Genomic DNA, 57,198 nt, shown 5'->3' with positions numbered 1-57,198 from the left:
TCCAGCTCCCCGCCCATGGCGCGAATATAGTTACGCAGCGTGCTGATATACATGTCTGTGCGCCGCTCCATTTTGGAAACGGCCGCCTGATTGATATTCAGCGCCTTGGCCAACGTGTCCTGGCTCATCTGCTGCGCCTTGCGCAGTTCATGCAGAGGCATTTCTTTCAGGTGCTGCTGGAAGATTCGCTCTGCATCGGCCCGGGCTTGCGGTGTCATGCGAGCTTGGAGCTCACTAAATTTTTTAGCCATGGTTACGGCCCTCTTTACGCAATGTTTCCAAATGTTCGTCATACAACTTCTCAGCCCGCGGGACGTGTTCGTCATACCAACGGCCTCGTCCGGTTTTGTCCCCGCCTATCAGCAATAAGGCACACCGACGCGGATCAAACGCATACAGAACGCGATAAGGTCGCCCCGCGTGCTGTACCCGCAGCTCTCGCAAACTGCCGTGCCGCGAGCCCTTTATATCGCTACTGTGAGGAAATCCCAGGCCCGGGCCCAGTAGTCCCAGCAAATCCACACTGGCCGATACCGAGGATTGCTCCTTTGCATCCAGATCGCCCCACCAGTCTCCAAACTCGTCCGTGTATTCAATGTCCCAACTCATGTAAATATGCCATTCATGGAATATAAACTCAAGGGCATAACTTTATGAGTTTCCGGAACCGTATGGCCACCGGATATTCCCGACAATTTGTTTACGGATCGCTCCCACGCGTTACTGAGACGAAAGCCCCTACACGGTCTCCTCTTGATTCAACCGAAAACATTCCCGAAAAAAAACCGCCCTCACGGGCGGTTCAAGGGACTCGGCCTTGATCAGAAACCGAGGTAGAAGTCGGTGAATACGCATAACCGGGCAGCTCACTATCAGTGTCGAAACAATAGTAGCGCCACAAAAAACCACTCAAATAAATGGCATTAATACGTTCGCCAATGTACTGCGCCAATCTGGCCCTACACGCATCCCTCGGTAAAAATTCAGATTCCCGAAGGTAAAAAAGCGCTCTAATAGCGCCCTGTTGATTCGGCAAAAAAAGATCCTGGAGCCCCCAATGCCCCATGAAGGCAACCTGTTACAAGCGGCTGTGGTGTTTCTGTTCGCGGCGGTGCTGACCGTTCCCCTGGCCAAGCGCCTGCAACTGGGCGCCGTGCTGGGCTACCTGCTGGCGGGGGTGATCATCGGCCCGTCGGTACTGGGCCTGGTGGGCAACCCGCAAAGCGTCAGCCAGTTCTCCGAGCTTGGGGTGGTGTTGCTGCTGTTCATCATCGGCCTGGAGTTGTCACCGAAGCGCTTGTGGGTGATGCGCAAGGCGGTGTTCGGTGTCGGCCTGGCGCAGGTGTTGCTGACGGGCACGGTGATCGGCGTGGTGGCGCTGTTCGTGTTTGGCCAATCATGGAACAGCGCAATTGTGCTGGGCCTTGGCCTCGCCCTGTCGTCCACTGCGTTTGGCCTGCAAAGCCTGGCCGAGCGCAAGGAGCTTAACCAACCCCACGGGCGCCTGGCCTTTGCGATTCTGTTGTTCCAGGACATTGCGGCAATCCCGCTGATTGCCATGGTGCCGCTGCTCGCCGGCAGCGATCACCCCACCACCACCTCCCAAGGCCTGCAGCACGGCTTGGAAATATTGGGCAGCATTGCCGTGGTGATCATCGGCGGGCGCTATTTGTTGCGTCCGGTATTTCGCATCGTGGCCAAGACCGGACTGCGGGAAGTATCGACTGCCACAGCGTTGCTGGTGGTGATCGGCACGGCCTGGCTGATGGAACTGGTCGGCGTGTCCATGGCCCTAGGCGCCTTCCTCGCCGGCCTGCTGCTGGCAGACTCCGAATACCGGCATGAGCTGGAGTCGCAGATCGAACCGTTCAAGGGCCTGCTGCTGGGTCTGTTTTTTATCAGCGTGGGCATGGGCGCCAATATCAGCCTGCTGTTCAGCGCGCCGATGATCGTGTTGGGCCTGACCCTGCTGCTGATCGCCATCAAGCTGCCCCTGCTGTTTTGCGTGGGACGCCTGGCGGGTGATTTGAACCGTGAAAGCGCGCTGCGCCTGGGCGTGGTGCTGGCAGCCGGTGGTGAGTTCGCGTTCGTGGTGTTCAAGATCGGTCGCGACCAGGGCCTGTTCGAGCCGCACCTCTACGACATCCTGGTGTTGACCATCACCCTGTCCATGGCCGTAACGCCGTTGCTGCTGTTGATCTGCCCTAAGCTGTTCAAGCCCAAGGTCAAGCCGGTGGAAGTGCCCGAGGAATACCGCGCCATCGAAAGCGATGCGCCACGGGTGGTGATCGCCGGGATGGGCCGTATGGGGCAGATCGTGGCGCGGATCCTGCGGGCGCAAAACATTTCGTTTATCGCCCTCGACACCTCGGTGGAAACCATCGAACTGACCCGCAGCTTCGGCGGCATGCCGGTGTTCTACGGCGACCCCCAGCGCCCGGAAATCCTCCACGCGGCAAAGGTCGATCAGGCCGAATTTTTCGTGATCGCCATGGACGACCCCGAAATCAATATCAAGACCGCCGAGCTGGTGCGCAGCCTCTACCCGCACATGAAGATCATCGCCCGCGCCCGTAACCGCCAACACGTGCACCGCCTGGTGGACCTGGAGGCGTCACCGGTACGTGAGACGTTTTATTCCAGCCTGGAAATGAGCCGCCGCACCCTGGTGGGCCTTGGCTTGACCCAAGCCCAGGCCGATGCACGTATCAGCCGTTTCAAAAACCATGACCTGCAACTGCTGGCAGCCCAACACGCCGTGTATGACGACGCAGCCAAGGTGATGCAGTCGGCCCAGGAAGCCCGGACGGAATTGGCGCGGTTGTTTGAGATGGACCGACTCGAAGAAGAGTCCGACAAGGTGTAAGGAGGGAGATGAACGATATTGCGAATTTTCTGACAGAATACGGCGCAATTTCGTTCATCCTTGGAGAGCTTCATGGCCACCCTCAGCAAGACCGCAGCCCTCTTGGCCCTCGCCCTGGCCGCCGGCTTCGGCGCCAGCCAAGTACTCGCCGCCAGCAAGCCTGCTGCGCAGAAAACCGCCACCCAGACCATCTCCACCCTGGACGGCAAGTTCAGCTTCAACCTGCCCAAGTCATACCAGGCAGACCCATTGCCTGCCGGTGATGCCGAGCACGGCACCGCGGGCGCCAGCGGCACGATGTACAGCGATCAGGCCACCAAAAGTGTGATCTTTGTGGTCGAGAAACCGAGTGTCGCCGGCCTGATCAAGGACAACGACCCGCAGTTCCTCGACGGCGCCGTAGCAGATTTCGTCAAGGAGCAAAGCGCTGCCCTGCCGGACTTCAAGAAAGGCGCCGAGAAGAAACTCACCGTTAAAGGCCTGGCCCTGCGCCAGGTGGACAGCACCGCAACCATGGGCGGTGGCAAGACGCTGAGCTCCACATTCCTCACGGGCTCCGGTAGCCACCAGTTGGTGGTGCAGGCGATTTCCCGGGCGGATGATCAAGCCGGGCATGCCCTGTTGGTGAAGCAGATTATCGGCGGTAAATAACCGGTTTTATCGGGCAATGAAAATCTAATGTGGGAGCGGGCTTGCTCGCGAAGGCGGTGGCTCAGTCAAGTATCGGGTGACTGACACAACGCTTTCGCGAGCAAGCACGCTCCCACATTTTGACCGCGCTCACATCGCAGGATTCAGCGCAGGCTCTTTTCCAGCCACTGCTTCAAGTCCAGCAATTCCGCCTCACCGACGGTATGAATCATCCCGGGGTAGCCATGGAATTCCGGCTTCAGACCAATCCCCTGCAACACCTCATTGGCCCGCGTTGCCGAGTAGTAAGGAAGCGCCTGATCCAGCGTCCCATGACCGATAAAAATCGCCAGCTTGCCCAGTCGTTCGTCCGGCTTGAGCTCAGCCTTGAGCACCGGTAGCACGCTGCCACTCAACGCCGCAATCCCGCGCAGACTTTCGGGATGCCGTAACCCCACCTCGTAGGACATGATCGCGCCCTGGCTGAACCCTACCAGAAACACCCGCTCACGTTGGGTGTGGTACTTCGTCGTGGCTTGGGCAACGAAGTCCTCGATCAGCTTGGCGCTGCTCTGCAAATCGGCGGTCTCGCCATCAAAATCGCCATCGCCCGGCTTCTTGCGAAACCAGCGATAACCCCCGCCCTCCACCGGCATCGGAGCCCGCGCAGACAGGTAAGTCCAGGTCGACGGCAAGCGGTCCTTGAGCCCGAACAAGTCCGCCTCGTCACTGCCATAACCGTGCAGGAATATCACCAGTGGCTCGTTGCGCGCATCGCTTTGGGTCTGTTCCAGATAAGGCAGCGGCAGGTCCGTGTGCAATTCGGCTTCGGCATGGGCGGCGCTGGTGAACAGCGCCAATGTGAGGGCGATCAGTTTGAGCATGGGCATCAACCTTCAGGGTTTGCGCAACAAATAGGTATCCATGATCCAGCCATTGGCCTGGCGCGCCGCCTTGCGCACTCGTTCGATCTCTTCGGCCACTTCGGCCACTTTGCCGCTGATCAGGATTTCGTCCGGTGTGCCCAGGTAGGCGCCCCAGTAGATATCCAGGTCTTGATCGGCCACGGTGCGGTAGGAATCTTCGGCATCCAGCATGACAACCAGGGTGTCGGCATCACTCGCCTGGCCTGCCGCCAACCGGCGCCCGGTGGTGATTTCGATCGAGCGGCCGATGCGGTTCAACGGCACTTTGTGCTGGGCCGCCAGGGCCTGGACGCTGGTAATCCCGGGGATCACCTCAAACTCGAACGCGCAACTGCCGCTCGCCAGAATCGCCTGCAGGATACGAATGGTGCTGTCGTACAGCGCAGGGTCGCCCCAGGCCAGGAATGCGCCGACTTCACCGTCGGCCATTTCGTCGTTGATCATCCGTTCGAAGGTCTGCTGCTTATCGCGGTTCAGGTCCTTGACGGCGGTGGTGTAGTCGATATCACCGCGTACACGCTCGGGGCAATCGGCCTCGACAAAACGGTAGGCGTGATCGGTGATGTAGGTTTCGCAGATTTCCCGGCGCAGGTCGATCAGCTTGTCCTTGCTCTGGCCCTTGTCCATCAGGAAAAACACGTCGGTGCGGTTGAGCGCCTTGACCGCCTGCATCGTGATGTAGTCGGGGTTGCCGGCGCCAATGCCGATGATCAGGATGCGTTTCATGGGAAAGTCTTCATGGGTGTTCTCGGTGCGGGGAGCGGATTTTGCCATGTTCGGGGCGTCAGGCGTGAGTTTCCAGGCGCAGGCGCCAACGACCGTTGAACCGCAACTCGGTGGATGACAGCGGCTCCACGTCGATCAGGTTGAACTGTGAGGGCGGGCATTGCATGACGTACAGCAGCGCCGCGCGGATAACGAACGGGTGGGTCACGGCCAGCACATGCCCCGGCGTTTGCTCAAGGGATTGCAACCACTGCCCTACCCGTTGACACAACTGCACCACCGATTCGCCACCATGGGGCGCGGAGGTGCTGTCGGTCAACCAGGCCTGTAGCGCTTCGGGTTCGGCCTGTTGGACCTCATCAAGGGCGAGCCCTTGCCAGCGGCCGAAATCGCAATCGCGCAGGGCTGTGTCAACCGAAGCATCGGCGGCAAACAGCGTCGCCGTCTGCCGGGCTCGCGCCTCCGGGCCACACAGCACAAAGGGCGCGCGCTTGAAGCGCGGCGCCTGGGACAACGCTGCTTGCTGCCAGTCCATCTCCACCGGTTCATCCAGCGCAAAGCGTCCCCGTTTATGGGCGCGGGTGCTGGCGTGGGAAACAAGGGTCAACCGGGTGGCCTGCATGAAAAATCGCTCTGGTTTTAAGGTGCCGTCAACGTAGGCCGGCGAAGCTTTTTCAATATCTTACAACGATCCGGACTCACACCCCTGGCCGCGCCAGATAAAACACCTCGTAGCCGCTGCCTGGATGGCGCACGTCCAACGCCTTCTCCGACAAGGTAATCCGCACCAGCTTCCACGCCTGCACATCCAGCGCCAGAAACACTGCAAAATTGTCGCTGCTGTCTGCGATCTGCTGATTACGCGCTTTTTCGGTGGCCAGGATTTGCGTACGGTCCGCGCCCGGCGCCAGCGCCCACTCTTCCCGATACAGGCTCAAGGCGTTTTGCGCCGGACCGCGCTGCACATCCAGCGGTAACCAGGACTCAATGTGCGGCTGGCCAAAGCTGTCCAAGACCTTCTGAAAGCGCTCGCCGAGTAAAAAGTCCGCGGCCTGCAAAGGATCCGACCACAGATAAACCGACGAATACAGATTGCCCACACCCGGCCCCTGCCCCCGCTCCTGGGCGATAAACGCCTTGAACAATAAACCCTCGGTGTGATCCCACAGCGGCCCCAACCGGGCGGCCCGCTCACGGATGACACCCATATCGTAATCGGCTGGCAAGCGGTGTGAATACTGTTTGGCAAACATCATGGCGCTCCTGTTCAGATGAGTGGCCAGCTTGCGCAGCGGCCGTGATTTCAGCAAGATATCACTCGATATAGGTATGATAAGGAATTGAAATGAGTGACACACTCAAGCCGCTGGATATCGACACCGTGCACGCCTTTGTACTGGTGGCCGATTTCACCAGCTTCACCCGCGCAGCCCAGGCCCTCGACACCTCACAGGCAGCCATCAGCCTCAAGCTCAAGCGCCTGGAAGACCGCCTCGGTTACCGCCTGCTGGTGCGCACACCACGGCATGTGCGGCTGTCGCCCCAGGGCGAGCAGTTCATCGTCGCCGCCCGAGCGCTGCTTAATGCGCACGAGCGGGCATTGGGTGACATGGGCAACGGTGCCCCACGACGGCTGGTGATCGGCATCAGCGACCATGTGGCAGGGCCTGACCTGCCGCAGTGGCTCAGCCGCCTGGCGGCCTATGACCCGCTGGTGATTCTGGAGGTGCGGATTGCCTCGTCGCGGGACCTGGTCGCAGCGTTCGATCGCAACGAACTGGACGCAGTAATCGTGCGCAACGAGGGCGACCGACAGGACGGTGAAGTGTTGGTGGTTGAGCGCTTTGGCTGGTTCGCCGCACCGACCTGGCAACACACGCCCGGCACGCCGTTGCGCATGGCAACCATGGCCTCGCCTTGCGGGGTGCGACACCTGGCGGTGCGGGCGCTGGATGAGGCGCGAATTGACTGGACAGAGGTGTTTGTCGGCGGTGGCGTCATGGCGGTAGGTGCGGCAGTCAGCGCAGGCTTGGGGGTGGCGGCACTGGCCCGGCGAGTGGCACCGGCAGGCGCTCTGGACGTCAGCGAGCAATACGGGTTACCGGCGCTGCCCGTCAGCGAAATCGTGCTGCATAGCCGGATCAGTGATGGCCGCTCTCGCGAGACCTTGCGCGCGTTAAGCGCAACATTCAGAGGGGTTTTGGAGCGCTAGTTTGCATCTGGGCATACCGCCCCCGCACAAACCGCTCCAGTTCATCTCCCGGTAGCGCCTTGCTGAAATACCAGCCCTGGATAATCAACTCCGAACCCGACTGCAAAAACGCCAGCTGCTCGGCTGTTTCAACCCCTTCCACCACTACGCCAAGGTTGAGCGCCTCACAAAACCGCAGCATGCCGGTCAACACTCGGGCGCCCTTGGGGTCATGCTGGGCCACCACAAAACTGCGATCGATCTTGATGAAGTCCACCGGGAACTGATGCAAATAACTCAGCGCCGAAAACCCGGTGCCAAAGTCGTCGATGTACACCTTGGCACCAATCGCCTGCAGCTTCTCGATCATTTGCCGCGTGCCCTGGATATCGCCCACCAAAGCGTCCTCGGTGATCTCCACCGACACCTGCCCGTGGGCCTGGGCAAGTATCTCCACCAGCCGGTCGCCATAAGCCGGGGTCGTCAGCGTGGCGCTGGAGATGTTGATCGTCATCGGCAACGCAAAGCCGACCTTCTGCCACTTCTGGTACTGGCGCACGGCTTGGGATGCCACCCACACATCCACGTCGGGCATCAGCCTGGCATGGGCCAGCCATTGCAGGAACTCCCAGGGCGAATGCACCGTGCCCTCGGCATCCCGTGCGCGCATCAACGCTTCGCAACCGGTGCAGAGGCCCGTGAGGGTAGAAATCTGCGGCTGGAATTCGAGGTAAAACTCGTAGTCGCTGATCTGCTGGATATGACTTAACTCGCTGACCTGACGCGCCTGCGCCTTGTGGGAGGCCATCACCGGGTCCAGTTCCAGCAAGCGACCCTTTTCTTCCAGGCCGCGAAAGGTCATGTCCAGCGACTTCAAATACACCGTGCCGCCCTCCGTAGCCTGGCGATGAATTGCGCGCACATACGGCGCATAAATCAGCGTACCCAGCCCCAGCAACATGACCTGTAGCAACACCGCCGCCAGGTCGCCATGGGTACTCAAATAGGCGTTGAGCAACACCGGCGCGGTAAACGGCACACTGACCACCGCAGGCGACACCCAGCCAAGCTGCACTACCACCAGCGCCAGCATCGCGTTGAACGCCGGCACCAGCAGAAAGGGAATAAACAGCCGTGGGTTGAGGATAATCGGCAGGCCAAACAACAGCACTTCACTGACGTTGAACAAGGACAGTGGCAGGCTGGCCATCGCCACTAATCGCATGGACTGGCTCCTGGAAAATATCAGTATCGCCAGCAGCAGGCTCAACGCACCACCCGAGCCGCCGATAAACGCAAAACTGCCCAGCAAGCCACCGTTCAACACATATTTGACCGGTTCGCCCGCCGCCACCGCCGCGTTATTGAGCGCAACGGCCTGGTCCAACACATCAAACAACGGTTGCATGGCATAAACGCCATGGATGCCAAAAAACCACAGCAGCGAATTCATCAGGGTCACAAACAGGCCGGTGCCATACGGCGATTCCAGTGCATCCAGCACCTGCGGCCCCTGAAGCTGTGCCACCTGCGGAATCTGCAACAGCAACGACAGCAAGAGCACCAGCCCGAGCGCCGTGATCGCTCCCGGCACCACCATATTGATGGTGCCTTTGAGGTTGTGTCCCACCAGGTCTTCGTTGACCAATCGGGTCCAGCGACGCTTATGCAACCAGGCGATGACTGGCACGTTGAGCAGCGGCGAGGCAATCGCGATGAACAGCACGAAGGTCGCCGAGGCACGGGGAAAGTCTCGCAGCACAAACGTTGCGATCACCACATGGGCCAGGCACAAGAACGCCACCGGTAGTTGCGGCAGACGGTATTGGATCGCGAGCATGTAACCGATGGACGCTGCCACCAGCAGCGGGATCACCGAGCTGATCTTGTCGTGCAGCCCCGAGAGGAACGCCACCACCTGAGGGTGGAATCCCAGTACCCGGGCGCATTCGGACAGGATCAGGAACCCGGCCGACACCAGCAGGCACGGCAGTATCCACAACAGCCCCTCACGTATGGCCCGCAACGACTCGGTGCTGGCCAAGGCTGCCAGCCGCTGGGTGAAGAAAAGCTTGAACAGTGTTTGCGCCATCACCTGTCCCTCTGCACATCGCGCTCGATCCCTGATGCCAGGGTCGCGAAATAACACCTGGCCGTAGCCTTTATCGCCGGGGTAACGCTACACGTCCTGATACCGCGAGCGAAAGACTTTTGCTGCCACGGGCGCAATTATTCAGAATCACCGTATAGGGCTGATGCTTGTCGATTGGGGCGGGTTGGCCCATCCTTTGGCGCACTTGTTGTCGTAAAAAGCGACGCTCCCTTCGAACGGACTCGACTGATGCTGCGATTCTCCCCCCTCATGACCTGTGCGCTGCTCGGCCTGATCAGCCCGTTGGCCAGCGCCGCCAGCGCTACCTTCCCGGATGCACAGGCCAGTGACCCAGCCAAGCTTCAATGGATGGTCGGCGCACCACCACCGGCAGACCGCACCGTACGCTTTGAAGACGGCAGCTATTTCCGCTTCCCGGCCATGCGCTGGAGTGTTGCCAACTTTCGTCAATTGATGCCTACCGTGAATGTCTCCCGAGGGCTGGGTGCGCCGCTGGCGTTGCCGCGCAAACTTGATCCGGGTATCGATGCAATCCGCGTGCTGCCAGTGGGTGCGACCCAGCCGCTGACCTGGCGCCAGACCCTGGACGCCACCTACACCGATGGCATCGTGGTGATGCATCACGGAGCGGTGGTTTACGAGCGCTACTTCGGGGTACTCAAGGACGACGGGCAACATGCGGCCATGTCGGTCACCAAATCGGTAATCGGCACCTTGGGCGCCCTACTGGTGGCCGATGGCACCCTCGATCCACAGAAAAAGATCGTCGACTATGTGCCCGAACTGGGTCATTCAGCCTTTGGCAGCGCCACCTTGCGCCAGGTGCTGGACATGACCACTGCACTGGACTACAGCGAAGACTACGCCGACCCCAACGCCGAAGTCTGGGCCCACGCCCAAGCTGGAAACCCGCTGCCTAAACCCAAGGAGTACACCGGCCCGCGCAGCTACTACGAATTCCTGCAAACCGTAAAACAGCGCGGCGAACACGGCCGCGCCTTCGGCTACAAAACCGTCAATACCGACGTGCTGGGCTGGGTGATCGCCCGCGCTACCGGGCGCAATGTTGCGCAACTGCTCAGCGAACGCATCTGGAGCCGGCTCGGCACCGAACAGGACGCCTACTTCACCGTCGACTCCATCGGCACACCGTTTGCCGGTGGCGGCCTGAACACCGGGCTGCGGGACCTGGCGCGGTTTGCGGAAATGCTGCGCAACGGCGGGCAGTTCAATGGCCAGCAGATCGTGCCCGAAAGCGTGGTGAAAGACATTCGCCAAGGCGGCGACAAGCAGGCGTTCGCTCAGGCCGGCTACAGCCAATTGAAGGGCTGGAGCTATCGCAACATGTGGTGGGTGACCCACAATCCGGACGGCGCCTTTATGGCCCGTGGGGTACACGGCCAGAACATCTATATCGACCCCAAGGCTGAAATGGTGATTGTTCGCTTTGCCTCACATCCTGTGGCGGGCAATGCCGAAAATGATGGGGTGACGTTGCCGGCCTATGCGGCGATGGCGGATTTTTTGATAAACAAACAAGACTGACGTGGAGTAAACCTTTGTCACAACCCGGCGAAAACCACCAGCTCGCCCTGGACAGATTCTTGAGCGAGCACCCGGCCCTGGCCGCAGAACTCAATACGTTGAACCCACTGGCGGCACAGGCCAAAGGTGAAACAATCGAGCAATACCGCGCCGAGCGCCTGCATGAAGCCTTTGAGGCCGAAGCCGAGCAACAGGGCCTGTTTGCCTGGGAACTGACGCTTAAACTGACGGCGCATTCCCCGGCGGAATTCGAGGCCCAACGCCTTGAGGTGCACAAGGAAGTGGCGCAAATGGCAGGCCTGAGTTGGGCGGAATATTGCCAGTTGCATGATCTGCCCGGCTAGAACCAGTGGCTCAAGCCTTGGCGGGTATCGCCGAGCACCTCGTGTAACTCATCAAGGGTGATGGCCCTGTGTTCAGGGTCTGGCGCCAAAGCCGTACGTAAGGCCGGCCAGCAATGCCGAGGCAACTGCCTGGGTCGGAGCGGCCGGTCACCGGACTGGCGCCGTCCGTGTGCCAACTCGTAAAGCACACACGCCACCGCGTACAGATCAGCACTGGCCGACAGCGCACTGCCGGCCAGTAACTCCGGCGCGGCGTACGCTGGCGTCCAGGCATTGAAACGACTGCGGCTCAAGCCTGCCGATCCCGCTGCAACCTGCCCTGAAGCCTGGCCCAAACCAAAATCAAACAGGCGCAGCCCGTCATCTCCCACTATGACATTGCCGGGTTTCACGTCGCCATGCAGCACACCCTGCTGATGGCTATGGCGCAACGCATCGAGCAGTTGCACGGCGATGCATTGCAACTCCCGCCACGGCAGGCCGGCGGGGCACTCCAGCAGCAGCCGGTCCAGGGTCATGCCCTGGAGCAGTTCCATGGTGAAGAAAGCCATCTGGCAGGGAGCATCCACTTCAAACGAAAACACACGCACCACCTGCTCATGCCGAAGGCTGCGCGTCAGGGCAAACTCGCTGTAGAGCAGCACGTGGGCGTCCGCAGATTCGCGGATGGCTTCGCCCAGTACCTTGATCGCAACACTGGAGCGCGACTCGCCAAACTGTTCGTGCAGCAGGTCCCGTGCGCGATAGACCACGCCCATGCCGCCGGCACCCAGCACTCGTTCGATAAGGTATCGCCCGGCAAGCACTGCAGGCATGCCATCACGCTGCGGGTTTTCCTGCGCCCTGGCAAAGGCAAAGTGGGTCAATGGGTGACTCAGAGAGGACGTGGCCTTGATGTCTGCCTCATCGCTCATGACTGCACCACCACCGCGGTCAGGTTGTCGCTGGCGGCACCGCGCAATACGCCTGTGAACAGTTGGTCGAGAACCCGCTCTGGGGTTGCCAGGCTCAATGCCTGCCCCAGCTCGCAATGGCTGAGCGCCTGGTACAGGCCGTCACTGCACAGCAGAAACACATCCCCAGCCAATGTCTTGAGCTCCAACACCTGCGGACTCAACGGATCCCGCGAGCCGATTGCGCGGGTCAGAGCCCGTGAATCAGGATGTGCCCTGGCCTGTTCCGCGCTCACTCGCTGATCAATCAATTGCTCGAACAACGAATGATCCCGCGACAGCTGGTACAACGTCTGCCCGCGCCACAGGTAGCAACGACTGTCACCGGCCCAGACACAAGCGGCGCGATCGCCCTGAAGCAGCAACGCCACGACGGTGCTCCCCATGGTGCGGTCGCCGCCATGGGCGGTTACCGTCAACTCCTCGCCCAGCCGCCGGTTGAGCCATTGCAGGCAACGTCGGGTCGACTCGACACGTTCGTCCAGGCTACCCCGGCCAGGCAACGACGCCAGGCTATCGACCACCAGTTGGCTGGCAATATCACCCGCCCGATGCCCGCCCATCCCGTCCGCCACGGCCCAGCAGCCAAGCCTCGGACAATCGAGAAAGGCATCCTCGTTGCGCGACCGGAGCTTGCCACGGTCCGTTCGGCCAGCGCTGCGCCAGCGATCCTGACCTTGGTTCACAACTGCTCCGGCAGGCGAAAGGTACGCCACTGCGCCATCTGAAACGGATTGGGCGTGCGCCGGCTGGTCAGCAAGTAGTTGGCGCGCAAGCCTGCAAGGTCAGCCTTGAGGATCAGCACGTCCTGCCCGCTGGAGGGTTCGCTCTGCATCAGGTCGAACAAGCGGAACACGGACCAGGCCCCGGCATTTTTTTCGAGTCCCAACGCCCGCTCACTGCCCCGCTCCAACACCAGGCTGCTGCGACCATTTTCAGCCTCGGTTGGCCATTGCATCGCCATGGGGACAATCGGCCCGTGCCGGTACTCCATCTGCTGGTCACCAAGACGCAAGACCGCGCGGCTCACCGCCGGGTCCAGGCTGTAGGGCGCCAGCGTAAAACGAACCTGCAAGTCACCCGGCTCATCCGCAAAAAAACCGCGCCTGATCACCTGCACCTTCGCTTGCTGGTCCAGCAACGCCCGGGACATCGGCAAGCTTCGGCCATCCAGGCTGCGCAGCCTGTAGCGACCGGCATCACCGCTGACAAACGGCCTAAGATAGCTGTCAAAAAACCGCGCCATCACCCCCTCGGGTTTGAAGAACTCCTGAAAATCGTGGAGGGAAACGTCGCTGCTGGCGTGGGCATTGAACGGGAAACGTTGCTTGATCGCCTTGGCGTAAAAACCATATACCTCACTTTGATAGCGCTGGTTCACATGGCGATAGGCTTGCTCGAGCAGGCGGCGCCAATGCTCGTCGGCCAGGCTTTCGAACCAGCCCGCCAGCGGCAATGGCAAACGTGCAGTAACGTTACGCAGGTTACTCAGCGCATCCTGCTGCCCCTGGACCCGGCGCTTGACCATCTCAAAGGCGACCGGCTCGGGCGAGCCTTCGCGATTCAAGACCGCCAACTGCAGGTGCAAGTCGTTGAGTGCCTGCAACGCTTGAGTCAACTCGGCGCCCGGGTTCTGCTGGCTGTCCAGCAACTGGTGCAGGGGCTCGAAACGGCGTTGCATTGTAAGCCGTGCCGTGTCGGGCAACGCGTTAGCCAACCCGGCCTGGGCGACCTGTACCAGTTCTGCCGCAGGGCCTGGCAGTTTGGCAGCCAGGTCATCGAGGCGTTCGTTGGCCAATGGCAAACGCGTGTTGTCACGAACCTGTTGTAACAACTGCAGCAACGGTGACTGGGCTGACGTCAGGCTGGCGAGTTGCTCGGAGCCTTGCCGGGAATTGTCAGTCTCACGCAGGCGAATCCGCCCAAGCGCCTCACTCCAGGCATTGGCATACTCGCTGAAGTAGCGTTGCTCAAGCTCCACCATCAACCGTTGCAAGTCCATCGCACTCAGGTCAGCGCCCTCCCCCAGCACCCAGTTGTCCTGGACAATGGTGTTTACCAGCCGCGCACCCTGCTCTTCGAAATGCCGCAGGTACTTCCTGGTATAAAACCCTGGAATGGGAAGGTTGACCCCGTCAAACACCGACCCTTGTGCAAGGCGTAACGGTTCAAGGCTGCGGGCTTGTTCGCGCAGTACGCGGTAAACCACATCGACCAGTGATTCACCCCGCAACACGTGGCGCGCCTGGGCCACCAGTTCGTCATTGAGCGACTGCACGAACGGCTGCTCAAGCAAGTGCGCGAAGTGCTCATTCAAACGGGTTTGCACGGAAGGCTCACCGGCAAAACGTATCGACCAATGCCCCGCCACCCGCTCGCGCAGCCAGCCGGCATCCCGGCGCTCCCGCAGGTTGAGCATCAGGTACGCGCGAAGGTTATCCTGCAAACGCTCGCGATCTTCCAGGCTGCCGCGAACCTGCTCTTGCAGCATCTCGCTGACCTGGGACAGCAGTAACTGACCCAAGGCGTGCTCATAGGCCTGCTCCAGCACTGGACGGCTGATATTGCCTTGATACAAACCAACCCGTTCAGCCAGCCTCGCCTCGCCCTGCACGGGAAAAACCCGAGTGGCCGCCAGGCGACTGTCCAGCAGGGGCAGGAGTGCCAGGGTAGCGTCCGATCCGGGCTGCGCGGGCGCAGGCTGTCGCACCAGATCCCGCAGTTGCTCCAGGCGCTGATGATTGGAAGAGTAACTGTGGGTCCAAAGCAGGCCCGCAGCCCCCACAACCAGTAGCGCACTGAGGGCCAGCAAACCCTGACGCCAGCGTATTCGACGTCGCTCCTGACCGTCGAGGCCCGCCAGATCGGCTTGCGCCAGGATCACCCGGTTGAACAATCCCTGGATAAAGTGCGAGCGAGGTTCAAGTGCCTGTGAGCCACCGTCCGCACTGGTCAGGTAGAAACCACGAAATCCATTGGTACGCTGATAACGCGGGCCGCAGAAGGCAACTTCGATGTACAGGCTCAGACGTTCGCCAATCCGGGCCGCCTGATGAGGAAAATCGAGCATCCGGCCGCGCAGGTCGCTGTTACGCTCCTGGTGCAAGCGCTGCACAAGCTCACCGCTCAAACGCTGAAGCAGGGCTTCAAACGCCTGGCGTACCTGGCTGATTTCAATACCGCCTTTGCCCGGGACGATGTATTCGCCGAGCACCGCGTCACTGCTCTCGCCCAGCGGGCGGTCGAAGAACTCTGCAAATCCCCGCAGGCGGTCCGCCTGGGTCACCACCAGATAAATCGGCACATCTACATGCAACGTCTGCTGGATATCCTGCAGCCGACTTTGGACTGCCCGGGCATCATTCTCCAGATCACGCTCGCTGCCATGGAGCAATGTTTCCATCGACAGGGCCACCACCACACCATTGAGCGGGCGTGTTCGGCGACGCACCTTGAGCAGGCCCAGCAGCATCGACCAACCTGCGCCATCCACACTGCTGTCAGGCTGGGTGAGGTAGCGGCCAGCAGTATCGAGCAATACGCCGTCTTCGGCGAAATGCCAATCACAGCAGGAGGCTCCACCGACATCCGCAGTCGACTCGCCCCTGTCCTGGAGCAGTTGCAATCCGCTGGCTGCCAACATTCGGGACTTGCCACTGCCTTGCTTGCCGATCAACAAATACCACGGCAATGCATTACGCCAACGCGGGCTGCGTTCGCCATAGATCCTGGAGTTTTTCAGGATCTGCAGAGCGTCCTTGAATCGATCGCGCAGGTGCCGCTGCTCGTTTTCGACAAGACCTTTGCGCGGGCGCGGGTCAACATGGTCGATGGCGCCTTGTCGCGTCATGCTGCGCCAATTGGCATACGCCATCGCCAGGCCCCACAACAGAAACAGCCCGCTGATCGTCAACAAGCGCGCTGCCGCGGTTTGCCAGAATCGATAATCATCGACGGCCAGCAATGGCCCGAAGAACCACACTGCCATCGCAACCGCGAGCACCAGCAACAGGCTCCAGACCCAAATCCTGCCCAGCACAGCGCCCGCGTTCCTGAAGAATGCGTTCATGAGTTGCTCCCTGCGTTAGAGGGGCGCCCGGGTAATATCCGGCGCCACTGGTTGATACGGTTGCAGCACCCTCTCGCGCTGCTCGCCCAATACCCAGGCAAACCCGGAATACAGGGTCAACAGGCAGGCCACGACAAACACCGCGACCCAGGTTGCCGACACAACCCTCAAGCGCCCCTGGCGCTGCTGTACCGGCCTGGGCGGCGGCGCGCAAGCAGGAGGGGAATCGCCCCGTACATGCCGGATCTGCCGATACAGCGCATCGCGAACCTGTTCAAGCTGCAACAAACCACGCTCCATGACCCGGTACTTGCCCTCAAACCCAAGCGACAGGCACAGGTACATCAGCTCCAGCATCGCCAGGTGCTTGAAGGGGTCCCTCGACATTCGCTCAAGCAACTGGAAAAACTTCTCGCCACCGAAGGTTTCGTTGTGAAAGCTGCTCAGCAGGCTCATCTTCGACCAATCGCTCTGGCTGCCCCATGAGGTGGTGACCACTGCCTCGTCGATCACACTGCACAACACATACCGCGCCGCCATCACCTCGCTGCTCTGCGCCCCGTCATGCCGGGCCCGTGTTTCAAAAAGCGTGACCGCCGATGACAGCCGCTCGTTGAGCGCGCGCAGGCTTTCCTGCGCGTCGCTGCGCTTGAGTTGCACCACCTCGGACAACAGCTCCCAGGCAGGCGCGACCAAACCATTCAGGCCAACGTTGAAGTGCTCCGCGCCCTGCAAGCGGGCGGCGTAGATCATCCGGTCTTCCAGTTGTTCGAAACGCGGCGGCGATGCAAAGTCGGTTATCGGTCCTTGCGCCGGCCCACGCCCCTGCCGATCGAGCAGGACGGTTTTCTCATCCTGCGGGTATTCCCTGTCCATGGTCTCAGTTCCTGATGGCCCAGAATTTCAGTTCCAGTTCGGCAAATTCGCCGCTGACGTGGAAGGCAAACCCTCCCGAATGCTTCAACTGCTCGATGTCGCGGGCACCGAGTTCGAGCATGAAATAGGTTTTTGCGGCATGAAACGGAATCTGCCGGGGAGCCACCGGCAGCGGCTTGACCTTGATGCCCGCCAAGTGCAGGTTGACCAATTCGCGAATCCGCTCCACAGGGCCGACCTTGAGGTGTGCGGGAAGCCGGTGGCGCAGTTCCTCGGATTCACAATGGGCACTGGCGGCCAGGATGAAGGTTGCCGAATCCAACAGGTTCAGGTCGCTCACCGGGCACACCAATACCCCGTACTGGCGAGGCTGCAGCGCAAGCTCAACGGCATGCTGCTCAAGCACCATCGACAGCAGGCCGCGAATCGCCTCCATCAACCCACGAAAGCTGGCGCCCTGGTCGCTGTGCCGGTAATGCCCCTCGAAATGCGCACGCTTACTGTCACTGGCAAACGTGGCGAGTTCACCCAGAATCGACAGCAGTGTGCGATACAGCGTTTCAGGGCTGACCTGATTCATTCCGAGATAGTGAAGCAGGACCAGTTCGGTGCGATTGATCAATTGCAACATCAGGAAGTCACCAACCTCTGCACCTGCGGCGGTGCCATTCGCGCGAATCCGCGCGGCAATGGCATCACCCCGGTGAGCGAGCAGGCTGATCACTTCCTTGAGGCAAGACAACAGATACGCGGAGCCATGCAGGTGGATGAAGGTCGGGATAAAATCGGCATCCAGGCTAACGCCCTCCTCCGTGCAGTTGAGCACCTGGGCGACCTTAAGCTTCACGTAGTTCTGGTCACTGTGTTGCTCCCCCAGCAGCAGGCGAAAATCCAGCTGCCCGCAATTTACCTGGCGACGAGAATCCTCCCCGGCGTTGGAGTCGCTGACGTCTACCGCCAGGGTTTTGTAGCGCGCCAATACATCGGCCTGCTCGGGTCGACGAGCTTCTATGCAGTGACTGGTGGCCAAGGGCAATGCCAGGTAAACCGCCTGTTTTCCGGTATTTACCGGAACCTCGAGCACCAGCGATTCCATGGCCCCACCCAGCTCGAACAAGCTGCCATCCGGCAATATCCCGCTGGCCTGGCTGACGACTACCTTGCCCATGTTGAGGTATTGCACATCGATTTCCAGGGCCAGGAAGCCCCAGGCATGAAGGCACAACAACTGCGTGCGGCGCTTGAGTTGCTGATCGTGGTAACGATCGTTTTGCTGAAAATGCTGAGGGCGCAGCAACATGCCTTCCTGCCAGATGACTTTTTGGCTGTGCATGTCAGTCGCCCGCCTTGGCTGAGTGCGGACTCACCAACCGAATACCGGCCTGATCAAGGACCAGTTCGGCGCGCGTCAATTGCTGCGCAGTTACCGGCAGCACATAACGCCATTGCGAGTGGGGCAAATCACGGTAGGCCGCCAGCACGCCGACATAGCGACTACCCGGCTCAAGACTGAGCTTGAGCGTGGTGTGATCGCCGGGACGCAGCTCCAACTCTTCGAGGTTCACCAGGTCTTTGGGCAAGGCCTGCGCCCCATGGCCGTAAAGGCTGAAAAAGTCGGCATTCTCAAAAGCCACGGGGTGTCGGAGCTCCATCAGGTGCACCACGATCGGCGACGGGCGACCATGGAGGTCGGGGTTGACCCGTTCGCTGGCCGTCAGTGTCAGGTCCAGCTTGGTCAGCTTCGAAAAGGGCGACAGGGAACACCCCCCCAGCAGGCCCATTACAGCGCACAACAATGCAACGGTGACTCGGGACATGAAGATCATCCTGGATAACGGTGAAGGGTTGAGATCAGACGAATCTGCTCCTCGTAGGCCTTGGTGAAGTCGCTGCCCAACAGGCGATCGCTCAAATGCTCGTCCTCGATCAGCGTTTGGTAATGGCGCTGATACGCCCGCCAGTGGGTGCCACACCGGGGAATCAGCGGGGGCTTCGCCTGGCGCTCGAAGCACAGCAGCAAATGACCGGGTGCAAAGGCCGCCAGAGCCCCGCGTACTGCCGCGCGGCAGGCCACCAGCAAAGCCACCTGGTGGGCCTGCATATCGCGGTAGGCCCGCGTGACGACCCTCTCGGCGGACACCTGTCCCAACTGCCCGGTGCCCAGCAGTATCTCCAGAGCTGCGCTGGCGTCGGCGCTGTCTTTAAGAGGATTGGGACTCTGGATCGGCGTGTGGGTGACTGCCAGTTTCAGTTCATGCTTGAGCTCGCTGCGGGTGCTCAGGCTCTGTTGCAATCCTTCAGTCATTTGCCTGAGCAAACCCGCCGCCTTTATCGCCAAAACCTCTCTTCCCGGCCCATCGAGCGTGTCCAGATCAATACCGAGTGCCTGCGCGAACCCCGACCAAAATGGGTCTGAGCCTTGGTTTTGAGGTGGCAATTGCCGGCTCGGGGCCACCTTGCGCGTGGGCTCCACAAGCTCGGGAACCGTCATATGATCCCTGTCCGCCGCTGCGTGGTCCGTCCACTGCAATGCCTCTGGACTGATGATGGTCAGCGCGGACAGCTCTTGCGACTCTTCGCGACGCTGCAGTTCTGCGTCGAGTGCCCGCACCGGATCCAACTCAAGAAATGCATCATCGGGAATCAGCGTGTGCAATCCATCGTGGTCCGGAGCCGCCGCCGGGCTGACCAGCCGTGCGCGAATATTCAACGGCCCTAATTGAAATACCGTGCCGTCATCTATCGGTTGCTCCTGTCCCTCCCGCAGACGCTCGCCGCTGCCTGCAAGGCGGGTTCCATTACTACTGATGTCCGCCAGGAAATACCGGCCGTCACGATAGCTGACCACCGCGTGGCGGCTGGAGAGCTGGCGGCTGGCGTCGGGAAGGGTCCAGTCACAACTGGCCCCCCGGCCGATGACGCCGCCAATACCGTTAAAGCTCTTGGTCGGTGCCAGAGCTGACTCTCCTTGCCCCGCAGGGCACACCGCAAACACGAGTTGCATGGTAGGACTCCCTTCGATCATCGGCCACGACCGGTGGACTGCGGATCACCCAGCGGGCGGTAGTCACCGTCGTCAAAGACATGATTGGTGTTACAGCCACCCAGCAAAAACAACACAAGCACCAGGGCTTGCCACTGACTAACAGGCATCAGGTATCTCCCATTGGGGTAGGTGCGGCCGACAGGCGGCGCCATCGCAGAATTTGAGGGGAGCCATTCAGCACTCCCCCTTGACGTCGCCAAAGGGAATGTCCAGACGCGCAAGGCGGTACAGCAGCGTGCGTCGGGCAAGGCCCAGTTCACGGGCGGTGCGGGTTCGATTGCCGCGGTTCTTGCGCAGGCAGTCGATCAGCACCACCCGTTCGACCCGCTCCATGCGCTGGCGCAGCGTCGCGTCAACCGCTGGCGCAGTCAGGCCAGCCGATAGCGACAAGTGCGGGGGCAGGATGACTTCGTCGTCGCAAAGCAGCACCGCCCGCTCCACCATGCATTTAAGCTCGCGAACATTGCCGGGGAAGCTGTGGCTGGACAGTTGATCCAGGGCCGCGCTCGACCAGCCCAACGGCGCCCGCCCAAGCATTGCGCAGGCTTTATCGGCGAAATGCCGGGCCAGTTGCAGCACGTCACCGTCCCGCTGGCGTAGCGCCGGCAACTCGATAGGAAACTGCGCCAGCCGGTAATAAAGATCCTCGCGAAAGCTGCCTTCGGCCACCATGCTCGTGAGGTTCCGATGGGTCGCCGCAAGGATCCGTACGTCGACCTTATGGGTCGTATTGGAACCCAGTGGCCGAATCTCGCCCTCCTGTAGTACCCGCAGCAACTTGGCCTGGAGTGACAGCGGCATGTCACCGATTTCATCGAGTAGCAACGTGCCGCCGTGGGCGGTATCAAACAGACCGGCGTAGTCTCTTTCGGCGCCTGTGAAAGCGCCTTTGCGGTAGCCGAACAATTCGCTTTCGAGCAACCCTTCGGGAAACGCGGCACAGTTTTGCACCACAAATGCCTTATTGCTACGCGGCCCGGCGGCATGAATGGCCCGGGCGACCACTTCTTTTCCGGTGCCAGTCTCTCCCCGCAACAATACGGTGTAGGGGCTATGCACGACCTTGCCGATCAGGCGACACGTTTCGTCCATCGCCGTACTGTTTCCTATCAAGCCATAGGTGCTGGTGCCGGGCGTATTGCGCACCACCTTCAAAGCACCGGGAGCCCGGCGAGTTCTTCGTAAAGTCGCCAGCTGGCTCAAGGCAAAGCTACCCAGTTTTTCCAGGGAAGCACCGTATCCAGCCAGCGCCGTTGAGCGCTGTGTGGCACACAACAACACCCCTGAAACCTGCTTGCGCTGCCCCAGCAATGGCACGCACAGCAGTGATTGCCAGGGCACTGCGACTAACGGCAAAAATCCTGTGTCATACACACTGCTACCCAGCTCAGTCAGGTTGAGTGTGCGGTTCTGCCCCAGAACGTATTGCAACAGTTGCTCGCTCTTGAAATCCGCTCCCGGGCTCGCAACGTCCCCAGGAGGTCGCGCACCCGGCAAGTGCTGGGCGGCCAGATCGAGGCGGCCGGTAGTCTCATCGAGCAGGTATAACTGGCTGAGTTCACACCCGCTCAACTGCGCGGTGCCTGCTACAAAGTCTTCGGCCAGTGTTGATTCGTCGCTATCGGCACCTAGCCTGGTGAACCACCCTAACAAGGCTGCGGCGTAATCCAGCGGGTTTGGCAGCAGGGCAAACAGATTGTCCGCCATCAGTTGAACTCACAGAGGACGGCGCCGTTGTGGTCCAGCCTGGCGTGGGCGAACTGCAGGGGCTTGCCAACGGCCATGGCGTCCAGCAGTCGATCCACCACCTGCGGCAACAGGTTCGCCTCGATCCATTGATCAACAAACCTCGCGCCACTCTCACTGTGGCTACAGCGCTCGGCCATGTGTGCGACCAACTCTTCTGCGTAACTGAACATCAGCTTGCGCTGAAGCAGGTGCTGCGCCAGGCGCTGAAGTTTGTTTTCAATCAGTTGGTGCAGCACCACGCCCACAACAGGGTAATACGGGACTACACGCATACGGGCCAGCAGCGCCGGTTTGAAATGAGCCGTCAGGACAGGCCGGATAGCGGCGTGCAATACCTCGACATCCGGTCGTTGAGCGTCGGCGCACAGCGCAGTGATACGTTCGCTCCCCAGGTTGGAAGTCATCAGGATCAGGGTGTTGCGAAAATCGATTTCGCGCCCTTCCCCGTCATTGGCCACACCTTTGTCGAACACCTGGTAAAACAGATTCAGGACATCCGGGTCGGCCTTCTCAACCTCATCGAGCAGCACAACTGAATAGGGCTTTTGCCGTACGGCCTCAGTCAGTACCCCGCCCTCCCCATAACCGACATAACCCGGCGGTGCACCGATCAACCGGGACAAGGAATGTTTCTCCTGGTACTCCGACATATTGATCGTGGTGACAAAACGTTCGCCGCCGTACAACAGGTCAGCCAGGGCATGCGCAGTTTCTGTCTTGCCAACACCGCTTGGCCCCACCAACAGGAATACACCTACGGGGGCATCAGGCCTGTTCACGCCGGCCGCGACAGCACGCAGGCAGCGATCCAGGACCTCAACGGCGCACTCCTGACCGAGGATTCGGCCGCGCAAATCCTCGGCAAAGTTCAAAACCTTGGCGCTGTGCTCACGGGCCAGTTGTTCCTGGGGGATACCGGTCCAGGCGCTGATCACCTGTGCCACCAACCGCGGGCACACTTCGAAGCTGACCAGTCGCTGCTCGTGCTGTAAGGACTGCAACGCTTGATAGTTTTCGGCGAGTGCCTGTTCGAGGGCCTCAATGTTTTCGCCACCGTTGCGTGCTTCGGCCAGTTGCTGGCGCAGAGAGAGCACCGTCCCGGCCAGGCCGCGCTGGTGACTCCAGCGTTGTTCAAGCTGTAACTGGGCGGCCTCTACTTCTTGCAGTCGGTGTGTGAGTTGCTGCAACGCCTGTTCATCGATGGCCAGCCCCGAGTCGGCGTCCCGACGCACGGCGAGTTGCTGGCGCGTGCCTTCGGCCAGTTCGGCGCGCAAGCGCTGCAGTTCGTCGGGTGCCGTCACCAGGCTGATCCGCACCCGGGCACAAGCAGTGTCCAACACGTCCACGGCCTTGTCAGGCAGTTGGCGGCCAGCCAGATAGCGAGCACTCAACTGCGCGGCGGCGACCACTGCGTCATCGCGCACGTAAACACCGTGAGCGGCCTCATACACCGGGGCCAATCCACGTAAAATCGTTACCGCAGCCTCAACCATCGGCTCGTGCACCAGCACAGGCTGGAAACGCCGCGCCAACGCAGGGTCTTTCTCGAAGTACTTCTTGTACTCCGACCAGGTCGTGGCAGCGATGGTACGTAGCTCACCGCGCGCCAGTGCGGGCTTGAGCAGGTTGGCTGCATCGGAGCCGCCGGTTTGGCCGCCCGCGCCGACCAGCGTGTGGGCCTCGTCGATAAACAGGATGACCGGTTGCAGCGAGGCGTTGACCTCGTCGATCAAGCCCTTCAAGCGTCGTTCGAACTCGCCCTTGATGCTCGCGCCCGCTTGCAGCAGGCCCATGTCCAAGGTCAGCAGGCGCACCTCCCGCAGCACATCCGGCACTTGCGCCGCCACGATTCGCAGGGCCAGGCCCTCGACAATCGCGGTCTTTCCGACACCCGCCTCCCCCACAAGAATGGGGTTGTTCTTGCGCCGCCGTGCAAGGGTATCGATCAGTTGCCGGATCTCGCTATCGCGACAAAGTACGGGGTCGAGTTTCCCCTCCCGCGCCTGGCAAGTCAGGTCATGGGTAAATCGCTCCAGTAATGAGTTCCCCACTTCAGTTGCAGGCGCCTCTGCACGCTCACTCAAGAGAAACCCGAGCACGCGCTGCGTATCAAGCCTGCCCAATACGGCCTGATATCGGCTACCCGCGTGTTGCAGCGGGTTGCGCAACAACGCGAGCAACAACGCGCCGTGTTCCACGTCGCTTCGGCCCAACTCCAGATGGGCTACCAGCAATGCCTGCTGCAACCATTGCACCAAGGCGGGTGAAAATACCGGATTACGGGAAGCGCTCTGGTCGGTCTTGGGTTGCAGCGCCGCCTGCAGTTCACCGACGTCCACACCGGCATCCTGCAGCGCACGCATCAGCACGCCCTGGGGATGTTCCAGCAGGGTCAGCAGCAGGTCCTCTACCAGGACTTCGCCGCCGCCACGGGCAACACAACGTTCGGCGCAGCGTTCCAGATCGCGCCGCGTGGGCGCCGTTAATGTCTGGATAAGTTGTTGCAGATCCACATTCATCATATCCATCAATCCCTAATGAGTTTTACTGGCCAAGGTGACCACGCCGTCTGCCCGCTCATGCCCCAGCCAGCTCGTCCAGCCCAAGCGGCAGACGTTGTGTTCGCCGATGTGCAACGGCCGCACCTCGCCCTCTGCCAACACCAGTCGTACGTCATATTCCAGGGGATCCCGGGCGGCGAAGCGCACCAACGCACACAAGGGCTGATAGCCCGCTCCAGTGGGCAAGAATTCGTGAAAACGCTCCCAGCCCAGCGCCAGGACATGGACTCTGAACATGCCGCTGCGGTCGATGATGCGATCTCCCAGCACCAGGTCAGAACCCAACGAGCTATAGGTGCGACCAAGGTCATTACGCTGCTCGTGGGCAATCACTACCGTGCGCTCAACCCACTGTTCAATAACCAGGCAGCTGTGCTTGAAGTAATAACGCAGCACGGTTTCGATCAATGCGGCGGAGTGAGCACGCAGACTCAGCAGCCCCAGGTAAGGCAACAGGCGCTTCCAGTTCAGTTGAGTGGCGCTGCGAATCGCACTGCCGCCCAGGCCTACCAGCGCGAAAATCTGTTCGGAAAATGGATCACTCGCGCCCGTTTGAAAGCTCGCCTGATAACGGTATTTTCGCCAGATCGGCACTATCAGCCGGTGCAGGCGATGGTGAAAAAGGTCAAGAAAATCACGCGTCGGATTGCCGCCCGTCACCTCGACAAAGGCTTGCTCGCCATAGAACGCCGGCAGCGGTGATCCTGTGCCAAATAGCCCCAGCACGTTGAGGCGAAGCCGTGCCCGCAGATCGCCGTGCTCTGAAAAAAACTCCACACGATCAATATCGTTGCCAGGGAACCCAAAGCCTGGATTGGCCTGGAACTCCAATTGGTCGTAGAGCGCCTCCTCATCAAGCGAGGGATGCGCCTTGCGCAAACGCTCGATGATCTGCGCGACCGCCTGGAACACCGAATACTCGCGAATCACTCGGGACAGTGCGGTTAAAGCAGGGGCTGCTGACCCATCCGGGGTGGCCATAGGTACACGTCTCCTTGTGTGCTGATGACTCGCAGTTCGTGGTACGAGTTGAGGCTGGCGTAAAGCGCGAAAAACTCATTCAGTACCGAGGCAAAGACGAACACGTCGCCCTCCCCCAGGTAACCTTCAGGATCGATGGTGAGGTCAACCCGCAAGCCGCGAAATGGCAGGCCACGGTGCAGCCGGTCCACCGGCTGGTGGCTTATCGACTGGAGTGCACCCAGTCTTCTCCTGCTGACCTTCTCCACCTGGCGGTCGTGATAACGCGGCAGATCGTAGGTTTCGAGGATCACTCTCAAGGCGTTGATATCGGTCAATGACAAATAGTTGAGCGACATATTGCTGATCAGTCGCCACAAAAAATCGCTGTCCAGAGGAGGCGCAAAACTGGGGGTTGCCGCCGTGATGTTGCGAAACGAAAGAAACTCAGGCGTCTGCTCGCAAGCTTGGTTGATGTCTCCCACCTGCAACAGGCGTGGCAGGTTATGGTTGGTGCAGGTCAGCTCAACCGACAGGGTTTCCTGATCATGCTCCCGACGTTGGTCAAAGCTCAGCCAGGTGTCCATGCCGGTATGTTGCAGTGATGGCCGCTGGCGAACGCCGTAGCTGGGCGATCCGCTGCCAAAATCGTGCTCAAAGGACTCGAACGGTACATATTCCTGGTAACCCAAGCCTCCCGGCCGCCATCCCGTGACCTTGTCGACGGAAAATACGCCGCAGTTACCCCTGGCATATTCGCCTGGCAACAACAGGTATTCGTCCTGCTTGCCGTCCAGGCGAATCGGCACGCCGTCGTGCTTGAACAGATTGACGATAGGCGTGCAATACAACTTCACGTTATCCAGGGTCGGGGTCAGTCGCTCAACACCGCGGCCACGCATGTTGAAGCGCAACGCCAGGCCATGTACCTGCTTGAGCACGTCAAAGGGCAAGCTGTTCATCACCGCAAGCCCCCCCACATCGACAAACAGGTATTTGTCCGCAAAGGCGAAGTACTCCTGCAAATGGCGATAGCCCCGAAAGGTGTTCAACGGATAAGGGATCAGTGCCTCATCCTCGGAAAAGCCCACCGCGCTGATTTCGTTGCTGGACAGCTGCAATGACATAGCCTCCCCGTCGGCGCCGATAACTGGCAGCCCATCACTGCCCAAAGGCTGCAACTCGAACCCGTCCAGGTGACGCAAAAGGCCCAGGTAAAGCGCCTGGCTGACAGGTTGCTCCCCCGCAAGATGCAGACGTAAGCAGCCCAGTGCCAACTCACTGAAGTTGCCCTCGGCCGTCATTTGCAGACGCAGGCACAGCAAAGCGCCCTCGCCCTGCACCGAGTACTCCAGAGCGGCCAGTTGCAGCGGTAAAACCTCCGTCGGGTAACAGGTACGAAAACGACAACGCTCACCATTGATCGCAACACTGTCCACCGGCGTATCCCGTTCGACCTTGATGGCCGGCCCTGCCCGCTTGAGCGGGTCAAACTGCAGCATGCTGAACGCCGGCAGCGGCCGCATATAGTTGGGCCACAGCAAATGCATCAACGAGTGACTCAACTCCGGTAGTTGATCATCAAGCTTCTGACGCAAGCGACCGGTGAGGAATGCAAAGCCCTCAAGCAACCGCTCTACATCAGGATCCTGGCCGGCATCCCCAAGAAACGGCGCGAGTGCAGGGTTGCGCTCGCAGAAGCGTCGCCCCAACTGTCGCAGCGCACTCAGCTCGCCCTGGTAATAGCGGTTAAATGACATCAGGTTTGACCTCGACCTGTGCGCCGTGAGCCAGGCTTGCGCAGAAGGCGACCGCTTGCGTCAGGCCATCGATTTCCATTGCTCCCTCGATGGAGAAAGCCAGGGCCAACGGGTCTCGGTCCTGGGGTAATGCCTTGACACGTACATCCTTCAAACGGGGTTCATATACCTGGATAAAACGCTCAATCAAAAAGCGTGCCTGGCTCAACGAGTCGTGCAGGTTGAGGCGCATGTCATTCAGATCAGGCAACCCGTAATCAGGTAGCGTTTGCACGCTGCCCACACGAGTGCTGAGCATTTTCGCCAAATGGCTTGCCACAGACTCCACGACGCAGCCCTGCGGGCTACGAACAACGCCGGACTCCAGGCGTTCGAAAAGGCTGCGGTTTTGGGTAATCACGTGGCTGCGGCTCATTCTTTATCGAGCTTGCCGACGAGGGACAGTGTGAAGTCCGCCCCCATGTACTTGAAGTGCGGACGAACGCTCAGGTTGACGCGATACCAGCCAGGCTCACCGTCGACATCGCTGACCACAATGCGTGCCGCCCGCAGCGGGCGCCGTCCACGCACTTCGGCGCTGGGGTTGTCCTGGTCGGCTACGTATTGGCGAATCCACTTGTTGAGTTCCAGTTCGAGGTCGGTGCGTTCCTTCCACGAACCCAGCTGTTCACGCTGAAGTACCTTGAGGTAGTGAGCCAGGCGATTGACGATCATCATGTAGGGCAACTGCGTGCCAAGCCGGTAGTTCAGCTCTGCAGCCTTGCCCTCGGCGCTGATTCCAAAGGACTTGGGTTTCTGCACCGAGCTGGCGGAAAAGAACGCCGCATTATCGCTGCCCTTGCGCATCGTCAGGGCGATGAAGCCCTCTTGCGCCAGCTCATATTCGCGCCGGTCAGATACCAGCACCTCGGTGGGAATCTTGGTTTCGATCTCGCCCATGCTGTGAAAGTGATGCAGCGGCAGGTCCTCAACCGCGCCGCCACTTTGCGGGCCGATGATGTTCGGACACCAGCGAAACCGGGCGAAGCTGTCCGTCAAGCGGGTAGCAAAGGCGTACGCCGTGTTGCCCCACAGATAGTGCTCGTGGCTGTTGACCACATTTTCCTGGTAGGCGAAGGTCTTGACCGGGCAATCAACGGGATCGTACGGCGTACGCAGTAGAAAGCGCGGTACCGTGAGGCCGATGTAACGGGCATCTTCGCTCTGGCGAAAGCTCTGCCATTTGGCAAACTGCGGCCCTTCGAAATGGTCTTTCAGGTCTTTCAGATCAGGCAGGCCGGTGAAGCTCTCCAGCCCGAAAAAACCAGGACCGGCCGCAGCAATGAACGGTGCATGGGCCATGCAGGCCACACTGGAAACGTACTGCATCAGCCTGACGTCGGGTGCACTGGGTGAAAGGAAATAATTGGCGATGATTGCCCCTACGGGCTGACCGCCGAACTGACCGTATTCGGCACTGTAGATATGCTTGTAGAGTCCGGACTGAGTAACCTCCGGTGAGTCCTCGAAGTCATCCAGCAGGTCCTGCCGGGAGACGCTCAGCAGCTCGATCTTGATATTTTCCCGAAAATTGGTGCGATCAACCAGCAGCTCCAGGCCTCGCCAGGATGACTCCAATGACTGGAAATCGGGATGGTGAAGGATTTCATCCATTTGCTGGCTGAGCCTTGCGTCAATCTCGGCAATCATCCGGTCAACCAGGCGCTTCTTGACCGGTTCGCCCTTGTTTTGCGGCTTGATCAGTTCCTCGATAAAAGCCGAGACTCCACGCTTTGCGATGCCATAAGCCTCATCGTCGGCACTGAGACGGGTCTGGGCAATGATGTTGTCGAGAATGCTGTATTCGTCCGTTGTGGGAGCATGCAACGGGCTTTGGCTGGTAGTCATAGTGTCAGTGTCCTTTTACTGAGGGGGTCATACGACGGGGCTGTCCAGCCCCAATTCAGCCAATACCCGGGCACGGGACTCGTCATCTGCAAGGGCGTTTTCAATGGCTTTTCGAAAGCTCGGTGTGTTGCCCAGGGGGCCCTTGAGCGCCACAAGTGCATCACGCAACTCCATGAGCTTTTTCAGCTCGGGTATCTGCTCAACCAGGTGCGCCGGGTTGAAGTCTTTCATCGAATTGATCCTGACCTGGATGGCCAGCTCATCAAGTTCGCCAGAGTCCTGGAGCCGATTGGGGACGCTTAAGGTCAAGCTCAGGGCCTGCTTGGCCAGCACCTCGTCGAGGCTGTTCTTGTCGATACCGACGGGCTTGCGGTCTTCGAGCTTGCGCAGGTCTTCACGCTGGGTGAAGTCGCCAAGCACCAGCAGTTTCAACGGCAGCTCGACCTCTTCCTGCGCAGTGCCGACGGCGGGTTTGAACGTGATATTGATGCGTTCCTTGGGGGCTACCGAACCTTCTTTCGCCATGGTGTTTCTCCTTTTCGGGTGGCTCGAAAGCCTATTCAAGTACCGCTTCAAGATCGAAGTGGCACAACCTGCGATGGACATCTTCCTTGCGCTCACGCACGGAGTGGCTTTGCGGCAACACATCACAACAGCCATACAAGAGTTGCAGCACTTCAACCGCCAGTTCGGGCTCCCAGCGCTGCAAGCCTGATTGCTGCAGTTCATGGTCCAGGTGGTCGAGTTGGACTTTGGCGAGGTCATGCTTGCCCGCCAGAACACACAACCTGGCCAGGCCAAGCCGCCAATGAAATCGGGCACGGTCACCTGCGGCGCTTTGCATACCCTCCTTGAGCGACCGGACGGCCGCCTTGAACCCGTCCTTGCGCAGCACGGGCATGACATCCAGCAACGCTTTGTCCCAAGGTGCGTCCTGGGCATCCAGCGCCGACCTGGGCGGCACCGGTGCTTGCAAATGCCGGGCAACCTGGGTGCTGATCCAGCCACGGGTGACGGGGTCGGCGAAGGGTGTTCCATCGTGGAAGCGCAACTGGACGAGCCCCGGCAATCGCTGGAGCAACAGGGCAAAGTGCACTTCCAGCTCGGTCATCGCCAAATCGGCCTGAAGTGCCTGCAAGCACTCCCAAACCCGGTACAAGCCGTCAAACCAGAAAGGTGCGCAGGCCAGGCTGGCCTCAAGTTCTAACAACAGATCGGCATGCTGCCCCTGGGAAAATCGCTCCTGGTAACGTTTGAGCTTGTCCGGCGCAGGGCCTCGCAACGGCGTGACCTGCTCGGCGTCGCAGTCCGGGAGACTGGTGATCGTCAGCCAGGTCAACGTTCGGTTCAGGCGCAGCGCGCGCAGGTCAGTGGCATTTTGGCGCTGCCACCAGGCAGACAAAGACCGGGCATTCTCCTGCAGCGTGCGCAGCAGCTTATGGGCGTCTTTTTCGTTATCCACGACAGGCTCGGGAACCAGCAACTGAGTCGCCGCCTGCTTGATCTGGGCGATCACACCCGCAGTACCGCTCGTTGGAGGATCGCTCTCGGTGGCCTGTTGCAACCTGTCCGACAGTTGCCTGCGAATCGGCAATAACAGTGGCGCCTCTTCAGCGAGATGTTCGGTCCACAGCTCATCCAGCCGGGTCAGGTGTTCGAGCATGCAGTGGAACAAGGGCCGCTGGTCCTTGAACGAAAGGTTTTGCGCAAGCACCTGTTCGAGGCGCGGGACCAGCCAGCCAAATGCGGCACTGCGGGTACGCAGCTTGCCCGGATACACAACCGCCCAATGATGTTCACAGAGGTAGCGCAACAATCCGAGACCTGCGAGCAGCCCGGGGAAGGACTCGCGCTGATGCAATGCCCAGGTCAACCAGACAGCGACCCGCAAGTCCTTGGACTGATGGCGTAACAGGACCTCACTTTTTTCCACGACCCATTGCCAGTCAGGCTGACTGTTGCCGTGTATGGAATGCGCCTTGCCCAGTTCGGTTTCAAGCGCCTCATACTCAGTCGAAAAACGCATATCGGTGCCCGCATAACTCGCTTTCGAGTTGGGTGCCTGCGCAAGTTCGAGGTAATAATCGGAAAGCCTGTCTGAATAAACCATTGTGGGCCGCACGTTACTTTCCTGGATGTGTTCAGTGAACTAATGGCAATTCAAGCGCACATCAAAACACTGTTTAAAGTTTGCCTTCCCAACGAGAAGAGCACGAACCTTATCCATGCAAAAAGTATTGTTCAAGCCACGAAACAACGGTTAAGGAATTTCCTACAGAGATAAGAATCTCTGGCCGTGCGCAACTATTTGCGCAGTCACAACAACAATTTTTGTTATCAATTACGCAAACCCAACAAACACAGCCACGCATCAATATGAGCAACTAACTGCGCACCCCTGCGCAACAAATACAATCAACTACAGGTACAAACTGGCAATACTCCACAAAAGACAAACTAACAAAAGCCCAACCCCCTGTTTTCATTAGCCCCTGAACTTTCCGGCACGCTTCTTGATATCGAGCATTACCCAGCCGGCAAATCAGTCGACTGGGGCGACCTCATTTATCAGGCAAGGAAACCAGTCATGCCAACACCCGCGTATCTATCCATCACCGGCACCAAGCAAGGCTTGATTACGGCAGGCACGTTCACCCAGGACTCGGTCGGCAACATTTATCAGGAAGGCCACGAAGACCAGATCCTGGTGGAGGCGTTCCAGCATCAGGTGATCATTCCCCGTGACCCGCAATCCGGACAGCCCACCGGCCAGCGCGTGCACAAACCCCTGATGATCAGCAAGGTATTCGATAAGTCTTCGCCGCTGCTGTTCAGCGCGTTGACCTCCGGGGAAATGGTCAAGTGCCGTCTTGAGTGGTACCGCACGTCTTCAGCCGGCACCCAGGAACACTACTTCACCATCGAGTTGGAGGACGCGATTCTGGTGGACATCCAGTCACGGATGCCCAACTGCCAAGACCCGAACAACGCGCACTTCACGCACCTTGAGGATGTTTACTTCACGTACCGAAAAATCGTCTGGACCCACGAGGTATCCGGTACCTCGGGCTCGGATGATTGGCGTAGCCCGGTAGCCGGCTAAACACCCATCGAAACAGAAACGGCAACGCCAGGGACGGCGCCGTTTCTGTCGGGCACTAGACCATTGCCAGCGGATGCTTGCGCTTCGGCGCGCCGAAAACCCGGTCAATCGCGTCCAGGTCGTGCTCATCCAGCACAAGCTTTGCCGCGGCGGCATTGAGCCGGACATGCTCGGGCGTCACTGCCTTGGGGATGGCGATCACACCGTCCTGGCGCAATACCCAGGCCAGGGAAACCTGGGCGGGTGTAACCTCGTGGCGATGGGCAATTTGCTTGAGGGTCGGGCTGGCCAACAGCTCGCCACCTTGGGCGATGGGACAGTAGGCCATCAATGGCAAATTATGTTGCTGCCACCACGGCAGCAGGTCGAATTCGATACCGCGCTCTTCAATGTTGTAGAGCACCTGATTGGTGGCACAGGCCGGGGAAGCCAGTTCCTGCAGGTCGGCCACATCAAAGTTGGACACGCCCCAACGACCGATCTTGCCCGCCTCACGCAAGCGTTCGAAGGCTTCCACCGTTTCTTCAAGGGGATATTGGCCACGCCAATGCAGCAAATACAGGTCAATGTAGTCGGTGCCCAGGCGCTGGAGACTGGCTTCACAGGCCCGCGGAACACCTTTGCGGCTGGCATTGTGCGGGTACACCTTGCTGACCAGGAACACCTGGTCGCGCTTGCCGCGAATCGCCTCGCCGACGACTTCTTCGGCCCCGCCTTCGCCATACATTTCAGCGGTATCGATCAGGGTCATGCCCTCATCAATGCCCAGTTGCAACGCGGCCACCTCGGCACTGCGTCGGTCGGGTACCTCGCCCATGCGCCAGGTCCCCTGGCCGATGACCGGGACAGGTACGCCGGCCAGATCAATGGTGCGCATGACAACCTCCTGATGAATTCGCGAATTAACAGTGTGGCACCGACTGGACAAAAGGGTTCAATCGAAGGATGGTTGCAGCTTCCATCCTAGCCATAAAAGGACGTGCAATGCTGTTTGTGGTCATGCTCGGGGGCAAGCACCCTCGGGCAAAAATCGAAGTGCACGACGTAGTATTTGCCGTAGCCGACACCCTGGAAGGCGCCTACCCGCAACTGCGCGATGGCTGGTTTGGCAGCCCGAAAGGCGTACATATCGATTCCTGGATGAGGGTCGACGGCGTCGACGGCTGGAAAGTCCAGCTCAGCCACCTGGCGCCTAACGCCGGGGCACCGCGCCTGTACTTCATCAACCTTGGCGGTTATGAGTCGAGCACCTTTGGCGAAGCCCACCACTACCTGCTGGTGGTTGCCCGCACGGCCAACGAGGCCGCAACCCAAGGCAAACAGCAGATGCTCACGCACTGGACGCAATCCCACACCGACGGCGTGCTGGACATCGACGACTGCCTGCCCATCGACCTGGTAGACGGGCGCTACATCCACCTGGAACCAGGCCCACACCGCCCGATCATCACGCAAAACGACTACATCGTGCTGCCCTGACCGCCTCCTACCCGAACAGGTTCGCTTCTTATCGATTGGCTGACCCACAGCGGCGTGATGGCCCGCTCCTGAGCCGTCCAGACAATTGAGGGGAACTTTGCCGGGAAATAACCACCTGAATCCGGTACGCTCACCGTTTTTACCCAAGGAGTTACCCCCTCATGGCCAAAGCCACCGCCCGTCACATCCTGGTTGCCACCGAAGACAAGTGCAACGAACTCAAAACGCAAATCGAAGGCGGCGCCGATTTTGCCGAAGTTGCCAAAGCCAACTCGTCTTGCCCGTCCAGCCGTCAAGGCGGCGACCTGGGTTCGTTCGGTCCGGGCCAAATGGTTAAGGAATTCGACACCGTCGTATTCAGCGCCCCGGTCAACACCGTGCAAGGCCCGGTGAAAACCCAGTTCGGTTATCACCTGCTGGAAGTGACCAGCCGTCAGGACTGATCCCGTCCGCACTTATGTTTAAAACAACGGCCCGCCCTTTGGTGGGCCGTTGTGCATCTGTGACAGTGTGATGACTGGCGAGGCGTACGCGCTTAGCGTACAAATCCCTTTACCTCTTCACCCGGCGCCCAAGGCTGATAATGCGAGTCGCTTTTTCTACCCTGCTTTACTCCACCCTGGCCCTGCTGCTGGCCAGCACCGCCGTGATCGCCGCGCCGCGACCGGCACTGACCGTGTACGGCGAACCGGCCAAATACCAACCCGGCTTCACCCACTTCGACTACGCCAACCCCAATGCCCCCAAGGGCGGCAGCCTGCGGCGTTCGGCTATCGAAATCGGCCGCTATGACCATGTGCTGCCCTATGGCGACAAAGGCATCGGTGTAAGCCAGGTCGACGGTTGGCTGTATTCGCCCCTGGCACAGCGCTCGCTGGATGAGCCCTACACGGTCTACGGCCTGGTGGCGGAAAAGATGGAGCGGTCAGACGACGGTCTGTCCCTGCGTTTTTACCTGAACCCCAAGGCCCGTTTTGCCGATGGCCAGCCGATCACCGCCGAAGACGTGCGCTACACCTTCGACCTGCTGATGACCCAGGGCAGCCTGCGCTATCGCACACTGTTCGCCGACGTCAAACACGTCGAAGTCGAAGGCCCGCGCCAAGTGCGCTTCGATTTCTCAAGCAATGAAAACCGCACCCTGCCCCTGGATATCGCCACCCTGCCGGTGTTCCCCGAACATTGGTGGAAGACCCGCGACTTCGCCAACGGCGGCGGCTACGAGATTCCCCTCGGCAGCGGCCCCTACACGATCAGCAAGGTCGATGCCGGCAACACCATCACCTTCAAGCGTGACCCGAATTGGTGGGGCAAGGACCTGCCCATCAGCCGTGGCCTGTACAACTTCGATCACCTGAGCCTGGAATACTTCGGCGACACCGAAGTGGCGCGCCAGGTATTGCGGGGCGGTGCCTACGACTTCAACCGCGAATTCTCTGCCACCGGCTATTCCATCGGCTACAACGGCCCGGCCCTCGACGATGGCCGCCTGCAACGCGCGCACCTGGCCAAGGAAGCACCGCAGCCGGCCCAGGGCTATGTGTTCAACGTGCAAAAACCGATGTTCAAGGACCGCCGTGTGCGCCAGGCCCTGGCGATGCTGTGGGACTTCGAGTGGGCCAACCGGCAGATGATGCGCAACATGTACATCCGCCAGCAAAGCTTCTTCTCCAACAGCCCGCTGGCGGCAACGCAACTGCCCGACGCCCAGGAGCTGGCGATTCTTGAACCGCTGCGCGGGCAGATTCCCGAGGAAGTCTTCACTAAGGTGTTCAAGGCCCCCACCACCGACGGCACCGGGATGATCCGCGACAAGCAGCTGCAAGCCCTTGCATTGCTTGAACAGGCTGGCTGGAAACCTGACGGCGACAAGTTGGTAAACGCCGAGGGCGAGCCGCTGGAGTTCACCTTCCTGAATGCCCAGAACGGCATGGAGCGCCTGTTGTTGCCCTACAAACGCAACCTGGCGCAGATCGGCATCACCCTCAACATCCGCCGTATCGACTCCTCGCAATACGTCAACCGCCTGATGTCCCGGGACTACGACATGATCGTCACCGGCTTTCCGGTCACCACCTCGCCCGGGATGGAGCTGTACAACTACTTCGGTTCGGCCGCCGCGTTTGATACCGGCGCCAATAACTACATGGTCCTGAAAGACCCGGCCGTCGACAGCCTGATCAGCGGCCTGGTCAAGGCCAACACCCAGTCGCAGATGCTTAGCTACGCCCACGCCCTGGACCGCGTGCTGCAATGGAATTACCTGTGGATTCCCAACTACTACCCGCCGGGCACCTCCGCTGCGTGGTGGAACCGCTTCGGCCGCCCGGCCGTGGAAGCCAAAACGGACGAAGCCCTGGAAACCTGGTGGGAAATCAGCCCCACACCACTGACCAATGACCAGATGAAAGCCGAACTGACCAAACGCCCGGGAGCCCGCTGATGTTTGCCTATATCGTGCGGCGCTTGCTGCTGATCATTCCAACCCTGGTGATTATCCTGCTGGTGAACTTCGTTATCGTGCAGGCCGCGCCCGGCGGGCCGGTGGAACAGGCCATTGCGCACCTGCAAGGCATCGGTGGCGGTGGCGTCGGCGGCTCGTCTGCCGAAAGCCTCAGCAGCGGCTCACGGGCCAGCCGTGGCCTGGACCCGAAACTGATCAAGGACATCGAGAAACAATACGGCTTCGACAAACCCGCGCCGGAACGCCTGTGGCTGATGCTCAAGAGCTACGCCCAGTTGGATTTCGGCAACAGCTTCTTTCGCGGCAAAAGCGTGACCGACCTGATCCTGGAAAAGATGCCAGTGACCATTTCCCTCGGGCTGTGGGCCACCTTGATCACCTACCTGGTGTCGATCCCGCTGGGCATTCGCAAAGCGGTGCGCCATGGCAGCAGTTTTGATGTGTGGAGCAGCACGGCGATCGTGATTGGCTATGCGATGCCGGCGTTCCTGTTTGCGATGTTCCTGATCGTGGTATTCGCCGGCGGTACCTCGCTGAACTGGTTCCCGGTGCGCGGGCTGGTCTCGGAAAACTTCGACCAGTTGAGCACTGTCGGCAAGATCGCCGATTACTTCTGGCACTTGGTTTTGCCGGTCAGCGCGCTGGTGATCGGCGGTTTCGCCACCTTGACCATCCTGACGAAAAACTCGTTCCTCAATGAAATCACCCGCCAGTACGTGGTCACCGCCCGCGCCAAAGGCTTGAGCGAACGCCGGGTGCTGTACGGCCATGTGTTTCGCAACGCCATGCTGCTGGTGATTTCGGGGATTCCCCAGGCCTTTATCGCGGTGTTCTTTGCCGGTTCGCTGCTGATCGAGGTGATTTTCTCCCTCGATGGCCTCGGTCGCATGAGCTACGAAGCCGCGGTTTCACGGGACTATCCGGTAGTGTTCGGTTCGTTGTTTATCTTCACCCTGTTTGGCCTTTTGATAAAACTCATCGGTGACCTCTGCTACACCCTGGTGGACCCGCGTATCGACTTCGCCGCGAGGAACGCCTGATGCTCCAGCTCTCTCCCGTGGCCCGTCGACGCTTTGAACGCTTCAAGAAAAACCGCCGTGGCTGGTGGTCACTGTGGCTGTTTATCGGCCTGTTTATCCTGACCCTCGGCGGCGAGTTGATCGCCAATGACAAACCGTTGGTGCTCAGCTACCAGAACGAGCTGTATTTTCCGGTGTTCAAGCGCTACACCGAGCAGGAGTTCGGCGGGCAACTGCCATTCCAGGCGGATTACCGCAGTGACTACGTGCAGAACCTGATCAAGAAGGACGGCGGCTGGATGCTGTTCCCACCGATCCCGTTCAGCGACGACACGCCCAACTATGAACTGACCCGCCCTGCCCCCAGCCCGCCATCGAGCGTGAACTGGCTGGGCACCGACGACCAGTCCCGCGACGTGCTGGCGCGGGTGATCTTCGGCGCACGGGTGTCGATCCTGTTTGCCCTGGCCCTCACCGCCATCAGCGCGGCCATCGGCATCGCCGCCGGGGCCTTGCAGGGTTACTACGGTGGCTGGGTCGACCTGATTGGGCAGCGGATACTGGAAGTGTGGTCCGGACTGCCGGTGCTGTACTTGCTGATCATTCTGTCGGGGTTTGTCGAGCCGAATTTCTGGTGGTTGCTGGGGATCATGGCGCTGTTTTCGTGGCTGGCGCTGGTGGACGTGGTGCGCGCCGAGTTCCTGCGGGGGCGCAACCTGGAGTACGTCAAGGCCGCGCGGGCGTTGGGTTTGGGAGACGGCAAGATCATCCGCCGACATATCCTGCCGAACGCGATGACCGCCACCCTGAGCTACTTGCCGTTTATTTTGACCGGGGCGATTTCCACCTTGAGTGCCCTGGATTTTCTCGGCTTCGGCATGCCTGCCGGCAGCGCCTCCTTGGGTGAACTGATCGCCCAAGGCAAGCAAAACCTGCAAGCGCCTTGGCTGGGGCTGACTGCGTTTTTCACCCTGGCGCTGATTCTGTCGTTGCTGGTGTTTATCGGCGAGGCGTTGCGTGACGCCTTCGACCCACGCTCATGAAGGGCTTTGAGATGACTGAAAACCTGATCGAGATTCGCGATCTGAGCGTCGCCTTCAACGGCCAGACCGTGGTGCGCAACCTGTGCCTGGACGTACGCCCCGGCGAGTGCCTGGCGCTGGTGGGCGAGTCGGGTTCGGGCAAGTCGGTGACCGCCCATTCGATCCTGCAACTGCTGCCCGAAGCCGGCACCGAAACCACCGGCTCGGTGCGTTATCGCGGCCAGGAACTGCTCGGCGCCTCGCCCGCCACCCTGCAAAAGTTGCGGGGCAACCGGATTGCGATGATCTTCCAGGAGCCGATGACTTCCCTCAATCCGCTGCACAGCATTGAGAAACAGATCGGCGAAACCCTGCTGCTGCACAAGGGTCTGGGCGGCAAGCAAGCCCAGGCGCGGATCCTTGAACTGCTCGAACTGGTGGGCATCCAGAAGCCCCAGGAACGCCTCAAGGCGTATCCCCATCAACTCTCCGGCGGCCAGCGCCAACGGGTGATGATCGCCATGGCCCTGGCTTGCGAGCCGGAACTGTTGATCGCCGACGAACCCACCACGGCGCTGGATGTGACGGTGCAGCGCAAGATCCTGTTGCTGCTCAAATCCCTGCAACAACGCCTGGGCATGTCGCTGCTGCTGATCAGCCACGACCTTAACCTGGTGCGCAGCATTGCCCAGCGGGTGTGCGTGATGAAGGCCGGGGAGATTGTCGAACAGGCGGATTGCGAAACCCTGTTCTGCGCCCCGAAACACCCTTACAGCCGCCTGCTGCTGGACGCCGAACCGGCGGGCATCGCCCTGAGCCACGACATGCGCGAGACGGTGTTGCAGGTGGATGACCTGAGCGTGCAATTCCCGCTGGGCGGTGGACTGTTCCGCCGCAAGCAATACCTGCAGGCGGTGGACGGCATCAGCCTGACGGTGCAGCGCGGCAAGACCTTGGGGATTGTCGGCGAGTCCGGCTCGGGCAAATCCACCCTGGGCCAGGCGATTTTGCGACTGCTGGATTCCAGCGGCACCATTCGCTTCCAGGGCGCCGCCCTCGAGGGCCTGACGCAAAAGCAGATGCAGCCATGGCGCAAGCAGATGCAGGTGGTGTTCCAGGACCCGTTCGGCAGCCTCAGCCCGCGGATGTCGGTGGCGCAGATCATCAGCGAAGGCCTGGAAGTGCATGCCCCGTGCAGCCTCAAGGACCGCGAAGCCCAAGTGATCCGCGTGCTGGAAGACGTCGGCCTGGACCCCGCCAGCCGCCATCGCTACCCCCACGAATTCTCCGGAGGCCAGCGCCAACGCATCGCCATCGCCCGCGCGTTGGTGCTCAAGCCGGCGCTGATCTTGCTGGACGAACCCACCTCTGCGCTGGACCGTACCGTGCAGAAACAGGTGGTCGCGTTGCTGCTTGAGCTACAGGAAAAGTACGGCCTGACCTACCTGTTTATCAGCCACGACCTGGCCGTGGTGCGGGCCCTGGCCCACGACATGATCGTGATCAAGGACGGCAAGGTGGTGGAGCGCGGGCCCAGCGATGAAGTGTTTGCCGCGCCTCAACACCCTTACACCCAGGAACTCCTCGCGGCGGCGCACCCATGAGCACCACCGGCAGCCTCAAGGATTACCAATACGTTCGCGGCCTGGCGATCCAGTCGTTGTTCGAGATCATCGAGCAGTCCAGCGAAGGCACGGTGATTGTCGACGGTGACGCCAACATCGTCTGGATGAACGAGCGCTACGCCAAGCGCTTCGGCCTGAAAAGCGCGGACGAAGCCATCGGCCAGCCGTGTGAACAGGTGATCTCCAACAGCCTGCTACGGCAGGTGGTGCGCAATGACCAGCCGATTTTGCTGGACATCCAGGACACACCCAAAGGCCCGCTGGTGGTGATGCGCCTGCCGATTCATGACGATGCCGGCCAGGTGATCGGCGCGATCGGGTTTGCGCTGTTTGATGAACTGCGCAACCTGTCACCGCTGATTGAGCGCTACCTGAGCATGCAGCAGGAACTGGCTTCCACCCGTTCGCTGCTGAGGTCGCGGCAGAGTAAGTACAACTTCGCGCACTTTATCGGCACCAGTGCGGCCAGCCTGGAAGTCAAACGCCGTGCGCGGCGCAGTGCGAGTGCCGAGTCGCCGGTGTTATTGCTGGGGGAAACCGGTACCGGCAAAGAGTTATTGGCACAGGCAATTCATGGCGCCTCGCCGCGCGCCCATAAAGCCTTTGTGAGCATCAACAGCGCGGCGATTCCTCATGATTTGCTGGAAGCTGAATTCTTTGGCACCGCACCCGGCGCGTTTACCGGCGCCGACCGCAAGGGTCGTCCCGGCAAGCTGCAAATCGCCCAGGGCGGCACGCTGTTTCTCGATGAGATCGGCGACATGCCACTGCCGCTGCAAAGCAAGTTGCTGCGGGTGTTGCAGGAGAAAGAGTTCGAGCCGGTGGGCTCCAACGAGATGATCCACAGCGATGTGCGGGTGATTGCCGCCACGTCAATGGATCTGGAAGCGGCGATCAAGCGCGGCGAATTTCGGGCGGACCTGTATTACCGGCTGAATGTGCTGCCGATCCAGGTGCCGCCGTTGCGCGCGCGGCTGGATGATTTACCGGCGCTGAGTGAGGCGATTCTGGAGGAGTTGCGCAGCCAGCATGAGCTGGATCGCGAGGCCTTGGCGTTGTTGGCGCAGCATGCGTGGCCGGGGAATATCCGTGAGCTGCGCAATGTGCTGGAACGGGCGGCATTGTTGAGTGATGACCTGGTGCTGGATGCCAACGCGATTCGGGTGGCGATCGGGACGTTCAGTCCGGTGGAGCGTGGGGCGGTGGTGGAGCAGGTTGAGGGCGAGGGTTTCAGCGCGGCCAGGGAGCGGTTTGATCGGCAGGTGATTGGGGCGGCGTTGAAGGCGTGTGAGGGGAATGTGGTGGAGGCGGCGAAGCGGCTGGGGCTTGGCCGGTCGACCTTGTACAAGAAGATGGTTGCGTTAGGCATTGCCTAGTCTCAAAACAGAGACATAAATCTCATATAAAAGACAATCTACTGTGGGAGCTGGCTTGCCTGCGATAGCGGTGGGTCAGCCAACACATTCATCAACTGACAAACCGCCATCGCAGGCAAGCCAGCTCCCACATTTGATCACCGTCAGTCTCAAGTCAGAGACAAACTTCAGAACCCAGAACTCAAAAAACAATATTATCTATATATTTCAACAAGTTAAGTACTTGGCACACATCTCGCTATAGCCCTCCTCACAGCCTCACCCCCACAAAAATAACAATCAGATGGAGACACACCATGAGTGTGATCATTGCCCTCGCAGCCCTGGCGCTGCTGATGCTGGCCGCCTACCGTGGCTACAGCGTCATCCTGTTTGCCCCCATCGCCGCCCTCGGCGCCGTGCTGCTCACCGACCCTTCCGCCGTCGCCCCCGCCTTCACCGGGGTGTTCATGGAGAAAATGGTCGGTTTCCTCAAACTGTATTTCCCGGTATTCCTGCTCGGTGCAGTGTTCGGCAAGCTGATTGAAATCTCCGGCTTCTCACGCTCCATTGTCGCCGCCGCAATCCAGTTGCTCGGCACCCGCCAGGCGATGCTGGTGATTGTGCTGGTGTGCGCCCTGTTGACTTACGGCGGCGTGTCGCTGTTTGTGGTGGTGTTCGCGGTGTACCCGTTTGCCGCCGAGATGTTCCGCCAGAGCAATATCCCCAAGCGCCTGCTGCCGGCGACCATTGCCCTCGGCGCCTTCTCGTTCACCATGGACGCCCTGCCCGGCACGCCGCAGATCCAGAACATCATCCCCAGCACCTTCTTCAACACCACCGCCTGGGCCGCGCCGTGGCTGGGGCTGATCGGTACGATCTTCGTGTTCTGTGCCGGCATGCTGTACCTGGCCCGCCAGCGCAACAAGGCCCAACGTGCCGGTGAAGGCTATGGTACCGAGCTGCGCAACGAGCCGGAAACCGCCGAAGACATCAAGCTGCCCAACCCGTGGATCGCCCTGTCGCCGTTGTTGCTGGTGGGCATCATGAACCTGCTGTTCACCCACTGGATTCCACTGTGGTACGGCAAGACCCACACCCTCAGCCTGCCGGGCATGAGCGTGCCGGTGCAGACCGAAGTCGCCAAGCTGACGGCGATCTGGGCGGTGCAGGCCGCGTTGCTGGTGGGGATTATCGTGGTGCTGGTATTCGGCTTCTCGGCGATTCGCAGCAAGCTCGCCGAGGGCAGCAAGAGCGCGGTCAGCGGTGCGCTGCTGGCGGCGATGAACACCGCTTCGGAATATGGCTTTGGGGCGGTGATCGCCTCCTTGCCGGGCTTCCTGGTGCTGGCCGACTGGCTCAAGGGCATCCCCAACCCGCTGGTCAACGAAGCGATTACCGTGACCCTGCTGGCCGGTATCACCGGTTCCGCCTCGGGCGGCATGAGCATCGCGCTGGCGGCCATGTCGGAGAGCTTTATTTCAGCGGCCCATGCGGCCAATATCCCCCTTGAAGTGCTGCACCGCGTCGCAGCCATGGCCAGCGGCGGCATGGACACCCTGCCCCACAACGGCGCCGTGATCACGCTGCTGGCGGTCACCGGGCTGACCCACCGCGAAGCCTATAAAGATATTTTCGGCATCACAATCATCAAGACCCTCGCGGTGTTCGTGGTGATTGGTACTTTCTACGCCACCGGCATTGTGTGAGGTTGATATGACGACATTGAACGGCAAGACCGCCCTGGTTACCGGCTCCACCAGCGGCATCGGCCTGGGCATCGCCCTGAGCCTGGCCAAGGCCGGCGCCAACCTGATCCTCAACGGCTTCGGCGACGCCAGCGCGGTGATCGCCCAGGTGCAGGCCTTCGGCGGCAAGGTCGGGCATCACCCGGCCGACGTCAGCGACCCGGCGCAGATCGCCGAGATGATCGCCTACGCCGAGCGCGAGTTTGGCGGCGTCGACATCCTGGTGAACAACGCCGGGATCCAGCATGTAGCGCCGGTGGATGAGTTCCCGGTGGAGCGCTGGGATTCGATCATTGCGATCAACCTGTCGTCGGTGTTCCACAGCACCCGCCTGAGCCTGCCGGGCATGAAGGCCAAGGGCTGGGGGCGGATCGTCAATATTGCTTCGGTGCATGGGTTGGTGGGTTCGGTGGGCAAGGCGGCTTATGTGGCGGCCAAGCACGGGGTGATCGGGCTGACCAAGGTGGTGGGCCTGGAAACCGCCCAGAGCAATGTCACCTGCAACGCCATTTGCCCGGGTTGGGTGTTGACGCCGCTGGTGCAGAAGCAGATTGATGACCGCATCGCGACCGGGGTTGACCCGCAGCAGGCGCAGCAGGATTTGCTGGCCGAGAAGCAGCCGTCGCTGGAGTTCGTGACGCCGCCGCAACTGGGAGAACTGGTGCTGTTCCTGTGCAGTGAAGCCGGCAGCCAGGTGCGTGGCGCGGCGTGGAATATCGACGGCGGCTGGCTGGCCCAATAAATGTTCATCAATGACGCTTTTGTGGCGAGGGAGCTTGCTCCCGCTGGGCTGCGCAGCAGCCCCAAAACCTGCCACCGCGCCTTATCTGAAAGACCGCATGAACATTGCTGGGGCGGCTTCGTCACCCAACGGGAGCAAGCTCCCTCGCCACATTTAGAGCATCATTGCTGTCGACACATAACAAGAGGCCAATAATGTCCGACATCCTCTGGCAACCCTCCCCCGAACGCATCCACAACACCCGCATGGACCAGTTCCGGCGCTTCATCAATGATCGCCATGCCTTGCAGATCAGCGACTACCCGGCGCTGCACCAATGGAGCATCGACCAGCGCCCGGCCTTCTGGCAGGCGATTGTCGAGGTCTTCGACGTGCAGTTCCGCACACCACCCAGTGCGGTGCTGATCGAAGAAGCCGAGATGCCCAGCGCCCAGTGGTTTCCCGGCGCTACCCTGAACTTTGCCGAGCACCTGCTGCGCCGCCGCGACGATCACCCTGCCGTGGTTGCCATCAGCGAAGACGGCCAACGCGAACAACTGACCTACGCCGAACTGGCCCGCCACGTCGCCGGCCTGCAACGCAGCCTGCGAGCAGCCGGCGTGGGCGTGGGTGACCGGGTGGCCGCGTGCATGCCCAACACCTGGCAAACCCTGGTGGGCATGCTCGCCACCACCAGCCTGGGGGCGATCTGGTCGTGCTCGTCGCCGGATTTCGGCACCCAGGGCGTGATCGACCGTTTCGGCCAGATCGAACCCAAGGTACTGATCACCTGCGCGGGCTACCGCTACGCCGGCAAGGTCATTGACCAGAGCAGCAAGCTCAATGAAATCCTCGACCGCCTGCCGTCCCTGCAACAGCTGATTATTGTGCCGTACGCCCGCCCGCAAGCGCGCCCCGAGAATTACCAAACCCAGGCCAACGTCGCACTCTGGGACGCGTTCTACACCCCCGGCGGCGAGCCCGATTTCGTCGCCGTGCCGTTCGACCACCCGCTGTACATCCTGTATTCCAGCGGCACCACCGGCGTGCCCAAATGCATCATCCACGGCACCGGCGGCGTACTGCTCACCCACCTCAAGGAACACGGCCTGCACGCCGACCTGTCCCGCGATGACCGCCTGTTCTACTACACCACCTGCGGCTGGATGATGTGGAATTGGTTGGTGTCGGTACTGGCCATCGGCGCCACCGCAGTGCTGTATGACGGCTCCCCGTTTCACCCGGGGCCGGAGCGCCTGATAGACCTGATCGACCAGGAAAACATCAGCGCGTTCGGCACCAGCCCGAAATTCCTCGCCACCCTGGAAAAGGCCGGGCTGCAACCGCACCTGAGCCACGACCTGGGCAGCCTCAAGGGGTTGATCTCTACCGGTTCGCCGCTGTCACCGCAGAGCTACGATTACGTGTACCGCGAGATCAAGCCCGAACTGTGCCTGTCGTCGATGTCTGGCGGTACCGACATCGTTTCCTGCTTCGTGATCGGCAACCCGGTGCTGCCGGTGCGGCGTGGCGAGATGCAATGCAAGAGCCTGGCAATGGCCATCGAAGTGTGGGACGACCAGGGCCACCCGCTGATCGGCGAAAAAGGCGAACTGGTGTGCACCCGGCACTTCCCGGCGATGCCCATCGGCCTGTGGAATGACCCGCACCAGGAAAAACTGCGGGCCTCGTATTTCAGCCAATTCCCAGGTGTGTGGGCCCAGGGTGACTACGCCGAACAGCGGCCCAACGGCAGCCTGTTGATTCACGGCCGTTCAGACGCGGTGCTCAACCCCGGCGGCGTGCGTATCGGCACCGCAGAGATTTATCGACAAGTAGAAAAGGTGCCGCAGGTGTTGGAAAGCCTGGCCATCGGCCAACGCTGGCAGGACGATGTGCGGGTGGTGCTGTTTGTGCGGCTCAACGACGGGGTCGAACTGGATGACGCCCTGGAACAGCAGATTCGCCAGGTGATCCGCGCCAACACCACGCCGCGCCATGTGCCGGCGAAGATTCTGGCGGTGACGGATATCCCGCGCACCATCAGCGGCAAGATCGTCGAACTGGCAGTGCGCAACGTGGTGCATGGCGAGGCGGTCAAGAACACCGACGCCCTGGCCAACCCCGAAGCACTGGAGCAATTTCGTGATCGCCAGGAGCTTGCACAAGGATGAAACGTTTTAGCCGTTAAGCACTCATTTGAAGACAAAACCCTCAAGCATGCTATTTTTCGAGGGTGGAAAGCCGGTCCTCGCTCGCGGGATAATCGGCTTTTGTCATTCTTCAAGCGTTACGCGCAGGGCATTTACATGAACGTATCACCCACCGGCAGCGAGGCCGCAGCACTGATTGCGCGGCTGGACTGGGCACGAAGCCCCCTCGGTGACGCCATTGATTGGCCGCAGAGCCTGCGTACAGCCGTCGACATCGTGATTCACTCGCCCATGCCGATGCTGTTGCTGTGGGGCGCCGAACTCACCCAGATCTACAACGATGGCTTCGCCCTGCTGGCCGGCAACAAGCACCCCGGCGCCTTCGGCCAGCCCGCCGACCAGGTCTGGCCGGAACTCAAGCCGTTTACCGACCCGATCTACAGCGCCGTCCTCACGGGCCAGGTGCGCACCTTCACCGAACAGCGCTTCGTGCTGCAACGCAATCACCGCGACACCGAGATCTGGCTCGACCTGACCTACAGCCCGATTCGCGATGAGCGTGGCGAGGTCGCCGGAATCCTGATCACCGCGATCGAAACCAACGAACGCCGGCGCGTCGCCCTGGAACTCCAGCAGCGTACCGAAAACAGCCTCAAGGCCCAGCGCAACACCGAGCAACGCCTGCAACTGGCATTGGCCGCCACCGACGCCGTGGGCACCTGGGACTGGGACATTGGCGAAGACCGGTTTATTGCCGACGCGCACTTCGCCCAATTACACGGTGTTGACCCCTGTGATGCCGGCCTGCTGCCCATCAGCGATTACCTGCAAGGCGTGCACCCCGAAGACCGCGGCACGGTGGCCCGCAGCATCAAGCATTGCATCACCCACGGCACCGAATACGCCGAGGAATACCGCTTGCTGCAAGCCGATGGTGAAGTGCGCTGGGTGTTCGCCCGGGGCCGCTGCTACAAGGATAACCATGGCCGACCGGCACGTTTTCTCGGCGCCGCCCTCGACCTGACCGAACGCAAACACACCGAACAGGCACTGCGCCAAAGCCAGACCGAGCTGCAGTTGATCATCAACGCCATGCCGGTGCTGATCGGTTACGTCGACCACGAACAGCGCTTTCGCCTGAACAACAGCGCCTACCTGGACTGGTACGGCATGACCCCGCAGGAGCTGTACGGCAAGAGCATCCGCGAAGTCGTGGGCGAAGAAATCTATGCCGGGCGCGTCGACAAGATCGAAGCGGCGCTCAAGGGCAAGGCCTGCAGTTTTGTCACCGTCACGCCCCACCACGACGGACGGCCACGCCATGCGTTGATGAAGTATTTGCCGCGTTTCAGCGCCGACGGTTCGGTCAACGGTTTCTACATTTTTGTGATCGATGAAACCGAGCGAAAACTCACCGAAGAAGCCCTGCGCCACCTGAACGAGAACCTCGAAGAACGCGTCAACCAGCGCACTCAGGCCCTGGCCGAAGCCAACCAGCGCCTGCAAAACGAGATGTTCGAGCGCGAGCGCGCCGAAGACGCCCTGCGCCATGCCCAGAAGATGGAAGCGGTCGGCCAACTCACCGGCGGTATCGCCCATGACTTCAACAACATGCTCACCGGGATCATCGGCAGCCTGGACTTGATGCAACGCTACATCGCCGCCGGGCGCAGCGATGAGATCGGCCGTTTCACCGACGCCGCCGTGTCCTCGGCCCATCGCGCCGCCGCACTGACCCACCGCCTGCTGGCGTTCTCGCGGCGCCAGTCGCTGGACCGCAAGCCGGTGGACCCGAATCAGTTGGTCGCGTCGCTGGAAGACCTGTTCCGCCGCACCAAGGGCGCGCATATCGAACTCAACGTGCAGCTGGGCACCGACGTGTGGCCGGTAAACACCGACGCCAGCCAGCTGGAAAACGCCCTGCTCAACCTGGTGATCAACGCCCGCGATGCGATGCCCGACGGCGGGCAATTGTGCATCGAGACCGCCAACAGCTACCTCGACGGCACCGACATCAGCACGCTGGAACCGGTCAAGGCCGGCGACTATGTGATGCTCGGCGTGAGCGACAACGGCGCCGGCATGACCGCGAAAATTCTGGCCAAGGCCTTCGACCCGTTCTTCACCACCAAACCCATCGGCCAGGGCACCGGCCTTGGGTTGTCGATGATCTATGGCTTTGCCCAGCAATCCGGTGGCCACGTGACGATTGAAAGTGAGCCGGGCCAGGGCACCTGCGTACGCCTGTACTTACCCCGCTTGCATGGCACGGCGCTGGAACGGAGCGTGCCTGCCAGCCACAGCGAAGCCCCGGTGGCGCTGGAGGGCGAAGCGGTGGTGGTGGTCGAGGACGACCCGGCGGTGCGGATGCTGGTGGTGAATGTACTGGATGAGCTGGGTTACACCGCGCACCAGGCAGCGGACGCACGGGCAGCGTTGCCGTTGCTGGAGTCTGATTTACGCGTGGATTTGCTGGTGACTGACGTAGGCCTGCCGGGGATGAATGGCCGGCAATTGGCGGAGATCGCCCGGCAACACCGGCCCGAACTCAAGGTACTCTTCATGACCGGTTATGCCGAGAAAGCCGCCGAGCGCCAGGGGTTCCTGGAGGAAGGCATGGACATGGTGGCCAAGCCGTTTTCGATTGACCTGCTGGCTAACAAAATCCGTAGCATGATCAGCTCAGCGACTTAACTTCAGGCATAATCGCGCGCCGTTTCACCTCAGGACCGATCAATGAAAGCCCAAGCCCGTCACATTCTGGTGAAAACCAGTGAGGAAGCCGAACAGCTCAAGCAGCGTATTGCCAAGGGCGAAGCGTTTGATGTGTTGGCCAAGAAGCACTCCACCTGCCCGTCCGCCAAGCGCGGTGGTGATTTGGGTGAAGTGCGGCCGGGGCAGATGGTGGGGGTGATTGATGCGGTGATCTTCAAAAAGCCCGTGAAGGTGGTTCACGGGCCGATCAAGAGCAAGTTTGGGTATCACCTGGTGCAGGTGTTTTACCGGGATTAAAGGGTTTTTTGTGGCGAGGGAGCTTGCTCCCGCTGGGCTGCGTAGCGGCCCCAAAAAAGCCGGGAGCGCTTCGCACTCCAGCGGGAGCAAGCTCCCTCGCCACAATAGATAGCCTCAGTCTCGGGGGATCAGTGCACCCGGCACTTGAATCACCCGGCTCGCCAGTCGATGCCCGGCCAGGGCTGCCCCTTGCGGCGTACCGCCCTTGAGCCGGCTGGCCAGATACGCCGCGCTGAACGAATCCCCCGCCGCCGTGGTGTCGATCACTTTCTCCACCACCAATGCCGGCACAGCAAAACGCTCCCCTTCACAGCGAATCAGGCAAGCATCCGCGCCCCGCTTGAGCACCACCTCGGCAATCGCCGGATACGCCGCAAACACCTGCTCGCTGTCCTCGTAGCCAAACAACGCCCGCTCGTCATCCTCCGTCAGCAAGGCGATATCCACCTCGGCCAACACCGTGTGATACGCCGCACGCGCCGCCTCTACACTGGCCCACAAACGTGGCCGGTAATTGTTGTCGAACACCACTTTGCCGCCGCGCTTGCGGGTTTCGATCAGGGTTTTCAGCAGGCGCTCACGACCCACTTCACCCAATACCGCCAGGGTGATACCGCTGAAATACACCACGTCGTACGCCGGCAACGCCGCCAGAATCGGCTCGGCCGCCGGCGTGGTGAAGCAGTCACGCACCGCCGCTTCGTTGCGCCAGTAGAGGAATTTGCGCTCGCCGTTGGCATCCGTCTGGATGCAGTACAAACCCGGCAGGCGCCCAGGCAGGCGCTGGACCATGCCCAGGCCCAGGCCTTCTTCAGCCCAGTGTTTGCACATGGCGTCGCTGAAGCTGTCATCGCCCAGGGCGGTGACGTAGTCGACGGTGCTGTGTTCACCCAGTTCGCGGCGCAGGTAGACGGCGGCGTTCAGGGTGTCTCCGCCGAAGCTTTGTTGCAGGTCGCCAGAGGCGCGGTGTTGCAGTTCGATCATGCATTCGCCGATGAGGGCGATGCGGGGGTTTGTGTTCATGTCTGGGGATTCTCGGGGTGCTTGAGGGCCTCTTCGCGAGCAAGCCCGGCTCCCACATTTGACTGCATTTCAACTGAAGAAACTCGGTCGAATGTGGGAGCGGGCTTGCTCGCGAAGGGCGCGACTCGGTCTAGAAGCGGGTTTCCAGGGACTCGATCACCTGCAACTGCTCATCCACCAGATTGCCCACTTGCCACTTGTCGAAGGTCAGGCACGGGTGGGAAGTACCGAAAGAAATGATGTCACCGATGCGCAGCTCAACCCCCGGCGCCACCACCATGAACGCGTGCTGGTCCATCACGGCCGTGACCTTGCACGCGGTCACGTCATCGCCCACCGCCGGCAACACGCCAGCCTTGTAGCGCTTGAGCGGCACCGGCAGGCCGGCGTCGTAGGCGACATCGCGCTTGCCCAGGGCGATCACGGCAAAGCCCGGCTCCGGCAGCGACTGCACATGGGCCCAGACTTCCAGCGCCGGGCGCAGGCCTTCGTTGAGGTCGCTGCGACGGTCGAGTACACAGCACTGCGCCTCTTTGTAGATGCCGTGGTCGTGGGCCACGTAGCTGCCCGGGCGCAATACGCTGAGGAAGCGGCCGGCGGCGTTCTGGGCTTCGAAGGACTCAGCGATCAGGTCGTACCAGGCCGAGCCCGAGGCGGTGATGATCGGCTTGCCGAGGTCGAAGGCGCCGCTGTTTTGCAGGTGGACTGCCAAGCGCACCAGGGAGGCAGCGAATTCGCGGATGCCGCTGATGGCGTGTTCGCCGTGGATCACCCCTTCGTAGCCTTCAATGCCGGTAAGGGCCAGCGCAGGCTGGGCCTTGATTGCCTTGGCCAGGTCGAGCACCTGCTGTTCAGTGCGGCAACCGCAACGCCCGCCAACCACACCGTATTCGATCATCACGTTCAAACGCAGGCCACGGGCGGCGAAGAACAGGCCCAGGTCGGCCACGTTGTCCGGGTGGTCGACCATGCAGTGGAAGTCGAATTCGGGGTCGGCCAGCAGGTCGGCGATCAGCGCCATGTTCGGCGCGCCCACCAGTTGGTTGGCCATCAATACCCGGCGAATACCTCCGGCATACGCGGCGCGGGTCTGCACCGCATTGGCCAGGGTGATACCCCAGGCGCCCTGCTCGATCTGCCGCTGAAACAGCGCCGGCATCATGCTGGTCTTGCCGTGGGGCGCCAGTTGCGCGCCGCTGTTGCTGACGAATGCCTGCATCCAGCGGATGTTGTGTTCCAGTGCGTCGCGGTGCAGCACCAGGGCTGGCAGGCTGACGTCACGGACCAGATGCGCACCGACGGCAGCGGCGCCTTTTTCAACGGCATTGAAGGCAGACATAAGCGTTTCCTATTCGTTGATACGACGGGCCAGGTTGTTCGCGCTGTCGATCAGCACCCGGCGATAGTCGTTGTAGTTTTTGATGGCATCGGCCCGCGGGGCCACGATGCACAGGGTCGCAATGCTGATGCCTTGGGCGTCCCGCACCGGGGCGGCAAAGCAATGGGTAAAGGTGTCGGCGACACTGTCGAAGGAGAAAAACCCGTCGAGGGTGGCCTGACGGATTTGCTCGAGGAAGGTTTCCAGGGGCAGACGCTGACCGTCCGGGAGAATGAAGTCGTCGTGGTCGATCAGGTCGATGATTTGCTGGTCGCTCAGGTGGCCCAACAGCAGGCGGCCGGAGGCGGTCCAGGGGATTGGGGCGTTCTCGCCGATGTCTGAGGAAATGCGGAAATGCCGCTCGCCTTCGCGCATCAGGGCCACGGTGTATTTGCGGCCATTGAGCAGGCACATCTGGGCAGTTTCGTGGGTCTGGCTGACAATTTCCTGCAGGGCGTGGTCGGCTTCGCGGGTCAGGTCGAAATGGCGCAGGTGGGCCTGGCCGAGGAAGTACAGTTGGCGACCGAGGTAGACGTGACCGTCCTTGCCGACGGTTTCGAGGATGCGCCTCTCCAGCAGCGAGGCCACCAGTTCGTAGACCGTGGATTTGGGGCTGCCGATGCCGCTGGCGATGTCATTCGGGCGCAGGGGCTGGCCGATCTCCTTGAGGAAATCGAGGATATCGAACGCCCGGTCGAGGCCTTTGGCGCGGCGTTTGATGGTGTCTTCGGTCATGGCAGTTTCGGGTCCCGTCAAAGGCTTAAAATCGCAGCAGATGAGTCCTCTGTGGCGAGGGAGCTTGCTCCCGCTGGGCTGCGTAGCGGCCCCAAAAAAACGGGAGCGCTTCGCACTCCAGCGGGAGCAAGCTCCCTCGCCACAACGAGTTTCATCACTGCAAGTTGCGGTCGATCATTTAGCCTTTTTTCTTGTAGGCCACGCAATCAATCTCGACCTTGCAATCGACCATCATGTTCGCCTGCACACAAGCCCGCGCCGGGGCGTGTTCCGGGCTGAAGTACTCGCCGAACACTTTGTTGAAGCTCCAGAAGTCCCGCGGGTCTTCCAGCCACACACCCACGCGCACTACGTCTTCGAGGGCGTAGCCGGCTTCTTCGAGAATCGCTACCACGTTGCGCATGGTCTGGTGTGTCTGTTCAACGATGCCGCCATTGATGATTTCACCGTCCACCGCCGGCACCTGGCCCGACACGTACAACCAGCCATCCGCTTCCACCGCACGGGCGAAAGGACGAGGCTGACCACCGCCAGCGGTGGCACCGGTGCCGTAACGAGTAATGCTCATAATGGATCTCCTGAAACGAGTGAGTTAAAAACGAATGTTCTTGAGAAATTCCGCCAGCCGCGGCGATTGCGGGCGTTCGAAGATGTCTTTGGGCGGCCCTTGTTCTTCGATGCGGCCCTGGTTCATGAAGACGATCTTGTCCGAGACTTCATAGGCAAAACGCATTTCGTGGGTGACCAGCAACATGGTCATGCCCTCTTCCGCCAGGCCCTTGATCACGCTGAGCACTTCGCCCACCAATTCCGGGTCGAGCGCCGAGGTGACCTCGTCGAACAGCATCAGGCTCGGGTTCATTGCAATCGCCCGGGCAATCGCCACGCGCTGCTGCTGGCCGCCCGACAACTGGCCCGGGAAGTGGTTGCGTCGTTCCAGCAGGCCGACACGGTCCAGCCATTTTTCGGCCAGCGCCACGGCTTCGTCCTTGCTCATTTTCTTGACCTTGAGCAGGCCCAGGGTGACGTTCTGTAACGCGGTCAAATGCGGGAACAGGTTGAATTGCTGGAACGCCATGCCGGTCATCGCGCGGTGCTGGGAAATCACCCGTTCCGGGTGGCGTACGCGCTTGCCGCCGACGTCGCTGTAGCCGATGGATTCACCGTCGAGGGTGATCTGGCCGCCCTGGAATTCTTCCAGCAGGTTGACGCAGCGCAGCAGCGTGGTCTTGCCCGAGCCGCTGGAGCCAATCAACGTCACGACGTTGCCGCGCTGCATCGTCAGGTCGACGCCCTTGAGCACTTCCACCGCGCCGTACTGTTTACGCAGGCCGCGAATGTTCAGCAGGGGTTGGCTTTCGTTTGAGGATTGGTTCATGGCAACGCCACCCGCTTTTCAATGTAACGCCCCAGTAATTCGATGGCGTAGTTGATGACAAAAAACATAAAGCCTGCGAACAGGTAGAACTCCAGGGTCATGAAGGTCCGGGCGATTACCTGTTGGGTGCTGAGCAGCAATTCGGCCACGCCGATCACCGACAGCAAGGTGGACGCCTTGACGATTTCCGTGGACGAGTTGACCCAGGTCGGCAGGATCTGTCGCAGTGCCTGAGGCAACAGCACGTAGCCCAGGGACTGGTAAAACGTCAGGCCGATGGCCTTGCCCGCTTCCAGTTGCCCTTTGGGAATGGCTTGCAGCGCGCCGCGCACGATCTCGGACACGTGGGAGCCGCAAAACAGCGTCAGGCCCACGGCGCCAGCCTGGAACGCGCTGATCTGCCAACCAAGCGCCGGCAGCATGTAGAAGCATGCCAACACCAACACAAACACCGGCGTACCGCGGATCAGGTCGACGTACAGGCGAAACGGTGCGCGCATCCAGAATTTGCCGTAGGTCAGCACCAACCCGGCAACGATGCCGATCAAAGTGCCGAAAATAATGGCCAGGGCCGAGCAATACACGCTGGTCTGGAACCCCGCCCAGAGGGTTTCCCGGGCGATCCACAACTCATGCAGCCAGCTGGGGGATTCGTACATGGGCGCTCCTTAGCGGCGAATCGCCAAACGCTGTTCCAGGTAACGGAGCAGCATGGCAATGAGGTAACAGGCAGCCACGTAGAGCGCGGTCGTGACCATCCAGGTTTCAATCACCCGGTAGCTTTCGACGTTGATCTTGCGGGCGTAATAGGTCAGCTCCGGCACCGCAATCGCGGCGGCCAGGGAGGTGTCCTTGAACAGCGAAATGAAGTTGTTCGACAGCGCCGGCAGCACGTTGCGCAGCATCACCGGCACGGTGATGTACGCGCGGATGCGCCATTCGCCAAGGCCGATGGCCAGGCCCGCTTCACGCAACCCCTTGGGAATGTTCAGCAAACCTGCACGGAATACTTCGGTCAGGTAGGCACCGGCGTACAACGACAGTGTGATGATGAACGAGGGGATCTTGTCCAGCCGGATACCGAGGCTCGGCAAGGCGAAGTAGATCAACAGGATCAGCACCAGGATCGGGGTGTTGCGGATCACCGTCACGTACACCGAGGCAACGATGCGTAGCGCACGGTGCTTGGACAGCATGGCAAACGCCATCAACAGGCCGATCACGCAACCGATCGCGATGGACAGCAGTGCCAGTTCAAGGCCCAGGCCGAGCCCCGCCAGCAAACTGGGGAAATCGCGCCACACAGCGGCAAAGTTCAACTGATAATTCATGGTCAGCAGTACCTGATTGGGGCGCCGTACGCGACGCCCCAGTGTTTACGAATTACTTGAACTCAACCGGGAAACCGATCGCAGGCTCTGGCAGATCCACACCGAACCATTGCTTGAACGAGGCCTTGTACATCGGGAACTCCACCCCGGTCATGGCTTCGTGCAGCGCGGTGTTGACGAAGTTCAGCCAGTCCTGGTCGCCACGCTTGACGGCGCACGCGTAGGTTTGCGGGCTCCAGGCGTAGCTCGGGCTGCGGTAGCGGCCCGGGTTTTGCACCATCAGGTACTTGACCGAGGACTGGTCGGTGGCGGCGGCGTCGGCACGACCGGAGTTCACGGCCTGGTACATCAAGTCGACGCTGTCGTATTGGTCGACCTTGGCTTTAGGCAATGCCTGATGCACCAGTTCTTCGGCGTAGACGTTTTGCAACACGGCCACGGTGACGCTGTCGCCAGCGGCTTGCAGGTCTTCGATTTCTTTATATTTGCTGTTGGCCGGCAGCAGCAGGCCCACGCCTTCGCGGTAGTACGGCAAGGTGAATGCCACTTGCTGCGCACGGCTGGCGGTAACGGTGATGAACTGGCAGCTCATGTCGACCTTGTCGGTCAGCAGGTTGGGAATACGGGCATCGGAGGACTGCACCACGTATTCGACTTTGCTTGGGTCGTTGAACAAGCCCTTGGCCACGATGTGGCCGATGTCGATATCAAAACCCTGCAACTTGCCATCCGCTCCCTGGAAGTGCCACGGCGCATTGGTACTGCCTGTACCCACGATCAGGTGCCCACGCTTGAGCACTGTATCGAGCTTGCTGTCCGCCGCGTGCACAACGCTTGCGAGGGAAGCCGATGCGGCGAAGAGAAAAACACACGCTTTAAACACGGAAGGTCGGTGATGCATGACAAGCACTCCAGGAGTTGTGTATTCCGCTATACCGGAATTTAGTATGTAACAACGGAATAGACAGCAGAAAGTGTGCCATACGCAGTAGCAGAAAAATATTGCGGGATTAATTTCTTTTTAAATCAATGGGATAAATTTTTATCGACGATGAGGCGTTGAGCCAGCGGTTGCAATCAGATTGCTACCGTTGGCTACACGCCGGGGTGACAGGCCACATTTGGGGGCGGGGGTGGGTCGTTACCGTGCACAAGTGCGGTGTGGTGGCCGAATGGAAAAATCCCATGGCTGGGCTAGCCTTGGCAGATGATTGGCCCCCAAGGAATGCGCTCAGATGAAGATCAGTCTTGTTCTTATGGTGTTGTCGCTGGTGTTTGCCTCCCAGGTGTTCGCCAAGGATGACCGGCGCGAATGCAAGGCCGAGCTGGTCAAGCTGAAGGCGGCGTTCAGTACGAACTACACCACGCAGAATCATCATGGGTATCGTCGGGCGAAGGATGCCAAGGAACAGGGGGACTATAAGCAGTGCGTGGGGCTGGCGAAGAAGGCTCGGGAGCGGGCGGAGCGTTGAAGTTCCTGGGACTGCTGCGCAGTCCAACGGGAGCAAGCTCCCTCACCACACAAGCTCCCTCGTCACAATAGGTGGTGTGGCCACTTGGAGGTGGGTACCTGTTAGTTCTGACAGTAGACCGTTTTGATCGTCTGGCTTAGCGTGGGCCAGGGCCTTTTGCTCAGGGAGATGATCATGGGAATTGCTACGGCGGTGATTAAAAATGTCGAGGATTATCAGCAACTGCTGAAGTCCCATGACACGGTGTTCATGCTGTTTGTCTCGCAGCATTGCCCAGCCTGTGGGGAAGCCGGGCCACTGTTTGAGCGTATTGCCGGGAAATATGGCAGCACCGTGAAAAGCCTGGTGCTCGACACCGCACAAACCCCAAGGCATCCCGAGGTGACTGGCACTCCCACGCTGCTGGTTTTCCAGAATGGCGAGATGGTCGAGAAGCTGAAGGGGTTCGACGAAAAAATTCTGAACGAGGCATTCGCCAAGACCAGAATCAGTCCTCCAGCATCAACCGCGCCGTACCCGACACCCGAATCGAGGCCCCTTTCTCATCGGTGATCTGCGCCTGCAAGCGCGAGCGGCTGCCCATGTCCTCGCCCTGGATGATGTCGATGCAACCGTTGTGCGGCCAGCCCAGGTCCCGCAGGTAGCCGGCAAATGCAGCGGTGGCGGCGCCTGTGGCCGGGTCTTCGTACACACCGCCCACGGCGAACGGGTTGCGGGTGTGGAACAGCGTCGGGCTTTCGGCAAACACCAGCACCACGGTGCCCAGGCGAGCATCGGTCATGTAGCGGCGACCGGCTTCCAGTTCGTAGTGCATCTGGCTGAGCTTGGCGCGGCTGTCGAGGGCCAGCACCAGGTGATCGATACCGCCATGGATGATCGCCGGTGGGATACTCGGGTCCAGATCATTGCGGGTGTAGCCGAACAACGTCAGGCCCGCGTCCACCAGGGCATCGTTTGCCGGGGCACTGCGGGTGGGCG

Annotated in this window: 53 protein-coding genes (1 of these 53 only partly in view); 20 read left to right on the top strand and 33 right to left on the bottom strand. The window is 60.6% G+C overall.

The genetic code is table 11. The annotated features are described in order from the left end of the window. Positions 1-251: the 5' portion of an XRE family transcriptional regulator gene (locus tag CEC48_RS19830; protein WP_088425283.1), read on the bottom strand. 55 nt of this gene lie to the left of the window's left edge; 251 of the gene's 306 nt are visible here — the first part of the coding sequence; it begins with the start codon at positions 249-251; its stop codon lies off the left edge, out of view. Further along, a complete protein-coding gene (locus tag CEC48_RS19825) occupies positions 244-609 on the bottom strand; it encodes a type II toxin-antitoxin system RelE/ParE family toxin (RefSeq protein WP_088425282.1) in 366 nt (121 codons plus the stop codon). Before CEC48_RS19825 ends, CEC48_RS19830 begins: the two co-directional genes overlap by 8 nt. A gap of 448 nt (positions 610-1,057) precedes the next feature. Between CEC48_RS19825 and CEC48_RS19820 the strand changes: the two genes are divergently transcribed. Beyond that, positions 1,058-2,866: a monovalent cation:proton antiporter-2 (CPA2) family protein gene (locus CEC48_RS19820; protein WP_088425281.1), complete on the top strand. Its 1,809-nt coding sequence runs from the start codon at positions 1,058-1,060 to the stop codon at positions 2,864-2,866. Between the two features lie 72 nt (positions 2,867-2,938). Beyond that, positions 2,939-3,517: a hypothetical protein gene (locus tag CEC48_RS19815; RefSeq protein ID WP_088425280.1), complete on the top strand. Its 579-nt coding sequence runs from the start codon at positions 2,939-2,941 to the stop codon at positions 3,515-3,517. A gap of 143 nt (positions 3,518-3,660) precedes the next feature. On the opposite strand, the gene CEC48_RS19810 is transcribed toward CEC48_RS19815, so the two are convergent. The 4 genes from CEC48_RS19810 to CEC48_RS19795 all read right to left on the bottom strand — a co-directional run bounded on the left by CEC48_RS19810 (position 3,661) and on the right by CEC48_RS19795 (position 6,401). Further along, positions 3,661-4,380, bottom strand: a complete 720-nt coding sequence (locus tag CEC48_RS19810) for an alpha/beta hydrolase (RefSeq protein ID WP_088425279.1) — start codon at positions 4,378-4,380, stop codon at positions 3,661-3,663. Positions 4,381-4,392: 12 nt separating this feature from the next. Further along, positions 4,393-5,148 carry a precorrin-6A synthase (deacetylating) gene (gene cobF, locus CEC48_RS19805; RefSeq protein ID WP_088425278.1) on the bottom strand — a complete coding sequence of 252 codons (756 nt, stop codon included), beginning with the start codon at positions 5,146-5,148 and terminating at the stop codon, positions 4,393-4,395. 58 nt (positions 5,149-5,206) lie between these two features. Then, entirely contained in the window at positions 5,207-5,770 is a 564-nt protein-coding gene (locus tag CEC48_RS19800; RefSeq protein ID WP_088425277.1) for a histidine phosphatase family protein, read from the bottom strand. A 76-nt stretch (positions 5,771-5,846) separates the two neighbouring features. Beyond that, positions 5,847-6,401, bottom strand: a complete 555-nt coding sequence (locus CEC48_RS19795; protein WP_088425276.1) for a DUF4865 family protein — start codon at positions 6,399-6,401, stop codon at positions 5,847-5,849. Positions 6,402-6,493: 92 nt separating this feature from the next. On the opposite strand from CEC48_RS19795, the gene CEC48_RS19790 reads away from it, so the two are divergent. Beyond that, positions 6,494-7,360, top strand: coding sequence for a LysR family transcriptional regulator (locus tag CEC48_RS19790; protein ID WP_088425275.1), 867 nt, complete (start codon positions 6,494-6,496; stop codon positions 7,358-7,360). Here CEC48_RS19790 and CEC48_RS19785 read toward each other — a convergent pair. Beyond that, positions 7,338-9,431: an EAL domain-containing protein gene (locus CEC48_RS19785; protein WP_088425274.1), complete on the bottom strand. Its 2,094-nt coding sequence runs from the start codon at positions 9,429-9,431 to the stop codon at positions 7,338-7,340. The genes CEC48_RS19790 and CEC48_RS19785 overlap by 23 nt on opposite strands. A gap of 249 nt (positions 9,432-9,680) precedes the next feature. Here CEC48_RS19785 and CEC48_RS19780 point away from each other — a divergent pair, with 249 nt between their 5' ends. Together CEC48_RS19780 and CEC48_RS19775 are read left to right on the top strand one after the other, a co-directional pair. Continuing rightward, on the top strand, positions 9,681-10,997 hold the full coding sequence (locus CEC48_RS19780) for a serine hydrolase (RefSeq protein WP_088425273.1): 1,317 nt from the start codon (positions 9,681-9,683) through the stop codon (positions 10,995-10,997). 14 nt (positions 10,998-11,011) lie between these two features. Then, positions 11,012-11,341 (top strand): DUF6388 family protein, encoded by a 330-nt coding sequence (locus CEC48_RS19775; RefSeq protein ID WP_088425272.1) that lies wholly within the window; start codon positions 11,012-11,014, stop codon positions 11,339-11,341. Here the strand turns inward: CEC48_RS19775 and CEC48_RS19770 are convergent. The 16 genes from CEC48_RS19770 to tssA form a co-directional block, all read right to left on the bottom strand. Next, complete coding sequence (locus CEC48_RS19770) at positions 11,338-12,255, bottom strand: serine/threonine-protein kinase (RefSeq protein WP_088425271.1); 918 nt, start codon at positions 12,253-12,255, stop codon at positions 11,338-11,340. The genes CEC48_RS19775 and CEC48_RS19770 overlap by 4 nt on opposite strands. Beyond that, a complete protein-coding gene (locus CEC48_RS19765) occupies positions 12,252-12,980 on the bottom strand; it encodes a PP2C family serine/threonine-protein phosphatase (protein ID WP_088425270.1) in 729 nt (242 codons plus the stop codon). Before CEC48_RS19765 ends, CEC48_RS19770 begins: the two co-directional genes overlap by 4 nt. Beyond that, on the bottom strand, positions 12,977-16,363 hold the full coding sequence (gene tssM / locus CEC48_RS19760; RefSeq protein ID WP_088425269.1) for a type VI secretion system membrane subunit TssM: 3,387 nt from the start codon (positions 16,361-16,363) through the stop codon (positions 12,977-12,979). The genes CEC48_RS19765 and tssM overlap by 4 nt, the downstream gene beginning before the upstream one ends. A gap of 15 nt (positions 16,364-16,378) precedes the next feature. Continuing rightward, entirely contained in the window at positions 16,379-17,239 is an 861-nt protein-coding gene (icmH, locus tag CEC48_RS19755; protein WP_088425268.1) for a type IVB secretion system protein IcmH/DotU, read from the bottom strand. A 4-nt stretch (positions 17,240-17,243) separates the two neighbouring features. Continuing rightward, entirely contained in the window at positions 17,244-18,572 is a 1,329-nt protein-coding gene (gene tssK, locus CEC48_RS19750; RefSeq protein WP_088425267.1) for a type VI secretion system baseplate subunit TssK, read from the bottom strand. Position 18,573: 1 nt separating this feature from the next. Beyond that, a complete protein-coding gene (gene tssJ / locus CEC48_RS19745) occupies positions 18,574-19,056 on the bottom strand; it encodes a type VI secretion system lipoprotein TssJ (protein ID WP_088425266.1) in 483 nt (160 codons plus the stop codon). A gap of 5 nt (positions 19,057-19,061) precedes the next feature. After that, positions 19,062-20,243, bottom strand: a complete 1,182-nt coding sequence (gene tagH / locus CEC48_RS19740; RefSeq protein WP_088425265.1) for a type VI secretion system-associated FHA domain protein TagH — start codon at positions 20,241-20,243, stop codon at positions 19,062-19,064. A gap of 17 nt (positions 20,244-20,260) precedes the next feature. Then, a complete protein-coding gene (locus tag CEC48_RS19735) occupies positions 20,261-20,392 on the bottom strand; it encodes a type VI secretion protein TagU (RefSeq protein WP_088425264.1) in 132 nt (43 codons plus the stop codon). Positions 20,393-20,459: 67 nt separating this feature from the next. Next, positions 20,460-21,992, bottom strand: coding sequence for a sigma-54-dependent Fis family transcriptional regulator (locus CEC48_RS19730; RefSeq protein WP_088425263.1), 1,533 nt, complete (start codon positions 21,990-21,992; stop codon positions 20,460-20,462). Further along, complete coding sequence (gene tssH, locus CEC48_RS19725) at positions 21,992-24,556, bottom strand: type VI secretion system ATPase TssH (RefSeq protein ID WP_088425262.1); 2,565 nt, start codon at positions 24,554-24,556, stop codon at positions 21,992-21,994. The genes CEC48_RS19730 and tssH overlap by 1 nt, the downstream gene beginning before the upstream one ends. Before the next feature lie 12 nt (positions 24,557-24,568). Next, a complete protein-coding gene (gene tssG / locus CEC48_RS19720) occupies positions 24,569-25,576 on the bottom strand; it encodes a type VI secretion system baseplate subunit TssG (protein ID WP_088425261.1) in 1,008 nt (335 codons plus the stop codon). Continuing rightward, positions 25,540-27,315 carry a type VI secretion system baseplate subunit TssF gene (gene tssF, locus CEC48_RS19715; RefSeq protein WP_088425260.1) on the bottom strand — a complete coding sequence of 592 codons (1,776 nt, stop codon included), beginning with the start codon at positions 27,313-27,315 and terminating at the stop codon, positions 25,540-25,542. The genes tssG and tssF overlap by 37 nt, the downstream gene beginning before the upstream one ends. Beyond that, complete coding sequence (tssE, locus tag CEC48_RS19710) at positions 27,305-27,730, bottom strand: type VI secretion system baseplate subunit TssE (RefSeq protein ID WP_088425259.1); 426 nt, start codon at positions 27,728-27,730, stop codon at positions 27,305-27,307. The genes tssF and tssE overlap by 11 nt, the downstream gene beginning before the upstream one ends. Continuing rightward, entirely contained in the window at positions 27,727-29,202 is a 1,476-nt protein-coding gene (tssC, locus tag CEC48_RS19705; RefSeq protein ID WP_088425258.1) for a type VI secretion system contractile sheath large subunit, read from the bottom strand. The genes tssE and tssC overlap by 4 nt, the downstream gene beginning before the upstream one ends. A gap of 27 nt (positions 29,203-29,229) precedes the next feature. Continuing rightward, positions 29,230-29,727, bottom strand: a complete 498-nt coding sequence (gene tssB, locus CEC48_RS19700; RefSeq protein ID WP_088425257.1) for a type VI secretion system contractile sheath small subunit — start codon at positions 29,725-29,727, stop codon at positions 29,230-29,232. A gap of 31 nt (positions 29,728-29,758) precedes the next feature. After that, positions 29,759-31,312: a type VI secretion system protein TssA gene (gene tssA, locus CEC48_RS19695; protein WP_088425256.1), complete on the bottom strand. Its 1,554-nt coding sequence runs from the start codon at positions 31,310-31,312 to the stop codon at positions 29,759-29,761. Between the two features lie 477 nt (positions 31,313-31,789). Between tssA and CEC48_RS19690 the strand changes: the two genes are divergently transcribed. Continuing rightward, a complete protein-coding gene (locus CEC48_RS19690) occupies positions 31,790-32,305 on the top strand; it encodes an Hcp family type VI secretion system effector (RefSeq protein ID WP_003208034.1) in 516 nt (171 codons plus the stop codon). Positions 32,306-32,360: 55 nt separating this feature from the next. On the opposite strand, the gene CEC48_RS19685 is transcribed toward CEC48_RS19690, so the two are convergent. Further along, entirely contained in the window at positions 32,361-33,182 is an 822-nt protein-coding gene (locus CEC48_RS19685) for an aldo/keto reductase (RefSeq protein ID WP_088425255.1), read from the bottom strand. A 107-nt stretch (positions 33,183-33,289) separates the two neighbouring features. Here CEC48_RS19685 and CEC48_RS19680 point away from each other — a divergent pair, with 107 nt between their 5' ends. From CEC48_RS19680 to CEC48_RS19625, 12 genes are all read left to right on the top strand, one after another. Beyond that, positions 33,290-33,784, top strand: a complete 495-nt coding sequence (locus CEC48_RS19680) for a DUF1543 domain-containing protein (protein WP_088425254.1) — start codon at positions 33,290-33,292, stop codon at positions 33,782-33,784. A gap of 161 nt (positions 33,785-33,945) precedes the next feature. Then, a complete protein-coding gene (locus CEC48_RS19675) occupies positions 33,946-34,227 on the top strand; it encodes a peptidylprolyl isomerase (RefSeq protein WP_088425253.1) in 282 nt (93 codons plus the stop codon). Between the two features lie 140 nt (positions 34,228-34,367). Continuing rightward, complete coding sequence (locus tag CEC48_RS19670) at positions 34,368-36,227, top strand: extracellular solute-binding protein (RefSeq protein WP_088425252.1); 1,860 nt, start codon at positions 34,368-34,370, stop codon at positions 36,225-36,227. Next, positions 36,227-37,288, top strand: coding sequence for a microcin C ABC transporter permease YejB (locus CEC48_RS19665; protein ID WP_003208021.1), 1,062 nt, complete (start codon positions 36,227-36,229; stop codon positions 37,286-37,288). The genes CEC48_RS19670 and CEC48_RS19665 overlap by 1 nt, the downstream gene beginning before the upstream one ends. Continuing rightward, complete coding sequence (locus CEC48_RS19660; RefSeq protein ID WP_176438741.1) at positions 37,288-38,310, top strand: ABC transporter permease; 1,023 nt, start codon at positions 37,288-37,290, stop codon at positions 38,308-38,310. The genes CEC48_RS19665 and CEC48_RS19660 overlap by 1 nt, the downstream gene beginning before the upstream one ends. 11 nt (positions 38,311-38,321) lie before the next feature. Next, positions 38,322-39,893, top strand: coding sequence for an ABC transporter ATP-binding protein (locus CEC48_RS19655; protein ID WP_088425303.1), 1,572 nt, complete (start codon positions 38,322-38,324; stop codon positions 39,891-39,893). Next, a complete protein-coding gene (locus CEC48_RS19650) occupies positions 39,890-41,290 on the top strand; it encodes a sigma-54-dependent Fis family transcriptional regulator (RefSeq protein ID WP_088425250.1) in 1,401 nt (466 codons plus the stop codon). Before CEC48_RS19655 ends, CEC48_RS19650 begins: the two co-directional genes overlap by 4 nt. A 296-nt stretch (positions 41,291-41,586) precedes the next feature. Continuing rightward, complete coding sequence (locus tag CEC48_RS19645; protein WP_003208013.1) at positions 41,587-42,978, top strand: GntP family permease; 1,392 nt, start codon at positions 41,587-41,589, stop codon at positions 42,976-42,978. A gap of 7 nt (positions 42,979-42,985) precedes the next feature. After that, positions 42,986-43,759 carry a 3-hydroxybutyrate dehydrogenase gene (locus tag CEC48_RS19640; protein ID WP_088425249.1) on the top strand — a complete coding sequence of 258 codons (774 nt, stop codon included), beginning with the start codon at positions 42,986-42,988 and terminating at the stop codon, positions 43,757-43,759. Between the two features lie 194 nt (positions 43,760-43,953). Beyond that, entirely contained in the window at positions 43,954-45,912 is a 1,959-nt protein-coding gene (locus CEC48_RS19635; RefSeq protein ID WP_088425248.1) for an acetoacetate--CoA ligase, read from the top strand. Positions 45,913-46,047: 135 nt separating this feature from the next. Then, positions 46,048-48,585, top strand: coding sequence for a PAS domain-containing protein (locus CEC48_RS19630; RefSeq protein ID WP_088425302.1), 2,538 nt, complete (start codon positions 46,048-46,050; stop codon positions 48,583-48,585). Positions 48,586-48,627: 42 nt separating this feature from the next. Further along, positions 48,628-48,903: a peptidylprolyl isomerase gene (locus tag CEC48_RS19625; protein WP_088425247.1), complete on the top strand. Its 276-nt coding sequence runs from the start codon at positions 48,628-48,630 to the stop codon at positions 48,901-48,903. Between the two features lie 114 nt (positions 48,904-49,017). On the opposite strand, the gene CEC48_RS19620 is transcribed toward CEC48_RS19625, so the two are convergent. From CEC48_RS19620 to CEC48_RS19585, 8 genes are all read right to left on the bottom strand, one after another. Then, complete coding sequence (locus tag CEC48_RS19620) at positions 49,018-49,926, bottom strand: sugar kinase (protein ID WP_088425246.1); 909 nt, start codon at positions 49,924-49,926, stop codon at positions 49,018-49,020. 130 nt (positions 49,927-50,056) lie between these two features. After that, a complete protein-coding gene (locus tag CEC48_RS19615; protein ID WP_088425245.1) occupies positions 50,057-51,265 on the bottom strand; it encodes an amino acid deaminase in 1,209 nt (402 codons plus the stop codon). Positions 51,266-51,274: 9 nt separating this feature from the next. After that, positions 51,275-52,039 (bottom strand): IclR family transcriptional regulator, encoded by a 765-nt coding sequence (locus CEC48_RS19610; protein ID WP_088425244.1) that lies wholly within the window; start codon positions 52,037-52,039, stop codon positions 51,275-51,277. Between the two features lie 178 nt (positions 52,040-52,217). After that, the gene (locus tag CEC48_RS19605; protein WP_088425243.1) at positions 52,218-52,607 is read right to left on the bottom strand and encodes a RidA family protein; all 390 of its coding nucleotides are present in this window, start codon (positions 52,605-52,607) and stop codon (positions 52,218-52,220) included. 24 nt (positions 52,608-52,631) lie between these two features. Then, complete coding sequence (locus CEC48_RS19600; RefSeq protein ID WP_088425242.1) at positions 52,632-53,417, bottom strand: amino acid ABC transporter ATP-binding protein; 786 nt, start codon at positions 53,415-53,417, stop codon at positions 52,632-52,634. Further along, a complete protein-coding gene (locus CEC48_RS19595; protein WP_088425241.1) occupies positions 53,414-54,076 on the bottom strand; it encodes an amino acid ABC transporter permease in 663 nt (220 codons plus the stop codon). Before CEC48_RS19595 ends, CEC48_RS19600 begins: the two co-directional genes overlap by 4 nt. A 9-nt stretch (positions 54,077-54,085) precedes the next feature. Next, positions 54,086-54,748 carry an amino acid ABC transporter permease gene (locus CEC48_RS19590; protein ID WP_003207993.1) on the bottom strand — a complete coding sequence of 221 codons (663 nt, stop codon included), beginning with the start codon at positions 54,746-54,748 and terminating at the stop codon, positions 54,086-54,088. A gap of 52 nt (positions 54,749-54,800) precedes the next feature. Further along, positions 54,801-55,649 carry a transporter substrate-binding domain-containing protein gene (locus tag CEC48_RS19585; protein ID WP_088425240.1) on the bottom strand — a complete coding sequence of 283 codons (849 nt, stop codon included), beginning with the start codon at positions 55,647-55,649 and terminating at the stop codon, positions 54,801-54,803. A 334-nt stretch (positions 55,650-55,983) separates the two neighbouring features. On the opposite strand from CEC48_RS19585, the gene CEC48_RS19580 reads away from it, so the two are divergent. After that, complete coding sequence (locus tag CEC48_RS19580) at positions 55,984-56,220, top strand: hypothetical protein (protein WP_088425239.1); 237 nt, start codon at positions 55,984-55,986, stop codon at positions 56,218-56,220. A 174-nt stretch (positions 56,221-56,394) separates the two neighbouring features. Beyond that, complete coding sequence (locus tag CEC48_RS19575; protein ID WP_088425301.1) at positions 56,395-56,772, top strand: co-chaperone YbbN; 378 nt, start codon at positions 56,395-56,397, stop codon at positions 56,770-56,772. Here CEC48_RS19575 and CEC48_RS19570 read toward each other — a convergent pair. Next, positions 56,708-57,198 (bottom strand): PhzF family phenazine biosynthesis protein (locus CEC48_RS19570; protein ID WP_141099691.1); only part of this gene is annotated, 491 nt, incomplete at its 5' end. The genes CEC48_RS19575 and CEC48_RS19570 overlap by 65 nt on opposite strands.

The organism is Pseudomonas sp. K2I15 (genome assembly GCF_002204795.1).
GTDB lineage: Bacteria > Pseudomonadota > Gammaproteobacteria > Pseudomonadales > Pseudomonadaceae > Aquipseudomonas.
Note: the sequence above shows the minus strand (reverse complement) of the source record. Positions and strands in the feature narration are given on the sequence as shown.

Excerpts from the sequence above, each read along its gene's own strand:
- CEC48_RS19780 (WP_088425273.1), top strand. The coding sequence starts at position 9,681 with ATGCTGCGATTCTCCCCCCTCATGACCTGTGCGCTGCTCGGCCTGATC.
- tssJ (WP_088425266.1), bottom strand. The coding sequence starts at position 19,056 with ATGTCCCGAGTCACCGTTGCATTGTTGTGCGCTGTAATGGGCCTGCTG.
- CEC48_RS19795 (WP_088425276.1), bottom strand. The coding sequence starts at position 6,401 with ATGTTTGCCAAACAGTATTCACACCGCTTGCCAGCCGATTACGATATG.
- CEC48_RS19770 (WP_088425271.1), bottom strand. The coding sequence starts at position 12,255 with ATGAGCGATGAGGCAGACATCAAGGCCACGTCCTCTCTGAGTCACCCA.
- CEC48_RS19800 (WP_088425277.1), bottom strand. The coding sequence starts at position 5,770 with ATGCAGGCCACCCGGTTGACCCTTGTTTCCCACGCCAGCACCCGCGCC.
- CEC48_RS19625 (WP_088425247.1), top strand. The coding sequence starts at position 48,628 with ATGAAAGCCCAAGCCCGTCACATTCTGGTGAAAACCAGTGAGGAAGCC.
- CEC48_RS19645 (WP_003208013.1), top strand. The coding sequence starts at position 41,587 with ATGAGTGTGATCATTGCCCTCGCAGCCCTGGCGCTGCTGATGCTGGCC.
- tagH (WP_088425265.1), bottom strand. The coding sequence starts at position 20,243 with ATGCAACTCGTGTTTGCGGTGTGCCCTGCGGGGCAAGGAGAGTCAGCT.
- CEC48_RS19670 (WP_088425252.1), top strand. The coding sequence starts at position 34,368 with ATGCGAGTCGCTTTTTCTACCCTGCTTTACTCCACCCTGGCCCTGCTG.
- CEC48_RS19585 (WP_088425240.1), bottom strand. The coding sequence starts at position 55,649 with ATGCATCACCGACCTTCCGTGTTTAAAGCGTGTGTTTTTCTCTTCGCC.
- CEC48_RS19815 (WP_088425280.1), top strand. The coding sequence starts at position 2,939 with ATGGCCACCCTCAGCAAGACCGCAGCCCTCTTGGCCCTCGCCCTGGCC.
- CEC48_RS19680 (WP_088425254.1), top strand. The coding sequence starts at position 33,290 with ATGCTGTTTGTGGTCATGCTCGGGGGCAAGCACCCTCGGGCAAAAATC.
- CEC48_RS19825 (WP_088425282.1), bottom strand. The coding sequence starts at position 609 with ATGAGTTGGGACATTGAATACACGGACGAGTTTGGAGACTGGTGGGGC.
- CEC48_RS19610 (WP_088425244.1), bottom strand. The coding sequence starts at position 52,039 with ATGACCGAAGACACCATCAAACGCCGCGCCAAAGGCCTCGACCGGGCG.
- CEC48_RS19810 (WP_088425279.1), bottom strand. The coding sequence starts at position 4,380 with ATGCTCAAACTGATCGCCCTCACATTGGCGCTGTTCACCAGCGCCGCC.
- CEC48_RS19575 (WP_088425301.1), top strand. The coding sequence starts at position 56,395 with ATGGGAATTGCTACGGCGGTGATTAAAAATGTCGAGGATTATCAGCAA.
- tssF (WP_088425260.1), bottom strand. The coding sequence starts at position 27,315 with ATGTCATTTAACCGCTATTACCAGGGCGAGCTGAGTGCGCTGCGACAG.
- CEC48_RS19600 (WP_088425242.1), bottom strand. The coding sequence starts at position 53,417 with ATGAACCAATCCTCAAACGAAAGCCAACCCCTGCTGAACATTCGCGGC.
- tssC (WP_088425258.1), bottom strand. The coding sequence starts at position 29,202 with ATGACTACCAGCCAAAGCCCGTTGCATGCTCCCACAACGGACGAATAC.
- CEC48_RS19635 (WP_088425248.1), top strand. The coding sequence starts at position 43,954 with ATGTCCGACATCCTCTGGCAACCCTCCCCCGAACGCATCCACAACACC.
- CEC48_RS19630 (WP_088425302.1), top strand. The coding sequence starts at position 46,048 with ATGAACGTATCACCCACCGGCAGCGAGGCCGCAGCACTGATTGCGCGG.
- CEC48_RS19655 (WP_088425303.1), top strand. The coding sequence starts at position 38,322 with ATGACTGAAAACCTGATCGAGATTCGCGATCTGAGCGTCGCCTTCAAC.
- tssG (WP_088425261.1), bottom strand. The coding sequence starts at position 25,576 with ATGGCCACCCCGGATGGGTCAGCAGCCCCTGCTTTAACCGCACTGTCC.
- CEC48_RS19620 (WP_088425246.1), bottom strand. The coding sequence starts at position 49,926 with ATGAACACAAACCCCCGCATCGCCCTCATCGGCGAATGCATGATCGAA.
- CEC48_RS19615 (WP_088425245.1), bottom strand. The coding sequence starts at position 51,265 with ATGTCTGCCTTCAATGCCGTTGAAAAAGGCGCCGCTGCCGTCGGTGCG.
- tssB (WP_088425257.1), bottom strand. The coding sequence starts at position 29,727 with ATGGCGAAAGAAGGTTCGGTAGCCCCCAAGGAACGCATCAATATCACG.
- CEC48_RS19685 (WP_088425255.1), bottom strand. The coding sequence starts at position 33,182 with ATGCGCACCATTGATCTGGCCGGCGTACCTGTCCCGGTCATCGGCCAG.
- cobF (WP_088425278.1), bottom strand. The coding sequence starts at position 5,148 with ATGAAACGCATCCTGATCATCGGCATTGGCGCCGGCAACCCCGACTAC.
- tssK (WP_088425267.1), bottom strand. The coding sequence starts at position 18,572 with ATGCACAGCCAAAAAGTCATCTGGCAGGAAGGCATGTTGCTGCGCCCT.
- tssM (WP_088425269.1), bottom strand. The coding sequence starts at position 16,363 with ATGAACGCATTCTTCAGGAACGCGGGCGCTGTGCTGGGCAGGATTTGG.
- CEC48_RS19790 (WP_088425275.1), top strand. The coding sequence starts at position 6,494 with ATGAGTGACACACTCAAGCCGCTGGATATCGACACCGTGCACGCCTTT.
- tssE (WP_088425259.1), bottom strand. The coding sequence starts at position 27,730 with ATGAGCCGCAGCCACGTGATTACCCAAAACCGCAGCCTTTTCGAACGC.
- icmH (WP_088425268.1), bottom strand. The coding sequence starts at position 17,239 with ATGGACAGGGAATACCCGCAGGATGAGAAAACCGTCCTGCTCGATCGG.
- CEC48_RS19640 (WP_088425249.1), top strand. The coding sequence starts at position 42,986 with ATGACGACATTGAACGGCAAGACCGCCCTGGTTACCGGCTCCACCAGC.
- CEC48_RS19730 (WP_088425263.1), bottom strand. The coding sequence starts at position 21,992 with ATGGCGGACAATCTGTTTGCCCTGCTGCCAAACCCGCTGGATTACGCC.
- CEC48_RS19580 (WP_088425239.1), top strand. The coding sequence starts at position 55,984 with ATGAAGATCAGTCTTGTTCTTATGGTGTTGTCGCTGGTGTTTGCCTCC.
- CEC48_RS19690 (WP_003208034.1), top strand. The coding sequence starts at position 31,790 with ATGCCAACACCCGCGTATCTATCCATCACCGGCACCAAGCAAGGCTTG.
- CEC48_RS19590 (WP_003207993.1), bottom strand. The coding sequence starts at position 54,748 with ATGAATTATCAGTTGAACTTTGCCGCTGTGTGGCGCGATTTCCCCAGT.
- CEC48_RS19595 (WP_088425241.1), bottom strand. The coding sequence starts at position 54,076 with ATGTACGAATCCCCCAGCTGGCTGCATGAGTTGTGGATCGCCCGGGAA.
- CEC48_RS19820 (WP_088425281.1), top strand. The coding sequence starts at position 1,058 with ATGCCCCATGAAGGCAACCTGTTACAAGCGGCTGTGGTGTTTCTGTTC.
- CEC48_RS19785 (WP_088425274.1), bottom strand. The coding sequence starts at position 9,431 with ATGGCGCAAACACTGTTCAAGCTTTTCTTCACCCAGCGGCTGGCAGCC.
- tssA (WP_088425256.1), bottom strand. The coding sequence starts at position 31,312 with ATGGTTTATTCAGACAGGCTTTCCGATTATTACCTCGAACTTGCGCAG.
- CEC48_RS19660 (WP_176438741.1), top strand. The coding sequence starts at position 37,288 with ATGCTCCAGCTCTCTCCCGTGGCCCGTCGACGCTTTGAACGCTTCAAG.
- CEC48_RS19605 (WP_088425243.1), bottom strand. The coding sequence starts at position 52,607 with ATGAGCATTACTCGTTACGGCACCGGTGCCACCGCTGGCGGTGGTCAG.
- CEC48_RS19675 (WP_088425253.1), top strand. The coding sequence starts at position 33,946 with ATGGCCAAAGCCACCGCCCGTCACATCCTGGTTGCCACCGAAGACAAG.
- CEC48_RS19735 (WP_088425264.1), bottom strand. The coding sequence starts at position 20,392 with ATGCCTGTTAGTCAGTGGCAAGCCCTGGTGCTTGTGTTGTTTTTGCTG.
- CEC48_RS19665 (WP_003208021.1), top strand. The coding sequence starts at position 36,227 with ATGTTTGCCTATATCGTGCGGCGCTTGCTGCTGATCATTCCAACCCTG.
- tssH (WP_088425262.1), bottom strand. The coding sequence starts at position 24,556 with ATGATGAATGTGGATCTGCAACAACTTATCCAGACATTAACGGCGCCC.
- CEC48_RS19650 (WP_088425250.1), top strand. The coding sequence starts at position 39,890 with ATGAGCACCACCGGCAGCCTCAAGGATTACCAATACGTTCGCGGCCTG.